We start from the raw sequence: 47,272 nt of genomic DNA on the forward strand, positions 1-47,272 counted from the left end.
GGGGCCGGTTCGGCGCCCGACCCGGCCCCCGACCCGGCCCCCGAGGGCATCCGCGACCGCATCGACTCGGGCTACGGTGCGCTGAGCCCGAGCGAGCAGCGTGCGGCGGACTTCATCCTCGATCACCTCGACGACCTCGCCGTCTACACGGCGACCGAGATCGCCGAGCAGAGCGGGGTGTCGAAGGCGACGGTGTCGCGGCTGTTCCGGCGCCTCGGGTTCACCGACGCGCAGGAGGTCCGCGATCAGGCGAGGGCCTCACGGAGCCGAGGGGTCCCGGTCGGGTCGGCCAGCGCCTCCTCGGATCTCGTGCGTCACGCGGCGGCGGAGCACCGCAACCTGCAGCGCATGCTCGACGGTCTCGCCGACGGTCGGCTCGAGCGGGCGGCGACGCTGATCGCCGGGGCCCGCCGGGTGGTCGTCGCGGGGTTCCGCAACAGCTACCCGGTCGCCTCGCACCTGCGGCAGCAGCTCGTGCAGGCGCGCGACGACGTGCGTCTCGCGCCGCAGCCCGGGCAGTCGGTCGGCGAGGAGCTGGCCGGGCTGGGCGAGCGCGACGTCGTCGTGCTCGTCGGGTTCCGTCGGCGACCGGCCGGTTTCGCGGGGCTCGTCAGCGCCCTCGGGCGGCAGGGCGTGCCCGTGGTGCTGATCGGCGACGTGACGGCCCGCGCCCCCGGTGCGCTGCGGCTCGAGTGCCCGGTCGACAGCGAGTCGCCGTTCGACAGCTACGCCGCGGCGATGAGTCTCGCGGCGCTGCTCGCCTCCGCTGTGCTCGCCGAGCATCCGCGGGCGGGGCGGACGCGGGTCGGTCAGATCACGTCGCTCTACAGCGACCTCGCCGAACTCGAGTAGCGGATGACGGCCAGCGTCGCAGCGGCGGCGACGGAGAGTCCCCTAGGGTCGAAGTCATGGTGAGCACCGCCGACGCCCCCGGTTCTCGGCCCCGCAAGGCGGAGGTGCGAGAACGGCTGCTGGTGGCCGCGGCCCGGCTGTTCTCGACCGGCGGGGTCCACACGACCACGCTCGACGAGGTGGCCCGCGAGGCCGGCTTCAGCAAGGGCGCCGTCTACTCGAACTTCGCGTCGAAGGCCGATCTCGTGGTCGAGCTGCTGCGCCGCGAGACCGACGGGGCGCTGAAGGCCCTCGACGACATGATGCTGCCCGGCACCGAGCTGACCTCGCTGCCCGACGCGGTGCGCCGGGCGTTCGAGCCGTACGGCCCCGGCACGGCCGAGGACTTCGCGCTCATGTCCGAGTTCCGTTCGCAGGCGCTCGCCGACGAGCAGGTCATGGCGGTCTTCGTCGAGCAGCGTCGGGCCGTGCTCGAGAAGCTGCGCGGGCTGATCGATCAGGTCTTCGCCGGAGGCACGGTGCAGGTCACGGGACTGACCTCCGACACCCTCGCGCGCCTCCTGATCGACATCGCCCTCGGGTCGGCCTTCGACTCGCCCGCCACCGGCGAGGTGTCGCCGGGTCAGGTGATGGGCGAGGTGGTCGAGGCGCTGACGAGATCGCGGCGGATCGCCACCACGGTCACGTCGTCGGGGTAGTCGCCCTCGGCGGCCAGACGGGTGATGCTCGTCACCGAGCCCGACGCGGTGGGCTCGGCGGCGGTCGCGACGTCGGCGGCCCTGCTGAGCGCCGACACGTCGTCGTCGAAGAGGTCGAGGACCCCGTCGCTGCAGATCAGCAGCAGATCGCCGGGATCGAGACGCGCCGTGGTCGTCACCCAGGTCTGCGTGCCGAAGACGCCCATCGGGAGGTTCTCGGAGGCGATCACCTCGCGGGTGCCGTCGGCTCGGCAGATGACGCCCAGACCGTGACCCGCGTCGACCGCCGTCACCACGCCGCTCTCGGCGTCGAGCCGCAGGTGCAGCAGGGTGACGAAGGCGTCGACGGCCTCGAGATCCGTCTCGACCGCGCGATCGACGATGGACATCGTCTGACCGGGCTCGTGAGACGGGGTCGCGGCGCGGAGCGACGCCCGGACGGTCGCCGCGATCATCGCCGCGCCGACCCCCTTGCCCATGACGTCGGCGAGGGTGACCACGAGGCCGTCCGGTGTCCGCTGCCAGTCGAAGAAGTCACCGCTGACCGCACCGCTCGGGATGCAGGTGCCGGCGACGTCGTAGCCCGGCAGATCGGGGGTCGACTGCGGCAGCAGCCGGCGCTGCACCCCGCCGCCGTCGAGCAGCTCCTGACGCGAGCGGGCCGCGCGGGCGGCGAGCACCTTGGTGGTCTGCTCGCCGCTGAGCGACGCCATGCTGAACGACACCACGACGAGGAGCACGAGGGTGATCAGCGTCGTCGACGGGGTTCCGAAGAAGGTGACGAAGAGGTCGCTGCGCGGGCCGACCGCCAGGAAGACCCCGAAGCGGACGAGGTAGTAGAGACCGAGGGCCCCCGAGGCCAGGATGAGCGGCCAGCGGGTTCGCGACAGGTGGGCGTCGAGCAGCACGATCTCGCGGGTGGAGAGACTGATCAGAGTGCCCATCAGGGCCAGATAGAAGGGTCCGCCCGACCAGTCGTTCGTCGCCGGCGAGTCGAAGGCCGACACGGACGTGACGAAGGCCGCCGGTGCGACGACGAGCCACCACGGCGTCGGTCGGCCCCGCAGGGATCTGCTGCCCATCCAGACCGATGCGGCGCCGGCGACCACGACGCCGTTGCCGAGGGGATTGCCCCACACCTGATCGGCCGTGCCGTCTCGCAGATAGGCGAAGGACCCGGCCATGAAGAGGACGAGCGCCGCGCACCACCAGAAGCTGAAGGCGGATCGCGTGCTGCGGTAGGTGACGAACGCGAAGAGCAGGAACAGGGTGAGGGTGATGACGCCGAACGCGATCCGCAGAGTGATGGAGTCGAGCAAGGAGGATCTCTGTTCTTTCGTAGTCGGGCGACCGGAGAACTCGACCTCGGCGGGTCGTATCGGCGGCCTCGCACGCCTCGGACCCCCACGGTATTTTAAGCCGCCGGAGGGGGCGGCAGGGCACCCCCAGTTGGGGAACGACCCGTTCTGGTCACGGGGAGAAGATCAGCAGGGCGAACACGCCGAACAGGACGAGATGGGCGACCCCGTGCAGCGCGTTGGTGCGCTTCGACGTGAAGGTGACGATGCTCAACGCGAGCGTCGCCGCGATGAGCACCGTGTTCGCGGCCGACTCGCCGAGAACGACCGTCTCGCCGGTGATCAGGCCGATGACGAGCACCGCGGGGAGGGTCAGGCCGACGGTGGAGACGAAGGCGCCGAGCCCCAGGTTGATGGTCCGCTGGGTCTCGTTGCCCAGGGAGGCGCGGATCGCCGTCACAGCCTCGGGAGTGAAGACGATGAGGGCGATCAGGACGCCGCTCAGGGTCGCGGGGGCGCCGAGGAGGGCGATCCCGACGTCGAGCAGGGTGGCCAGATCGTGCGAGAGCAGCACGATGGGGAGGACGGTGACGACGAGCAGAGCCGAGTGGGTGATGACGATGGATCTGCTCGGATGGGCCGCGGACTCGTTCCCCGTGCCGCCCGTCGTCGCCTCCGACATCGCCCCGGACGTCGCCTCCGACATCGTCGCCGCTGTGGGGGAGGGCTGCGTGAACAGCTCGCGGTTCTTCGTCGTCTGCAGGCCGAGGAAGATCGCGTAGGCGGCGGCCGCCAGGACGGCGACGCCGACCGCCTGCACGTCCGAGAACGATCCGGCGGCGGCCGAGGTGGTCGCATTCGGCAGGACGAGCGCGAGCAGCGTGAAGACGACGATCATTCCGAGGTACTGCGACGTGCCCTCCCGGTTGTAACGCTGGGGGCCGTGCCGCAGTCCGCCCACCAGGAGGGCGGCACCCAGCACGCCGTTGATGATGATCATCATCACGGCGAAGAGGGAGTCGCGGGCGATGGTCGTCGACTCACCCGGCCCGAGCATGACCGAGGCGATCAGGATGACCTCGATGATCACGATCGACAGGGTCAGGATCAGGGTGCCGAAGGGCTCTCCGAGGGCTCTCGCCAGGTGCTCGGCCTCGTGGACGACGCGGAACGCCGCGACCACGATCGCCGCGAGGATCACGACGAACGACACCGCGGCCACCGGGGGAGCGACGGGGTCGTGGAGCAGACCCGGTCCGACGATGACGGAGGCGGCGACGACCAGCCACACGGCGATCAGCGGCACGAGGGTCGAGGGGGCGAGGACGACGCCGAGGGGCGTCGCCGGGGCCGTCGTCGGTGCCTCTGTCGAGGGGTGTGAACGAGTCGTGTGGGGCATGGTCACCTCCGCGAGGTCGTCCCCGAGAGCTGCCGACCCGCGGAGGTCGTCCCCCGGGGTGCATCGATCAGCCGACGATACCAGCGCCGCCCGAGCATCCCCGGTGCAGAACGCACGATCAGTGGCTGGCGCCGAGTTCGATGAGGAGCACGCCGCCGACGATGATGACGATGCCGAGGCTCATCAGCCAGGTCAGCGGCTCCTCGAACAGGAACCTCGAGATGATCGCGGTGACGGCGACCCCCGCCGCGGCCCAGATGCCGTAGGCGACTCCGAGGGGGATGCCGCCGGCGAGGGCGAGGGCGAGCATGGAGAAGGCGACGACGTAGCCGGCGGCGACGCCGCCGTACCAGCGCCTGTCCTCGATGGCGAGGCGGAGGGACGTCGTCCCGGCGACCTCGAAGGCGATGGCGAGGAGGAGGAACAGGTAGGCCATCAGTCGGTCTCCGGCTTCGTCGCAGCCTGGGCGCCGAGCTCGACGCAGAGGACGCCGACGATGACGACGACGATGCCGATGCCCATCAGGAACGTGATCGGCTCACCGAAGAACAGACTCGATGCGACCGCCGTCAGGGCGACGCCGCTGGCACCCCAGATGCCGTAGGCGACCCCGAGGGCCATCCCGGTGCGGAGCACCAGGGCCAGGAGGATGAAGGCGGCCAGGTAGCCCACGGCGACCACGGCGTAGAAGGCGGGCTGCTCGAGGGCGGCTTTGAGCGACAGCGACGCGGTCACCTCGGACAGGATCGCCGCCGCGAGGAGCAGCCAGCCCTTCGTGGTCTCGTTCATGAGTCGGTCCCTTCGTCGATCGAGCTTAGAGACCACCGTGCACTACCGTGGGCGTGCGGCAGTCGCTGCAGTCAACGAAGGAATCGCCGTCACTAACGCATCCGGCAGCTCTCCCCGACGAGCGCTCCCCGCCCTGGTCTCCGGGCCCCACACCAGACGACTCGGCACCGTCGCGGTCATCGCGACGTTCGGCGGGCTGCTCTTCGGCTACGACACCGGTGTCATCAACGGCGCCCTCGACTCGATGGAGGAGAGCCTCGGGCTCACGCCCACCACCGAGGGCGTCATGGTGTCGGCGATCCTGATCGGAGCCGCCCTCGGGGCGTTCTTCATCGGGCGGATCTCGGACGCCTTCGGCCGGAAGCCCACCATCAACACGTTGGCGATCCTGTTCTTCTTCGCCGCCCTCGCGTGCGTCCTCGCCCCCACCTGGGAGTTCCTCACCGGGGCGAGGTTCTTCCTGGGGATCGCCGTCGGCGGCGCCTCCGTCACGGTCCCCGTCTTCCTCGCCGAGCTGGCCCCGACCGAGCAGCGCGGCGGACTCGTCAGTCGCAACGAGCTCATGATCGTCTCGGGCCAGCTCGCCGCGTTCGCGATCAACGCCGTCATCGGCAGCATCTGGGGCGAGCACGACGACGTCTGGCGCTACATGCTCTCGGTCGCCGTGCTGCCCGCCATCGCGCTCTTCATCGGCATGTTCCGTGTGCCCGAGAGCCCCCGCTGGCTCATCGCGAAGGGCCGAGACGACGACGCCCTCGCAGTCCTCAAGCAGATCCGCGCCGACGACCGCGCCGTGGCCGAGATGGCCGAGGTCCGCGAACTCGCGGAGGAGGAGAAGGAGGCCCGGAGAGCCCGCCTCGCCGACCTCGTCGCCGAACCCTGGCTCCGGAGGATCCTGCTCGTCGGGATCGGCCTGGCCGTCGCCCAGCAGCTGACCGGCATCAACTCGATCATGTACTACGGCACCCAGGTGCTGCAGCAGTCGGGCTTCTCGCAGAACGGCGCCCTCATCGCCAACGTCGGCGCCGGCGTGATCGCGGTCGTGGCGATGCTCGTCGCCCTGCGCATCATCAACAGGGTCGGCCGACGCAACATGCTCATGTTCGGCTTCGCCGGCGTGACGGTCTTCCACCTGCTCATCGGCCTGTCGTCCCTGCTGATCCCGGAGGGCCTGGGCCGTGCGATCGTCGTGCTGATCTTCATCATCGGCTTCGTCGGCACCATGCAGGGCACCATCGGGCCGCTCGTGTGGCTCATGCTCAGCGAGATCTTCCCGCTCAAGCTCCGCGGGATCGGGATGGGTCTCACCGCGCTCGTGCTCTGGCTCACGAACTTCGCCGTCAGCCTGCTCTTCCCGATCCTGGTCGCGGGCATCGGCATCTCGACGACGTTCTTCATCTTCGCCGTGCTGAACGCCGCCTCCTTCGTCTTCGCCGCGACCCGCGTCCCCGAGACCAATGGCCGTTCTCTCGAGCAGATCGAAGAGGACTTCAGCACAGGGTCCATCGACGTCGTGAGATGACCCCCGCGGGCGCATAGGAGAAGCCCCCTCCCGCACGAGGTGCGAGAGGGGGCCCACCGGGAACACCGGCCCCGCCCGGGTGGGCGAGGCCGGCTGTCGTCACGGATTCACCAGAGGGTGTTATTCCGTGGCGACGGTGATCTTCGCGACGCCGACGAGCATCTCGTCCTGGACGGCGTCGGTGCTGAAGGTCTCGTTCAGCAGCGCGGCGGCGTCGGGGCTGATGTGCACGGTCGTGCCCTCGAGGACGGCGTTGGTGCCCTCCATCTGGAGGGGCTTCAGGGTGCCGCCCCAGAGGTTGAACAGGTACGCGTCTTCGACGACGACCTCGCCGTTGGCGGACACGGTGCCGTACAGCTTCGACTCGCCCGGGTCGATGCGGAAGTCGGTGAGCTCGACGGTGGTGTCACCGGCGGTCAGCGACAGGCCCGAGCCGTCGTGGTCGAGCTCGCCCTGGACGTAGGGGCGCACGTCGGAGGAGGGGTCGTAGTAGTCGACGTTGCCGCCGGTGATCGGGAACGCGAACGTGCCCGTGGCGCCGTCGAAGGTGCCGGTGCCGACCGGGGCCGGGGTCAGACCCAGCGAGGTGAGCGCGTCGACGAAGGACTGGTCGACGGTGACCTGGGTGTCGACGCCGTTGCTGAGGTCGGGGAGCGAGGCGACCGGGGTGGCCTCGGCGCTGGGCTCGGCCGATGCCGAAGCCGAGCTGGTCGACTCGGTGGAGCCGCTGTTGGAGTCCATCGAGCACGCGGCGAGCGAGAACACGAGGGCGCCGGAAGCGACGAGGCCGAGTCCGACCTTGGTGATCTTCTTACGGGAGAAAGCATTCATGATCAGGTCCTTTTCTGTGATTCCCGGTGGGGATGAAAAGGATTCGCCACCCTCCCGCCAAACGATTGGAACCGATCTGGTTCGTTACCTTTCCGTGATGAAGGGAGGCCCGAGCGGGATGATCGCGGGCGCGGCCCCCGGCCGTCCGACACGATGCTGGCCGGGCGTTGACGTTCTCCTGACGGGCTGCTGACGCGTGTCTCGCGAGGCTGATCCCACAGCAGATCACCGGCCGGACCCCCGGCCCTCACGCGAAGGAATCCGCACATGACCCGCCGTAGCCGCTTCACCGTCTCCGCCGTCGCCCTCTCCGCCGTGGCCCTGCTCGGCATCACGGGCTGCACGGCCGCGACGGCCGACGCCGCCTCCGACGCCTCCTCGCCGGTCGCCGCCCCGAGTGACGCCGAGGTGCAGGCCCTGTTCGACGACTGGAACGCCTCGCTCGCCACGGGCGACCCCGAGCAGGTCGCCGAGCACTACGCCGACGACGCGGTCCTGCTGCCGACCGTCTCGCCCGGCATCCACGACACCGAGGAGGAGCGGCTCGAGTACTTCGAGGGCTTCCTGCTCGACGAGCCGTCGGGTGAGATCACCGAGGGCGTCGTCCGCGACCTGGGCGACGGGTACGTCTCGCACTCCGGTCTCTACACGTTCACGATGGGGGCGACCGGTGACGTCGTGCCCGCGCGGTTCACCTTCGTGTACGCCGAGACCGACGGCGAGTGGAAGATCGTCGAGCACCACTCCTCGAAGGAGCCGGTGAAGCAGTAGGCCATCGTGTCGACCCTCGGCGCACCTCCGGCGTCCGTTCGTTTCCTGTCCAGCCGCGACTGAGACGATCCGGTGTGCACGTTCTCCTCGTCGAAGACGACCCCGCGATCGCCGGGTCCTTGCGCGAAGGCCTCGCGCGCTACGGCTACGAGGTCGACTGGGTGACGACCGGGCGGGAGGCGCTGTCCGCCGACGCTCCCGGCGTGGTCCTCCTCGACCTCGGTCTGCCCGACATGGACGGCCTCGACGTGTGCCGCCGTCTGCGCGCCCGGTCGAACGTGCCGATCATCGTCGTCACCGCCCGCGGCGACGAGGTCGACACGGTCGCGGGGCTCGAGGTCGGGGCCGACGACTACGTCGCGAAGCCGTTCGGGGTCCGCGAGATCGTCGCGCGGATCCGCGCCGTGACCCGCCGGCACGCGACCGACGCGACGGGCGAGGGAACGGAGCCCGCGCCTCCTCCCGTCCGGCTCGGCACGGTCACCATCGACGTCGCGGCCCGCCGCGTGACCCAGGGCGACTTCGAGATCGCACTCGCCCCGAAGGAGTTCGATCTGCTCGTCGCCCTGGCCCGCCGGGTCGGATCGGTCGTCACCCGGGAGGCGCTGATCGACGAGGTCTGGGACACCCACTGGTTCGGGTCCACCCGCACGCTCGACGTCCACGTCTCGGCGCTGCGGCAGAAGCTCGGCGCGGCGGTCGCGATCACGACCGTGCGCGGGGTGGGGTTCCGGGTGGAGCACGCCGATGCGCCGTAGGCTCATCGCCTCGTACCTGGTGATCGTCGGCCTCGCGCTCGTCACGTTCACGGTGCCGGTCGGCATCCAGCTGAACGACCTGCTGCGCGACGGTCAGCGCGAGGTGGCCCTGAGGGAGGCGCGCACGATCGCGGTCCTCCTCTCGACGGCGACGGAGGCGGACGATGCCACGGCCCGCGGCGCCCGACTCGCACTGGTCCGGCTGCGCGAGGAGGTCGAGGATCAGACCGACGGCCGCGTCGAGCTGATCGGCGTCGACCGGCGACCGGCCCTCGGTCGCGAGGTCGCGGGGGCCGACGACGGTGACTTCGACGCGGCCCTGTCGGGGGAGGAGAGCGTGCGATCGCTCGACGACTCCGTGCTGGGCGAGCGCGGTCTGCAGGTGACCGTCCCCGCGGTGACCGACGACGGCCGGGTGGACGGCGCCGTGCGGGTGACCGTGCCGTCCGCGCCCGTCGACGCTCAGGTGCAGGGCGTGTGGCTCTTCCGACTCGGGGCCGGGGTGATCGTGCTCGTCCTGTCGGTGATCGCGAGCGCCGTCGTCGCGACGTCGCTGCTGCGGCCGCTCAGGCTGCTCGACGCCATGGCCGATCGCATCTCGCGCGGCGACGTGAGCGCCCGGGTGGATCTCGACGAGATGAGCACCTCCGAGATGCGGCGTCTGGCGGGCACGTTGAACGACGGCACGCGGCGCATCGAGGTGCTGCTCACCGCGCAGCGCGCCTTCACCGCCGACGCGTCGCATCAGCTGCGGACGCCGCTCACCGCCCTGCGCCTGGGTCTCGAGAACCTCCACGACCGTCTCGACGACCCGGGCGACAAGGCGGCCGTCGATCGCGCCCTGAGCGAGTCGGGTCGTCTCAGTCGCCTCGTCTCCGACCTGCTCGAGCTGGCGCGGAGTCAGGCGTCGACGGCCACGCCGGTGCGGGTCGACATCCGCGGTGTGCTCGACGAGCGGGCGGACATCTGGTCGTCGGCGGCGGAGGACGTCGGGGTGGCGATCGTCGTCGATCTGCCGGGTGGTGAGCTGCCGGTGCTGGCGACCCCGGGGCATCTCGAGCAGGCGCTCGACAACCTGATCGACAACGCGGTGCGGGCGAGTCCGGCGGGTGCGACGGTGACCCTCCGGGCGGCGCCGACGTCGGACGGGGTCGTGGTCGAGGTGAGCGACCAGGGCGGCGGCATGACGGCGGACGACCGCGCCCGGGCGTTCGACCGCTTCTGGAGCACGGCACCGGGCGGCTCGGGTCTCGGGCTCGCGATAGCCCGCGAGCTCGTCGAGCACGACGGCGGGTCGATCGGCCTGGCCGACGCCCGGGGCGGCGGGCTCACCGCCGGGCTCCTCCTCAGGGGCGGCGGGGCGGACCTGCAGGAGGCGCACCAGAGTCCGACCGGGCGCCCGCCGCTCCGGCCCCGTGCGCGGTGAGCGGGGTGCGCCACGCACGAGTCGCGCGACGAATACGGCACGGCGCCTGCGTGTGCCGGCCCGCAGTCGGTCGTTCAGAGATCATGCGGCCTGCTGTTCCGAGGCATACCTCAGTGCCACGGGCGCTCTGGGTCACGGCTCGCGTGGCGTTGGAACGTGTTTTCGACAGGGAGGGTCATGTACCTCCGTAATGCCCGGGTGGTGAGGTTCGTGATGGTGACAGCATCGCGGTGGGGTTAGCCCAGCGTCCTCTTCACCGTGTAGCTTGCAGGCACTGGGTTATCGAGCGACGTTGTAGGCGCGACGTAGATCCGCCGCGGCACCCGACGGTGTGACCGTTCTTGCTGGCCCAGTCAGGGATTTTTCGCAGCCCCGACGGGTCCGACCTCGCCGCCGAAGCGCCGCCTGCGTTCTTCCGCCCGGTCACCCTCCGGCGCGCCGCTATATAGATGGTCAAGAGCCTCGCTCGGTTCGTCCACGTGCGCCTGGCTTAGGTCGATCTCATAGGAGATGGCGTCGAGGCAAAAGTGACGGTCATCTTTCCGCCGTCGGCAAGGGGGAGTCGTCGAGGTCATGGACGAGTTGAACGAGAGTTTTCTGAGCCATATTTCTCTCCTCAGGATACGTTCTACTACGCAAGGGTTTTCACGGGGTTGTTAGGCCTAGAGAATAGGGTCAGGTGTGTGGCACATGGGCTTGCCCGAACGGAACCAACAATTTGTAAATTGGGAGAAATGAAGTTGTCCGAAAGTCTAGTTTTTTCCGATGATCCAATTGAAGTTGAGCATGCGGATCGACTGGGACGCGCACCCTTTGTCCAGCAACTGACGGCGGTTTTGACGTCCGCCTCACGCGGTGGCTTGTCGAGTGTTTTCGGGCTTGTTGGACCGTGGGGCTCGGGAAAAAGTAGCGTTCTCAAGCTTCTTTCAAGAAGGCTGTATAACTCGTTGGAGCCGTGGCAAATAGTTGAGTTCAATCCTTGGTCCTACGCCGACGAGACGTCGATGCAGCTCGGCTTTTTTGGAGAGCTCCGATCGGCTCTTCCAAAACGAGGCCAGACCGGCAAGGCGCGCAAGGCATTGGGGAACTTAAGTACCACTCTGGCCCCGCTTGCCGGTGTGGTCGGTGGCTTTGCTGGAGTGAACGGAAGTGCTATTGCTTCCAGCCTTGGCCAAATTTTGATTGGTGACGCATCGGCCTCCAAGGCATTTCGCGACGCCGAGATTGCGCTTCGGCGAACGAACATTCCAATCTTAATGATCATTGATGATCTTGATCGACTTGACCCTCAGGAGTTGGTCCTGGTTGCGAAGCTTGTCCGGCTCGTGGGACGGCTACCGAACGTCTATTACCTCCTCAGCTACGACGAGGCCACTCTATTGGATGTCCTGTCTCGTACATCTCTCGTTGGCGGTAAGCAGTCTCGGGCGAAGGAATATCTCGAAAAAATCATTCAGATGCGTTTCGATCTGCCACCGTTGCGTACCGCCCAGGCTTCAGAGCTCGTCAAATTGAACATCGAGAAGGTCGAAGTGCGACTTGGTGTCAAGTTAGATGAACCAAGTCGCCAACGCTTTATGCGAGCTTACGAGGAGACCCTCTCTTCTCGGCTGCAAACTGTTCGAGGCATAAATAGATTTTTCGCTCAATTGGAGTTGCTAACTCCTAGGCTGGTCCCAGACGTTGATCTCACTGATTTCATACTATTGACCTGGTTGCGGGTGTTCGAGCCACGTCTTTATTCCTCCATCTACACGCACCGCAGCTGGGCTCTTGGTATTCGGGCCGTTTCTCTATCAAGACTTTTTTCTAAGGAGGAAAGTGATGACGGTGCCAAGCGTCACATGGAACTTTTGGATCGCATCTCCTCAGCTGGTGTTGACTCTGAGCACACCGATGACGTTGCCATTCTTCTAGGAACCCTTTTCCCGGCACTTCGTAGTGACCTAGTAGAGCAGCGGTTCCGCTTCACCCCTGAAGCTGCTTCGAATTCTCCGCGCCGCATCGCGGATCCCGATTACTTCGACCGCTACTTTGCCTATTTGGTGCCTGAGGAAGACGTCTCTGATGCTCTCGTTGACCGCGGCTTGGCGGCACTTCACGAAGGCCTTAGCGGTGGCCCTGACCTTGGTGCGTTGGCAACGGCTCTCAAATCACATGGCACGCTAACTGCTCGGAAGATTCAGAGTCGAGATTCGGACGCCCCTCTTCTTGCAAGTTGGATTTTGACCATGCTTCCGCGCGCGGCAGAGTGGGCAAGCGATGATGATTCCGTTGTATCACGTCTTTTGCAGTGGAATGTATTGCGCTTGTCGCCAGTGCATTTTAAGGACGCCGTGCGCGACTTGTGTTCGTCTTCTGCAGGACGCCTTGAGGTGATTCGCATGGGTACATATCTACGGAGCGGCCGAGACACCACGGCTATGTATGCACGCGTGCCATTAAGCAACGTCGAGGGATTCTGGACGCATCTGTGTGACGTTCTGCCGCCAATCCTCATGGGCGAGCTTGATCGGCAACTTCCCGAAAGTGCTCTTGACGCTTCGCCGACGTTCATGGAAATGTTGTGGCTCCACGAGGACATCACGCATGGCGCTGCGCGAGATTGGCTGAAGGAGCAGAGAGTTTCTGGTCGATGGAGCCTTCTGGACGAATTGGCTCGCCTTGTGCACGGTGGCAGTACTAGTGCGCGACCTGGCGTGCCGATTCTTGACCACCTCACTGAGGAAGACTTTTTAACCTACTTCGACCCGGATGAGGTTGCTGAGGGGTTGAGGGTTGAACTGGCTTCAGCACCTGAGCTTCCCGAGCAAGATTGGAACTTGGAGGACACCGGTCAAAACCGGCGTTCCGTCGCTCTAGATGACGCCCGACGATACCTTGAAAAACGCCGGGCAGGCGACGAGTAATAGATGCTTTTCCTCATGGTCAGTAAGCCGATTGAGCGATGGGTGCAAGGCCTTGTCTGTCTGAGTGTTTCGGTCACCTGTACGTCGCGTCTGCACCGCACGAGATCGACTCAGGTCTCCGCTTCGACAAGTGACCGATAGAAGTCCGTCACGGGCTCTCCCCCCCCCCCCCCGAATATCAGGCGGTTTCATCCATGGCATGAGCCATCATGATCAGGCGCACTGGGTCACTTCTCCTGGACGCAGGAGAGGGAGCAGCAGAAGAAGTAGAAGAATGCGGGGACGGGGTCTGACGGAGCCGATGAGGCCACCTGGAGGAACGCTCCCGACGATCGTCGACCGGGCCTTCTGCGAGAGTGCTGGCATGCTCTCTCCTCAGTCGCTGTCCGAAGGTGACCGTCGTCTCGTCGCAGCATGGGCTGCTGACTGCGCTGAGAGGGTCTTGCCTCTCTTCGAGGCCGAGGCTCCGGAAGACGACCGACCACGGGACGGGATCGCTCGCGCGCATGCGTTCTCGCGAGGTGAGCTGGATGCAGCGGGAGAGATACGGCGCCGCTTCGTCGCGGGGCGGGCCGCGCAGTCAGCCACGTCGCCGGCGGGGAAGGCGGCCGCGTGGTCCGCGGGGCAAGCGGCCGGCGTAGCGCACATGGGCGCCCACGCTCTGGGCGCAGCCGCCTATGCGGCGAAAGCGGCCGGGCTGGCATCGCCGAACGGAGGCGAGACCGAGGTGCAGTGGCAACTGCAGCGCATGAGCCGCTCGGTCCGGGCCGCACTCCGCACCCTGCCGCTTCTCGGAGAGGACTCGTCCGGCCCTCTCGGTCCGGGGCTCCTGGCTTCCGGTGTGCTCGGAGAGACGATCCATGCACTGCAGCGCACCCTCACAGACATCGAGCAGGACTGAGCTTCCCCTGTGGTCCTCTTGTGCAGGTCCCGAAGGGGATCGTGCACCGAACCGCCCCGCTGTCGCCAGCTGGCTCTTAGTCTCGAGGCATGAGCTCGTTCACCTGGCCGGGGTCGGCCCAGCAGGAGGCCGCTCCGGTGGCCGTGATCCTTCCCGGCACGGGCTACACCGCCAAAGCGCCGTTGCTCTACTGGTCTGCTGTCCTGCTCTGTCAACGAGGGTGGCGTGTTCGGGCGGTCGAATGGGACATGGATCCACAGGCGGTCGACGAATCACAGGCTCACGTCGAGCGTGAGTTGCAGGAGGCCGGCGATGCAGCGGGTGGCCGTATCGATCTCGTCGTCGCCAAGTCGTTCGGCACCCTCGGCCTGCCGTGGGCAGTGGCACATGCTGTTCCGGGCGTGTGGCTCACGCCGGTCCTGACTGAGGCGGTGATCTTCGACGCGTTGGTTCGGGCATCGGCGGCCCATCTCGCCGTCGGAGGCAGTCGGGATCCACTGTGGTCTCCTGCGATGCGCCTCAAGACAGATGCAGTCGTCCAGACGATGGAGGGTGCCGATCACAGCTTGCTCCTCGCCGACGACTGGCACGGCTCCCTGGATCTGCACAAGCAGCTCTACGAGGTCATCGCGGAGCATGCGAAGCGCGTCCGCTAGAGGATCGACGTCTCCTGCGCCCAGTCGCCCGATGGCCGAATCGTGCATCGGGCGTGCCACGAGGGCACGGTTGGGGCTGCGTCCTGGGCCCCTACCTAACTCTGAATGGCGCGAACGGTCTCTCGGACCGCGTCGTCGACGAGGGCCTGGCGCGCGTTCGCATCGTCCTGTTCCGACTCGTGCACGAAGGCCACGGAACCGCGCCGAGCTCCTACGTAGTCCACGATCCCGTGCTCGATCTGCGTGCGGAGCGCCTGCTCGTAGCCGTGCCGCTCGTACGTGCCGGCGGCGTCGCCCGCGACGGCTACGAGGTGGACGGTGAGCCTGCCGAGATTGCGCCGTGTGCCGCTCTCGTCGATGCTGAAGGCCCAACCGTTGATGAACACGCGATCGATCCAGCCCTTCAACAGCGCCGGCATCGACCACCAGTAGACGGGGAACACCAGGACGAGGTGGTCGGCGGCATCGAGTCGAAGCTGCTCGCGGACGACGTCGGCGGGGGTCCCCCCGTCGCCGCGATAGCAGGCCCGATCGGCGAGACCGAAGCGTGGGTCGAAGCCCTCAGCGGCGAGGTCGGCGACTGCGCCCTCGCCGGGTTGCAGTGCCTCGAGGATCTGCCGGGCGATGCCGGCGGTGAGGGAGGTCTGATCGGGGTGCGCGGTGACGATGAGGGTGTTCACGCACCCCAGTCAAGCGGACGCGGCTGGTCGCCCCGCCGCTCTGTTAGGGCAGCAGCAGCGACTCCAGTTCCCTTCGGTCGCCTCTGAAGGCGTTCATGTCGATGAACTCCTCATCACCGTCGTATCCGTCGAGTCGTTCGCGCGCGGACCACTGCCAGAAGGTCCAGTCGCGGTCGTCGGCGAGATGCGGCGAGGTGGCGACGGAGCGGAACCAGATGGGGTTGTCGGGGTAGTTCCCGGCGAGGTACCGCTCGTACCAGTCGCGGGTCGCGTAGAGCACAGCCGGTCGGCCGTAGTGCCGTTCGATGGCCAGCAGGAGCGGGTCGAGCACCTCCCGGACCGCGTCTGCCGGGGGAGGAGCGTCGCAGTACTCCGCGTAGCACTCGACGTCGACCACGACGGGCAGATCACCCCCGTTCCGGGAGACGGTGGCGATGACGTTGGCTGCCTGATCGGCTCCCGGGCTGTCGACGCTGATGAAGTGGTACGCGCCGACGAGCAGGTCGGTGTCGTGTGCGTCGGCCCAGTTGTCGTCGAATCGGGGGTCCTGGTAGCTCGAGCCTTCCGTGGCTTTGATCCACGCGAAGTCGATGTCCTCCTCCGCCAGGACATCCCAGTCGATCATGCCCTGGTAGGCGGACACATCGACGCCCTGCACCGGGTACCGGAGGGCCGCCGTGCGGGTGGGCCAGAGCGTTCCCGTCAGGAGGAGCGCGGCGACGACGAGCAGGGCGAGGGCGACCCCGGCGGCCGCGAGCACGACGCGGCGCCGCCGACGCGGTCGAGGAAGCGGGCGTGCTCTGGCTACCATCCAGGTCCTCCAATGCGGAGCCTCATTCGTTGTCGGATGCGACCTGCAGGTCATGCCACCCAGGAACCACGATGGTCTCATGACCTATCTGCACGGGATCGATGTCGCTGCTGAGCTTCGTGAGGTTCGGGATCATTGGACGCCGCGGGTCGTCGGGCAGGTGAACGACCAGTACGTGAAGGTCGCCAAGCTGCTCGGTGAGCTGGTCTGGCACGCTCACGATGCTGAGGACGAGATGTTCCTCGTCGTCTCGGGCCGCCTCCGGATCCAGCTGCCTGACGACGAAGAGGTCGTACTCGGCCCAGGGCAGTTCCACGTCGTCCCCCGAGGGGTGCAGCACAATCCGATCGCGGACGAAGAGGTCGAGATCGTCCTGATCGAGACGGTCACGACGGCCCACACCGGCGACGTCATCGTCGAGGGCACCGTTCCGGTCGAGAGGCAGATCGGCGACTTCCGCTGACCTGGACAGCAGGGCCGACGGTGTGTCCGGTGGGCGATCGCGGAAAGGGCAGGCGTAAGCGGTGGGATCCGGGTGCGACGACGGTGTTCCGGCTCGGCTGCTGGTGCCTGGTGGCAGCCCGCCGGCCCTCATCTAGGAGGCGAAGAGGCGGAGTGCGTCCTCGCTGAGTGGGCGGTCGGCGAAGAGGAGCCGTACGGCATCCGGGTCGGGGTTCCCCTCGTCCGGGCCGCGCCACACGAGCTCGAGGCCCGCCCGCTGGGCCGCACGACGCGATCCCTCGTTGTGCTCGAGGAGGGACGCGACCAGCGGCAGATCGCGCCCTGTCGCGGACACCGCCTGTCGAGCCGCTGCGACGATCTCCTGCGCGTAGCCCCGTCCCCATGCCGATGGAGAGAGTCGGTAGTAGATGTTCCAGGCGAGGCCCCCGCGAAGGCTGGGGCCGCCCATGCCGACCAGCGCGCCCGTCGCCGTGTCCCGCGCGACCCATACATCGACGCCGTTGACTTCCCACCCCGCCAGGTACCGATCGACGAGTTCGCGCGTCTGGGCCGGCTCGGTGTGGCGTGCGGACGGGAGGTGTCTCCAGACCTCCGGGTCGGCATGCAGGGCGTGGAGTTCCGGCAGATCTCGATCGCTGGGGCGGGAGAGCGTCAAGCGCTCCGTCAGCGTCGCCTGTATCGAGTGAGTCATGTCCACCATTCTCCCGTGCGTCGTCCATCAGGAGTCAGTCGCCGCGGCTCCGACGATCATCGAGGCTGGCCGAAATGCGAGACGGGCGCACGCCAGGGTCGACAGCGCGAAGTGCATGCGTTGTAATAGATCTCGGTAAGCGCGCTGGTTACGCGCCAGGAATGGACCGATTTCGGGATCGGCCATCCGCCCTCGACCGGCTACCGCGGCGATTCTGATCCTCGTCGCGTCGGCCGTCTGTCGATGTCGAGGGCGGGGCCGGCTTCGCGCACCCCTGCGCGGCGGCCCCGCCTGAAAGCACAGAGACCCTGATCTCCGTACCTTCGCACCACGACTGCGGTGTCGTCGGTGATGGAGTCGACGGAGTTCTCGCTGCGGCGCTGGGGTCCTCTATGCCATGGACGGGGCCTGGTGGTTCCATGGAGCGATGGCACCCGACTCAGACTCCGACGGCCGGACCGTGAGCTTCTCCATCGGACCGGACGAGATCGTGATCCGACACAAGTACGAAGTCGTGAGCATCGTCAACGACATCATGGTCGCGGCCTGGTTCGTGGTGGGCAGCATCCTCTTCTTCTCCGAGTCCACCACCATCACGGGTACGTGGCTCTTTCTGCTCGGCAGCATCCAGCTGATGATCCGACCCCTCATCAGACTCGCTCGTCGCATCCATCTGCAGCGTTCCGGCAGCGGCGCACCCGGAGACAGCGGACAGGATTTCTGACCTGCGACGGTCTGACGCATCCGACGGCCTGGCGCCTCCGACGGTTCCACTCTGGACTCGAGGCCAGGTGCACCCGGTGCCGTCCGGAGTGGTCGGCGCCGACGTCACCCGATGACCGGGCGGTCCTCGGGGTAGTCGTAGAGCAGTGTCCGTCGCCGGACCGCGAGGGCGGACGCGAGGCCGATGGGGCCGACCCGCCCGGCGAACATGAGCGCTGCGAGGACGTACTTGCCGAAGGGCTCGAGCTCGGCGCTCAGCCCGACGCTGAGGCCGCAGGTCGCGAAGGCGGAGATCACCTCGAAGAGGATGCGGTCGAGGGGCTCGTCGCTGACGGTCATGATCAGCGCCGTCGCGGCGAGTACGAGTGTCGCGCCGAGGAAGATGACGCTGATCGCGACGCGGAGGGCCGCCTCGGGCACGGTGCGGCGGAAGACCCTGACGTTCTTGTCGCCCTTGCCCTCGGCGGCGATCGCCAGGAACAGCAGCGCGATCGTCGTCACCTTGATGCCGCCGGCGGTCGACGCGGACCCGCCACCGACGAACATGAGGGCGTCGGTGGCGAGGAGGGTGATGGGGTGGGAGGCGCCGGTGTCGACGAGCGCGAAGCCGCCGCTGCGCATCATGGTCGACGCGAACAGGCCGTGGATGATCTTGTCGCCGGAGGCCATGTCGCCGATCGTGGCCGTGTTGCCCCACTCGAGGAGGGTCCACACGACGGCCCCGAAGATCAGGAGGCCGGTGGTCACGGACAGAGTGAGCTTGGTGTGGAGGTTCCAGCGTCGTACGTGGGTCCTGTGGACCATCAAGATCATGAACACCGGGAACCCGAGGCTGCCGATGAAGACCCCGGCCATCAGCGGCACGAGGATGAACGGGTCGGTGCCGAACTGCTCGAGGCCGCCTTCGTGGGTGACGAACCCGGCGTTGTTGAAGGCCGAGATCGCGTAGAAGATACCGTGCCAGGTGCCGGAGGCCACGGACCCCTCGCGGACGATGAACGCCGGCACCAGCACCAGGGCGAGAGCCGCCTCGACCACGACCGTGGTGAGGACGACGATCTTCAGCAGCGACTGGACCTCGCCGAGCTTGCTCGTGCCGATGCCCTGCTGAGCCATGATGCGGCCCCGGACACCGAGCTTGTGCGTGACGGCCCGGGAGAGGAGGAGGGCGATGGTGACGATGCCGAGGCCGCCGACCTGGATGCCGGCGAGGATGACGACCTGCCCGAAGAAGGACCAGTGGGAGGCGGTGTCGACGGTCACGAGCCCGGTGACGGTCATCGCCGAGACAGCGGTGAACACCGCATCGTGCAGCGGGGTGCGTGTCCCGTCCGACGTCGCGGCCGGCAGTGCGAGCAGTGCCGAGAACAGGACGATCACGCTGAGGAAGATCCCGAGGGCCACGAGGGCCGGGGACCGTCGCAAGGCGCCCTGCGACAGCGCGGCGATGCGCGCCGTCGCCGCCCCGTCGTTCACGTCACCACCCCCCGCGTGTCGCTCATGCCCGGGGGCGCCGACCCCGGACGGCGAGGATCGGACCACCGGTGACCACGGCGCTCAGGGAGCCGACGAGGACGCCGACCCCGACGACGTCGTCAGGGTCGCTCGAGCGGCTCGGATCAGGGGACGAGTTCACGCGAAGAGACTAACCCTCGACCGGGCGTGCTGACGGAGCAGGACTCTGCACAGCAGCTCGTCGGGCCCGTGTCTCGGGTGCCCGATGGAGGATCCCGGGTCGGGCGGTCTCTACGGTGGTGGCATGCGTTCTCTCACCAAGCTCGACGAGTGGTCTGCGGCAGACGTCCTCCAAGTGTTCGCTCTGGCGGATGCGTACAGCGAGGGCCGTGGGCCGGTCAAGGAGGGGGCGGCGGTCATGTTCTTTCCGCCGAGCAGTCTGCGGACGAGAGTCACGTTCGAGCGCGGGGCCTCGCTGATGGGGCTCCAGCCGATCGTTTTCCCCGACACCACGCTCGACAAGCCGGAGGCTCTGGCCGATGTCGCCCGGTATCTGGACGCCTGGGTCGACATCATCGTGGCTCGGCACCCCGACCTCTCCGTCATCGAGGGCTTGGCGGTGGCTCACGCGCTGCCCGTCGTGAACGCGATGACCGACGTCAATCACCCATGCGAGGTGCTCTCCGACCTGTACTCCCTGCGCCGCAGGGGAGACATCTCGGAGCTCCGCTTCCTCTTCGTCGGAGCCGACGGCAACATCGCGAGAGCATGGCAGGAGGCCGCGAGGGTGCTGGAGTTGGATCTCATCCAGTGCTGCCCGGCTGAGCTCGCGACTCCGGGCGCTCTCTGGACAGATGACCTGGATGCGGCCATCAGATCAGCGGACGTCGTCCTCACCGACGGTCCCGGGCCTCACGCCGAGCTCCTCGAGCCCTATCGGGTCACGGCGGCCCTTCTCGACCTCGCGCCGGCAGGGGTGCGCTTCGCTCCGTGCCCACCATTCGTCCGCGGCCGCGAGGTGAGCGCCGACGCCGTGTCGCACTCGGCCTTCGTCGGTCATGCGTTCAAGGCCCCGCTCCTCCCTGTGCAGCAGGCGATCATGGCGTTCTGCCTCGACCTCGGATGACGACGAGCCCCTGTAGTCGATCGATTGAGACAATGTCGGCATGGGGACCTTCGTGCTTCGACTCCTGGCGATCGCGGCATCCGGGCTGGCCGCGACATGGCTCGCGACGGGCGCCGAACAGATCTGCCCGGCGATCTACCCAGCACCTGAATCGTGCAGAGCCGGCGCGCGCATCGCCCCCGCCACAGTCGGGACCTTCGTCATCCTCGCGTTTCTCGCCCTCACCATCGTTCTCGTCGTGCTCAAGAACGAACGTGCGATGAACGTCGTGGCGGTGACGCTCTTCGGACTGAGCTGCTCTGTCGTACCGCTCTGGACGCTCTTCGCGAGCGGGTTCGCCGCTGACGAGCGCGTCCTCATCATCGCGTCACTCGTCCTCCTCGTCGTGGCGATGACCGTCGCGACGGGGCTCGCCCTCCGAAGAGGGCGAAAGGAGCGCATCTGATGGCCCGGCACCAAGGCGACTCGTTCATCGACCGTGGCCGGAATCAGGTCGGTTCCGTCATGAAGCCGATCTTGTTCCCGTCCAGATCTCGAAGCTCGAAGAACTCGACGGCCGCTTCCACACTGGCGCGGTGACGCCAGTGGATGCGGTCTGCTTCGACCTCGACGGCACGTTGTTCGATCACCAGGGTTCGGCACGTGCAGCGGTGGTCCGCTTCCTCCACTCACTTGATGTGGTGGCGTCGGAATCGACTCTCGCGAGCTGGTTCGCCGCCGAAGAGGAGCACTACGAACGCTGGCGGTCGGGTGAGATCAGCTTTTCGGAGCAGCGCCGTCGGCGGTTGCGCTCGGTTCTACCGCCGCTCGGGGTCGACGTCCCTCCCAGTGATGTCGAGATCGACGAGTTGTTCAGCGGATACCTGCGGGCGTACGAATCGGCTTGGCGCGCATTTCCCGATGCGCTGCCCCTCCTTCGGAGCCTGCGCGAGTCCGGTCACCGCATCGGATTGCTGACGAACGGGACGGAGGCTCAGCAGCTGGCAAAGCTCCGGTGGACAGGTCTCTTCGACGCCTTCGACGTCGTCTGCACGTCGGAGCGCATCGGCTTCGCGAAGCCCGACGCGAGGGCCTTCGCAGTTCTCGCATCTGAACTGGGGGTCGAGCCGGCGGCGTGCCTCTTCGTCGGCGACGATCCGGTGAAGGACGCCGACGGAGCCAGGGCAGCGGGGATGCAGCCGCTCCTGGTCGACGACCACCGCAGCCGTGGGCTCCCGATCGGTGAGCTCGTCACGTCCTCGATCGCAGCATCCGAGGGTGCTCGATAGGAGTGCTCTGCTGAGGCGGGGCTACGGACAGGGCTGTACGGCGCTCGGTCGCACCGGGTACCGTGTGGCGCTCACCGTCGAGAGGAACCGCATGTCCGCATCGCGTCCGTCCCGCAGGAGCCGGCTCACCGTCCCGTCTCCCCGAGCTGCAGCGGCTGCCGTAGCGGCCCTCGTAGCGGGGCTCTTGGCTGCGTGCACGACGGGCGGCGACGATGCAGGGACGAGCTCCCCGCCGACGAGCTCCGCATCTGCTTCTGCGTCGGCAGGCGGTTCCGAGGCGGACACGGACGGGGCGGAAGCGGACATGGATGAGCTGCCGCTGCCTCGCGAAGACATCTCCGACTGGGCGGCCGGCGCACTCCCCGCGCCCGGTGCAGCAGAGCGGTTGGTGAATCAGAGCGGTTGGCTCAGCGACGGCACCTCGTCTCAGCTGACCGTGTCTGCACCCGAGGAGCCCGCTGGGCGATACGCGGTCGATGTGGCGTGCCTGGGCAGCGGGACGATCACGGTCCGCCTCCAGGAACCCGAGGACCCCGCGGCTCCCGGCTCCCCGGATGCCACATGCACGGACGAGACGATCAGCTTCGAATACGACAGCAGCCCGGACGCACCGCGTGTCAGTCTCGGCCTCTCCGGTGCCCCGACCGTCTACGCCGTGGCCATCGCTCCCGTCGAAGGGTGACCGCAGCTCTACGGACACGGATGCGCTACGGAATCAGTCTCGAGTCAGAACTGACGTGCTGCGACGTCCGCCCGCGTCGACGCGGCCGGCAGCTCACGGAGTCGGCCCGCGGTGACGGGGCCCCAGGGTCGGACAGGTAGTCCGCCGGACGCCTCAGGCCGTCAGGTGCTGCGTGATGCTGCCCTGCCCGTCGACGAGGGCGACGTCGGCGAGAGCGCCGTTGACCAGCGGCATCTGCGGGGGCTGATGGCCGGTGTCGAAATCGAGGATGACGGGGATGTCGACGTCTCCCAGAGCTCGTCGCACGGCATCTTCCTGAGTCAGTTCCGAGCTGCCCGGGCCGTTCGTGCGCCCGATCAAGACGCCCTCGGCGGCGTCGAACCAGCCGGCCAGCCGAAGGGATCGGAGCATGCGCAGTACGGCGACCGAGTCGGAGCCCGCGGCCTCCAGGTAGACGAGGGTTCCTTCGGGGGCGTGTTCGAGGGCGAAACGGGGCACGTCTCCGTAGGGTGTGCCCGCCAGGAGCGACACGGTCTCGAGGCATCCGCCGATGAGTCGCCCGCTCATGCTGACGTCATCTTCACCGTCGAGCGTGCGCCATCTGGTCGGGGTCTCGTACGCGCGGTCTCGATCGAGGGGCTCTTCGCTCCAGGCGGCCCAGGGGCGTGAGCGGCGACGCGGTGCGCTGCGTTGCTCGAACGAGCTCCCGGCCGGCATGCTCGCGACGTCCGTCCAGCGGTGGAATTCCGTCGGCGACTCCCATGGCTCGTCCATGAGGTTCGCACCGTGCATCGTCGCCAGCCCGGTGAGGGTGGTCAACGGCAGGAGCAGGGTGGAGATGTCCGACCAGCCGACGAACCAGGTCCGGGTCGACGCGAGGGCCGCCCAGTCGATGCCGTCGAGCAGCTCGACGGCCAGTTCACCTCCCCAGGGAGGCAGCACCGCGTCGCCGGAGCGGAACGAGTCGTGGAGGTCCATGATGCGATCGCCGGCGGAGGCGGGAACGAGTCCGCCCATGGTCGCGTGATCCCGGACGTGCACATCGAGACCCCGGTCGGTCAGCGAGGCCACCGCTGCACGGAGACGCTCGTGGTGTTCGTCGGGGACCCCCATCGAAGGAGCGGGCACTTCGATGCGTCCTCCCGCCCGGAGCGGCGTGGGGTACGTGATGCCGGCCATCCGTCGACGCTAGCAAGGCGGAGAACGGATTCGGCGTCACGGCAGGTTCCGGAGCGAGCTCACGATGGCGCGGGCTCTTCAGAGTCGGCAGCCGGCGCCCGCGCCCGCGCCCCGCCCGACGGCCGAGCGGGGAGCGGGGAGCGGGGAGCGTACGCCGATCTAGTCGCGGAGGGGCGATCCCACGACGGTGAATCGGTGACCGCCGAAGGTGCCGTCGAGCAGGGGGCGGGCTCTGGCGATCGCGTCCTGCACCTGGGGGAGGGCGAGGGAGGCGCGGTGCGCCTCCGCCGAGTCCCAGAGCTCGACGACGAAGACGGTGTCGGGCTGATCGTCGTCCACCCCGACCTCGTAGGCCCGGCATCCGGCGCCCGTGAGGCTCTCGTTGCGCTCGGTGAGGAGGGCGACGAGTTCGTCGCGCTTTCCGGGTGCGGCCCCGAGGGTGCCCACGTTCACGAAGGTCATGTCGCGAGGCTACCGCGGGCTCAGCCGGCGGCGATCTCGCGCAGCGTCGCCAGGTGGGCCGACCACGCCGTGCGGCCCTCGGCCGTGAGTTTGAGGGAGGTCCGTGGTCGCTTGCCGACGAACCCCTTCTTGACCTGCACGTAGCCGGCCGCCTCGAGCACACTGACCTGCTTGCTGAGCGTCGAGTCGCTGACCTGCACGGCATCGCGGAGGTCGGCGAAGTCGAGCTGGTCCGCTGCCGCGAGGGCCGCTGTCATCGAGAAGCGCACCGGCTGGTGCAGGGTGTCCGACAGCCGGAGGCGCGGGTGCTGCTCGCTCATCGCCGAGCCGCCTTCGCCTCGTACGTCGCCGCACCCACGGAGAGTGCGAGCAGCGCGAGGGCGAGCAGGCTCGAGGCCAGCAGCGCCTCGCCCTGGGAGGTCGAGACGACGAGCATCGCGACGAGGTAGACCGCGAAGATGACGCCCATGTAGAGGCCCCATCGTCGCCCGAACCCGTTCTTGTGCGAGCGGAGGAACGCGAGCTGGAACGCGATGATCACCGCGATCCAGACGACGAGAGCGAGCATCGCGATCAGGTAGTTCGTGCCGGAGGTGAGACCCATGGCGAGGGTGCCGAGCGACAGGGTCGACCCGAGGGCCAGCAGCACGGCGACAGCGGGCCAGCTGGCGGTCGAGGTCGCCTGGCGGCCGGTCGCATCGGCGTCGGCGAGGAGGCGGCGGGCCTCGTCGGGTGTGGGGAGGGACGTGCTGTTCGTCATGGTGCTGATCCTCTCTGGGTGGGTGTTCGTCTTCTCATCATAGAAAGTACTTTCCAATGTTGCAAGTACTTTCTTACGAGACCGCGACGCTGTCCGGCCGTGTGGTCTCCGTGAGGAACCCCTGTTTTCGCGTGAGGAACCCGTAAGGGCCGTCCGAGACGGCCGCATCCCGGTGTCTACTGACTCGCTGTGCCCACGACGGGCACCGGGTCCTGGTGGCCCGTCGATCCTTCTCTTGGAGTCGTAGTGCTCGACATCGTGTACGTGCTCGCCGTCATCGCTGTGTTCGCAGTGGTGTCCCTCGTGGCGAAGGGGGTCGAGAAGCTGTGATCGTCTTCAGCATCGGTGCGGCCGTACTGGCCGTCGCCGCGCTCGCCTACCTCGTGTACGCGCTCGTGAAGCCCGAGCGGTTCTGATGGACACCCTCTTCGGCATCCTCCAGATCCTGACCGTCGTCGTCGTCCTGGTCGTCGTGTACCGCCCCCTCGGCGACTACATGGCCCGCCTCTTCACCACCGCGAAGGACTCTCGCGTCGAACGCGGCTTCTACCGCCTGATCGGCGTCGACTCCGCCTCCGAGCAGACGTGGCCCGCCTACCTGCGCGGCGTCCTCGCCTTCTCGCTGGTCGGCGTGCTCTTCGTCTACGCGATCCAGCGCCTCCAGGCGTTCCTGCCGTACTCGCTCGGCTTCCCCGCCGTGCCCGAGGGGCTGTCCTTCAACACCGCCGCCTCCTTCGTCACGAACACCAACTGGCAGTCGTACTCGCCCGACACGACCCTCGGGTACGCGGTCCAGCTCGGCGGTCTCGCCGTCCAGAACTTCGTCTCGGCGGCCGTCGGCATCGTGGTCGCCGTGGCCGTCATCCGCGGGCTCGCCCGCGCGAAGAGCGGCACGCTCGGCAACTTCTGGGTCGACCTGACCCGCACGCTCGTCCGCCTCCTGCTTCCCCTGGCCGTCGTCGCGGCCGTCGTGCTCGTCGCGGGCGGGGTCGTCCAGAACTTCGCCGGGTTCACCGACGTCACGACCCTGACCGGGGGGACCGCGACGATCCCCGGCGGGCCGGTCGCCTCGCAGGAGGCGATCAAGATGCTCGGTACGAACGGCGGCGGCTTCTTCAACGCCAACAGCTCCCACCCCTTCGAGAACCCCGCGCCCTGGACGAGCGTGTTCGAGATCCTGATGATGCTCGTCATCCCGTTCTCGCTGCCGCGCACCTTCGGCCGCATGGTCGGCTCGACGAAGCAGGGCGTCGCGATCGCGGCGGTCATGACGACGATCTTCGCCGTCTCGCTCAGCGCCATGACCTGGTTCGAGCTCCGCGGTGCCGGCACCGCGACCCAGCTCGCCGGCGGCGCGATGGAGGGGAAGGAGGCGCGGTTCGGCATCTGGGGGTCGACCCTCTTCGGTTCCACCTCGACCCTCACCTCGACCGGTGCCGTCAACTCGATGCACGACTCGTACACGGCGCTCGGCGGCATGATGCCGATGATCAACATGATGCTCGGCGAGATCGCCCCCGGCGGCGTCGGATCGGGTCTCTACGGGATGCTCGTGCTCGCCGTCATCACGGTGTTCATCGCGGGTCTGCTCGTCGGCCGCACGCCGGAGTACCTCGGCAAGAAGATCGGGCCGCGCGAGATCAAGCTCGCCAGCCTGTACATCCTCGTCACGCCGACCATCGTGCTCGCCTTCACCGCACTGAGCTTCGCGATCCCCGCGGTGCGCGCCGACGTCGAGGCCACGTCGATCTGGAACCCCGGCCTGCACGGCTTCAGCGAGGTCCTCTACGCCTTCACCTCGGCCGCGAACAACAACGGCTCGGCCTTCGCCGGCCTCACCGCGAACACCCCCTGGTTCAACACGACCCTCGGCGTCGCCATGCTGCTCGGCCGGTTCCTGCCGATCGTGCTCGTGCTCGCCCTCGCCGGCTCCTTCGCCGCGCAGGACAGGATCCCCGCCACCGCCGGGACCCTCCCCACCCACCGCCCGCAGTTCGTGGGCCTGCTCACCGGCGTCTCCGTGATCATCACCGCGCTGACCTACTTCCCCGTCCTCGCACTGGGACCGCTCGCTGAAGGGCTGCAGTAACCATGTCCACCATCACCGACACACCCGTCACCGTCGATCACGACCAGGAGGCCGCTCCGACGGACCGCGGCAGCGCCTTCAGCGCCGCCCAGCTCGTCGCGGCGCTGCCCGGCGCCCTGCGCAAGCTGAACCCGCGCGAGATGTGGCACAACCCCGTCATGTTCATCGTCGAGGTGGGCGCCGCCTACACGACGATCCTCGCGATCGCGGGTCTGTTCACCGGCCCGCAGTCCTCGGGCGGATCGCCCGTCCCCGGCTCCTTCACCTGGGCCATCGCGATCTGGCTCTGGCTGACCGTCGTCTTCGCCAACCTCGCCGAGTCCGTCGCCGAGGGGCGCGGCAAGGCGCAGGCCGAGACCCTCAAGGCGACCCGCACCAGCACCACCGCCCAGCGCGTCCTCTCGTACGACGCGACGTCCGACGCCGGTGCCGAGCGCGCCTCCTCGGAGTCCGTGTCATCCGCCGACCTCACGCTCGGCGACACGGTCGTCGTGACCGCCGGCGAGCTGATCCCGGGCGACGGCGACATCGTCTGGGGCATCGCCAGCGTCGACGAGTCGGCGATCACGGGCGAGTCCGCCCCGGTGATCCGCGAGTCGGGCGGCGACCGCAGCGCCGTCACCGGCGGCACCCGCGTGCTGTCCGACCGGGTCGTCGTGCGCATCACGAGCAAGCCGGGCGAGACCTTCGTCGACCGGATGATCCGCCTCGTCGAGGGCGCCTCCCGACAGAAGACGCCCAACGAGATCGCGCTGAACATCCTGCTCGCGAGCCTCTCGATCGTCTTCGTCGTCGTGACCCTGACGCTGAACCCGATCGCCGGGTACAGCGACGCCTCCGTCAGCATCCCGGTGCTGATCGCCCTGCTGGTCTGCCTCATCCCGACGACGATCGGCGCGCTGCTGAGCGCGATCGGCATCGCCGGCATGGACCGCCTCGTGCAGCGCAACGTGCTCGCCATGTCGGGGCGCGCGGTCGAGGCCGCAGGCGACGTGACGACGCTGCTGCTCGACAAGACCGGCACCATCACCTACGGCAACCGGCAGGCCGCCGAGTTCACGCCCCTCGACGGCATCGCGCGGGCCGAGCTCGTCGACGCCGCGGCGCGGTCCTCCCTGGCCGACCCGACGCCCGAGGGCAAGTCGATCGTCGACCTCGCGCTGACGACGGGCTGGCTCGATGCCGGCGACCAGCAGGGGGAGATCGTGCCGTTCACCGCGCAGACCCGGATGTCGGGGCTCGATCTGCCCGACGGCACCCGGATCCGCAAGGGCGCCGGCAACTCGATCATCTCGTGGGTCGAGGAGGATCGCCGCCTCGCCTCGAGCGAGCACGACGAGCTCCAGGCCCGCATCGACGAGATCTCGAACGCCGGCGGTACACCGCTGGTGGTCGCGATGAAGACGACCACGGCCGATGCCCGTGTGCTCGGCGTGGTCTACCTGAAGGACGTCGTCAAGACCGGCCTGCGCGAGCGCTTCGCCGAGCTGCGGTCCATGGGCATCCGCACCGTGATGATCACGGGCGACAACCCGCTCACGGCCAAGGCGATCGCGGCCGAGGCCGGTGTCGACGACTACCTCGCCGAGGCCACCCCCGAGGACAAGCTCGCGCTCATCCGCCGGGAGCAGGAAGGAGGCGCGCTCGTCGCCATGACCGGCGACGGCACCAACGACGCCCCCGCGCTGGCCCAGGCCGACGTCGGCGTCGCCATGAACACCGGCACGTCGGCCGCCAAGGAGGCCGGCAACATGGTCGACCTCGACAGCGACCCGACGAAGCTGATCGACATCGTCCGGATCGGCAAGCAGCTGCTCATCACCCGCGGCGCCCTCACCACGTTCTCGATCGCCAACGACATCGCGAAGTACTTCGCGATAATCCCGGCCATGTTCGCCGGGGTGTTCCCCGGGCTCGGGCTGCTCAACCTCATGCAGCTCAGCTCGCCGGCCTCCGCGATCCTGTCGGCGATCGTCTTCAACGCGCTGGTCATCGTCGTGCTCATCCCGCTCGCCCTGCGGGGTGTGAAGTACCGCGCAGCGTCGGCCTCGTCGATCCTGTCGCGCAACCTCCTCGTCTACGGACTCGGCGGCGTCGTCGCCCCGTTCGTCGGCATCAAGCTCATCGACCTCGTCGTCAGCGTCATCCCCGGCTTCTAGCCGGCGACCGGAACCGGGAAAGAGACCATGAACACACGCACCCTCCTCCGCCAGCACGGCGTCGCCCTCCGTGCGATGCTCGTCTTCACCCTCGTGCTCGGCGTGGCCTACACGGCCGTCATCACCGGCGTCGGACAGCTCGCCCTCGGCGGCAAGGCCGACGGATCCGCCGTCGCGCTCGACGGCGAGACCGTCGGCTCGTCCCTGATCGGGCAGTCGTTCACCGACGCCGACGCGGCCGCCCTGCCGGAGTGGTTCCAGTCACGGCCTTCCGCAGCGGGCGACGGCTACGACGCCTCCGCCTCGAGCGGCAGCAACTACGGACCCGAGAACGAGGACCTCATCGCCGCGATCGACGAACGCCGTGCCGCGATCGCCGCGAGCGACGGCGTCGCCCCGGAGGACGTCCCCGTCGACGCGCTCACCGCCTCCTCGTCCGGGCTCGACCCGCACATCAGCCCGGAGTACGCGCAAATCCAGATCGAACGCGTCGCCGCGGCGCGCGATCTGCCCTTGGCGGACGTCGAGGCCCTCGTGGCGGAGCACACCCGGGGCCGCGACCTCGGCTACCTCGGCGAGCCCACGGTGAACGTGCTCGAGCTGAACACGGCCCTGGCCGCGACGTCACGCTGACGCCGTCGAGCGGAGCGGCTCCGTCGAGCGGAGCGGCTCCGTCGAGCGGGGCGATGCCGGGTGCCGCCCGGTGCCGCCCCGAAAGGCGATCCCGCCGCCTGCGACCCCGCCGACGACGACTTCGCTGCTCGGGGTGGCGGCCCTCCGGCCGCTAGTTGGTGGGGGCCACATCCCAGTGCTCGCGGATGAGTCCGCCGTCGACGCGGAACAGGTCGGCTGCGAGCAGCGGGTCGCCGGGCTTCGCGCCGACCGCCTGGGAGAAGGTCCAGACGATGTCGCCGTCGGAGAGCGAGATGACGGACTGCTGCGCCGGGAACTGCGCACCGCTGCCGAACAGTTGCTTCAGCGCTGCCGTCCCGTTCGGAGCGACCGGGTTGTGCTGCAGGTACGCGGGGTCGAAGGCCCGGTCGAGGATCGAGGCGTCCTGGTCGCGGAACAGCGTGTCGTACGCCGACACCGCGAGGATGCGGTTGCGTTCCTCCTGACGTTCCGACGGTGCGGCGGTCGGACGTGCCGGTCGGTACAGATCGCTGAACATGGTGTTCGTGTTCCCGCTCGCCGGTGTGCCGGTCGGAACGGGCTGCTCGAGCGACCAGTGCTCGACGATCCGGCCGTGCTGGAGGCGGAACAGATCGACGGCGGCGTCACCGCTCCGTTCGTCGCGGGGGTCCGACGTGATCTGCCAGTGCACCGCGACGAGGTCGCCGTCGGCGGCGACCCGCTTGATCACCGCCTGGGCACCGGGGACGCGGGTGCGGTCCGCCGCGAACCGGGCCAGGAGTCCTTCGGGCCCCGCGGCGGTCCCTGCTCCCCGGGCGACCGCGCTCGGCGAGACGAACCGAGCCGCGAGCTGCTGGGACGACCTGCTGTCGGGGTCGCTGAAGGTCTTCGTGAGGAGCATCCGTACGGTGCAGGCGTTGCGCTGTTCGGTGCGGGTGTCCGCACGGTCTGCGGCGACCGTCACGCTCGCCTCCGGTCGGTCGCCGGGAGCAGCTGCTGCCGGTGTGGCGACGCCGACTCCGGTGAGGAGGGCGACTCCGGCGAGGAGGGCGACTCCGGCGAGGAGGGCGACTCCGGCGAGGACGGCCGTGCCGCGGGCGAGGCGGGCACGACGGGCGGTGGAGATGGTGGGCACGAGTACTCCTTCGATGGTGAGCGATCGGGATCGCAGCATCGCAGAGAACTCTCCCCAGCGGAGGTACGCACTTTTTTGTAAGTTGCTTACATGGATGTCGGAATCGTGGAACCGCCCGCACCGCCCGCGCATGATCGGGGTGCCCCGGCGCGCTTCCCTGCGGCGTGTCCTTCGCGAGTCGTGCTCACACATGTCACGAGCCGGTGGGGCGTGCTCGTGCTCCTGGCGCTCGAGCAGGGTGGCATGCGGTGGGGAGAGCTCCGACGCACGATCGAGGGGATCAGCGAGAAGATGCTCGCCTCCACCTTGCGGACGCTGGAGCACGACGGGATCGTGAACCGGGTCGCCCAGCCCACGATCCCGCCCCGGGTGGATTACTCGCTCACCGAGAGCGGCGCCGAACTGGCCGCGCGACTCGTCCCCCTCATGGACTGGATCGTCGAGCACGCCGACACGATCGTCGATCGATCCTCCGTCGACTGACACCCGTCGCCTCCGATCTCTATCCGATCAGGGCCTCGGACTCCGACCACAGGCGCCGGGCCGCGTCGGGGTCGAGGGCGTGACGCACGACGCCGTGGATCCCGTCGACGATGTCGTCGACGACGTCCGCCGGGCCGCAGTCCTCCCAGTACGCCGGGGCGCCGACACCGAGCTCCGCTCGAGTGGCGACGAACACCGACGTCGCGGCGCCCTGCTCGACCGTCTTGACGCCGTCGGAGTAGCGGACCTTCATCTCGGCCAGAACCGCGGGGTCCCAGTGGCGTTGCAGCCCGGTCCAGATCCCCCCGGGCATCACCGCCGCGGCCGTTATGCCGTCGTCGCGCCACCTGCGCGTGGCCTCGATGCCGAAGAGCACGTTCGCCGTCTTGGACTGCCCGTAGGCCAGCCCCGAGTCGTACGGGGTGCGGCGGAAGTGCATGTCGTCGAAGCGGATCCCGCTCGCACCGTGGCCGCTCGACGACAAGGAGACGATGCGCGCTCCGTCGGCGCTGGCCAGCGGCCCGTGAAGACCAGTCGCCAGGGCGAAGTGCCCGAGGTGGTTGACGCCGAAGTGCCATTCGTGCCCCCTGGCGGTGCGCCGCTCGGGGACGTGCATGACGCCGGCGTTGGCCACCAGCAGGTGCAGAGGCCCCGACCAGGCCCCGGACAACCGCTTCACGGAGTCGAGGTCGGCGAGATCGAGCTCCAGCACGCGGAGGTCCGCTGCGGGGTTCCGTGCCCTGATCTCGTCGGCCGTGCTCCGGCCGGCCTCGACATCACGGACCGCGAGGACGACCGTGGCACCGGCCTCGGCGAGAGCCCGCACCGTCTCGACGCCGATGCCCGAGCTGGCGCCGGTGACCAGGGCGTTCCGCCCGTGCAGATCGATCCCCTCGATCACGTCGTGGGCGGTCGAGGACTCCCCGAACCTCGGGGTGTCCGGGTCGGCCGGGTCGACGGTCATGCGAGTCGAGTCGCGGTGATGCCGCCGTCGACGTCGACGGTGCTGCCGTGCACGAACACCGCCTCGTCCGAGACGAGCCAGCGCACCGCGAAGGCGACGTCGACGGGGCGGACGGGTCGGCCCGCGACGGTGCCCGCCGTCATCGCCGCGAGGACGTCGGCGCTCTCGGCGTTGCCGGGTGTGCTCGTCGCGCCGGGGGCCACGGTCGTGACGCCCACGCCGGAGGGTCCGAACTCGGCCGACCAGGTGCGGGTCATCTGCTCGAGGGCGGCCTTCGAGGCGGTGTAGGCGGCGCCGAAGGGGACCCCGACGCGAGACATCCACGAGCCGATGTTGACGATCGCACCTCCGCCGCGCGCGACCATCGCGGGGGCGAGGGCGGCGACGAGGATGTGCGGCGCACGGACGTTGACCGCCAGCACGGCGTCGAGATCGGCGTCGGCGAGGTCGGCGGTGGGGCCCGCGGGGTAGATGCCGGCGTTGTTGACGATGACGTCGACGCGCCCGCCGAGAGCGGACTCGGCTTCTGCGGCGATGCGGCGCACCTCCGACGCGCTTCCGCCGAGGTCGCCGACGACGGCGTGGGCGCGCCCGCCCGCATCGGTGATGACGCGCACGACGGCGTCGGCGCGGTCGGCATCGCGCCCGTTCACGACGACCTCGGCTCCGGAGGCGGCGAGCACGCGGGCGATCGCCTCGCCGATGCCGCTGGTCGAGCCGGTGACCAGGGCGGTCCTGCCGGCGAGGCGGGAATCGACGGCCAGGGTCTGCAGTTCTTCTTCATTGGACTTCATGGTCCATTACTAGCACACGAATGGACTGAATGGTCCAAGAGAGTAGGATCGCCGAGTGGACGAGACGAAGCTCACCGAGCGCGGCAGGGCGACCCGGCAACGGATCATCGAGGCGACGGGGGAGCAGATCCTTGCATCGGGCATCGGCGGGACGACCCTCGACACCGTCCGGGCCGCGACGCTGACGAGCAAGAGTCAGCTGTTCCACTACTTCCCCGGCGGCAAAGCCGAGCTGGTGCGCGAGGTCGCGGCGTGGGAGGGCGCCCAGCTGCTCGAAGCGCAGCAGCCGCACATCGACGACCTCGGCTCGTGGCAGTCGTGGATCGCCTGGCGGCAGGCCCTCGTCGACTACTACCTCGGCCTCGGTCGATGGGCGTGTCCGATCGGATCACTCGCGACGCAGGCGGCCATGACCGACCCCGAGCTCGAACGGGTCATCGCCGAGAGCATGGGCGCGTGGCGCGACCTGCTCGCCGCGGGAGTCCGCAAGATGCAGTCGACGGGTGACGTCGACGCGGACGCCGACCCCGACCGCATCGCCATGGTGATCCTCGCCGCGGTGCAGGGCGGTCTCGTGATGAGTCAGCCGCTGCGCTCGTCCTGGCCGCTCGAGGCGGCACTCGACTCGGCGCTCGACCCGCTGCACCACGTGCGCGTCTGACCTCCGGATCGGCCCGTCCGTCCGGTCGTCCTGCTGCGGCGCGGACGGTCGGGGGATCGCCGCCGAGACGCGTTCACAGCGTCATGCCGAGCACCCTGCGCACGGCGACGGGTCCGCCGTGGTCGTCCTCTCGTCGAGTCATCCCGATCTTCTGCGCGACCCTCTCGGAGGCGGTGTTGTCGGGATGGATGATCGCGACGAGTTCGGTGGCGTCGAGCTCGACACGGGCGAAGTCCCGGCAGGCGGCTGCCGCCTCCGTCGCGTAGCCCCGTCCTTGAAGCGTCGCGCGCACGTGGTAGCCGACTTCGAGCATCGGGGCGCCGTTGACGTCCTGCCAGGTCAGCCCGCAGTCGCCGACGAACAGCCCTGCATGCGTCTCGACGATCCAGAGACCGAAGCCGTGCGCGGCGTAGTTGTCCTCGTTCCAGGCGATCCATCGCGCGGCATCGTCACGACTCTTCGGCGCGGGGTAGAACTCCATGACCCTCGGGTCGCCGAGCAGATCAGCCATGTCGTCGAGGTCGGCTCGGGTCATCTCGCGGAATCGGAGCCGCGTGGAGGGGGCGGGAAGCATCCCCGCACCGTATCCCGCGCGGCGACGCTGTCGCGGTGGCCGGAGCTGACCGGACCTGCAGGAGGCGCGGTCCGGGTTCTCCGGGCCCGCGCCTCCTGGTCGATCGTCAGCTCGACACGACGGTCGTCGCCGACGCCTTCAGGCTCAGACGAGGCTCAGCAGCATCGTGTCCGAGTCGCCGTTCCGCCCGACGACCCGGAATCCCGCCCGCTCGTACAGACGTCGTGCGCCGTTGCCGTCCTCGACGCTCAGGCTGATGCCGGGGAGGCCCCGGGCCGACGCCAGGACGATCAGCTCCGAGAGCAGGTCGCGCCCGAGGCCCTGGCCACGGAATCCCTGGAAGGTCGTCAGGCTCAGCTCCGGAGTGTCGGCATCGACGAATCCGTAGCCGGGGTCGTCCTCCGGCAGGAAGACGACCCAGCCGACGGCCCGTGCGATGTCCCCGTCGAAGTCGACGAGCCCGAAGTCGCCTTCTGCGGGGAAGCCCGTGTAGTAATGCGCGATCTCGTGGGTGGCGTCCAGGTCGTCGACGGTGAACCGGGTCGTGTTCCAGTTCATGTTCGCGAGGGTCGCCTCCCGGAGGAGCGCCCGGTCGGCGAGCGTGAGAGGTCGGCGGGTCATTCCTCGACGGTACGCCGGGGGTCAGCCCCGGCGGAGCAGACGGGCGGGAGGCGCGTCGGAGTCCACGATGGCGCCCGCCACCCAGGTCCCCGCGACGGCGCCCATCAGCGACGCGCCGTCGAACGCCGACACCGGGTTGCGGTGCCGCAGCGCCGACGCGTCGACCGTGAACGGCGTCTCGGGTGCGAAGGCGACGAGGTCCGCCGCCCCGCCGACGGTGATCGAGCCCTTCGAGGCAGCAACCGCACTGAGCCCGACGAGCGCGGCCGTCCCCGACGACATCCAGCCGACCACCGTCTCGAGCGCGATGCCCCGGGCCCGAGCACCCGTCCACACCGCCCGGAAGCTCACCTCGAGGCCGGCGATGCCGCCCCAGGCGAGGTCGAACGAGCCGTCGCCGGCGAACTTCAACGCCGCCGTCGAGGGGGAGTGGTCGGATGCGACGATGTCGATCGCGCCGTCGGTCAGCGCCTCCCAGAGCAGTTCGCGGTTGTGCTCGTCGCGGATCGGCGGGCAGCACTTGTACTGCGTCTCGCCGTCGCCGATCGAGCCCGCGTCGAAGGTCAGGTAGTGCGGGCACGTCTCGACCGTCAATCGCAGACCCTCGGCCTTGGCCGCCCGGATCGCCGGCAGCGCCGACGCCGACGACAGGTGCAGCACGTGCGCCCGGCCACCGGTCTCGCGCAGCGCCTCGATCACGTGGTCGATGGCGGTCTGCTCGACCGCCTCGGGGCGCGACCGGACGAAGTCGTCGTACACCGCGCCTCCTGCGGTGATCTCGAGCGAGGCCGCGGCGGCGTCGAGCTGCCCAGGGTCCTCTGCGTGGACGATCAGCAGACCGTCGAAGGCCGTCAGCTCGCGCAGGGCCTCGAACAGCTGCGATGTCGACAGGTGAGGGAACTCGTCGACGCCCGACGGAGAGAGGAACGCCTTGAAGCCGAACACCCCGGCCTCGTGCAGCGCTCGCAGATCGCCGGTGCCGAGGTTCGACGGGATGACGCCGCCCCAGAAGCCGACGTCGACGACCGACTGCGCGGCAGCGGCGGCACGCTTCAGATCGAGCGCCTCGACCGTCACCGTCGGCGGGATGCTGTTCAGCGGCATGTCGACGATCGTCGTCACGCCGCCGGCCGCGGCGGCGCGGGTGGCGGACGCGAAACCCTCCCACTCGGTGCGACCGGGCTCGTTGACGTGCACGTGGGTGTCGACCATGCCGGGCAGCAGCACCTGATCGGGCGGCAGCAGACGGTCGTCGTCGACGCCGGTCGTGGTGAAGGGCGCATCGACGGGACCGATCGCGGCGACGACGCCGTCGCGCACGGCCACCGCGGCAGCCCGCCAAGCGCCGTCGACGAGCACCCGCTCGGCGCGCAGCACGAGATCGAAGGGAGCGGAGGCGAGCGGCTCAGGCACGGGTGCCCTCCGCGGTCGGGGCGACCCGTGCCTCCTCGGCGGCGGTCCCGGGCGAGGCGGTCCCGGGCGCGGCGGTCTCGGCGGCCGCAGCGGCCTCCGCCTCCTCCGCCTCGAGCTCCTTGCGGCGCTTCCGCAGCAGGTGCCCGGCGAGGGCGACCAGCAGCGTCAGCCCGCCGGCCGCGCCCATGCCGATGCCGATGTGCACCTGCAGCAGCAGGGCCCCGACCCCCGCGCCGATCAGGATCATCAGCACCGCGAGCACCCGCCGCGGGAAGTTCTTGCCCGTGCCGCCGGCCAGCTTCGACTCCGACGCGAGACCCACGATGGTCGACGTGACGACGACGGTGGTGACGTCGGCGACCGCGAGCTTGCGTGCCGCCGCGGCCTGCAGACCCATGGCCGCACCGAGCAGCCCGGTGATGGTGAACGCCCACGGCGACCCCTCGACCGGCAGCACGACGAAGCACGACACCCCGAGGCCGAGCAGCACCGTGCCGGTCACCGAGAACGCGATCGTGCTGCGACCCGACCAGCCCGCGCGAGCCGAGCGCAGCATCGCCCCGCCGATCGCCGCGCCGATCATGAACGCGACGAGCGCGACGATCGGGCCCACGATCGGCAGCCCGTCGGCCTGCGCGATCGCCATGCCGAGGATGACCACGTTGCCGGTCATGTTCGCCGTGAACACGCGGTCGAGACCGAGGTAGCCGACGGCGTCGATGATGCCCGTCGTGAACGTCAGCGCGAGCATCATGAACAGGTGCATGCGCGCCTGATCGGCACGGAACTTCTTCACGGGGGTCCTTTCGTCACGGCACGGTGGTCCGATTCTTCCAGCCGAGGAGGCGCGGGTCGGCATGATCCGCCCGTCGCGCGGGTCGGACGCCGGGCTCGAGCCCTGTGGGGGGATCAGCCGGCGCGGTACTCGTGCGCCCAGCCGCCGGGCCCGAGCGACCACTCCCGGCGCCGGCTCGCGGTGTCGGGCGCGCTGACCCAGAAGGTGAGGCGGGTCGGGCGGACGACGAAGCCCGTCCAGCCCGCCGGCTGCTCGAAGCCATCGGCGTGCTCGCGCTCGAAGGCGTCCCAGCGTCGGCGGCGCTCGTCGAGGGGGAGGGCCGCGAACTCGTGCGAGTTCAGCCAGGCGAGCTGCTGCAGGTAGGGCGAGCGGGCCGCGTAGGCGCCGGCGAGGGCTGCGTCGTCGGCGGTCTCGGCGCGACCCCGCACCACCAGCTGCCGGGTGAATCCGGGCCAGAGCACGGTCATCGCCACCAGTGGTCTGGCCGTGATCTGCTCGACCTTGCGACTCGCCGCGTCGGTGTGGAACGCGAAGCCGTCACGGTCGAACGAGCTGAGCAGCACGGTGCGGGCGTCCGGTGCGCCGTCGACGTCGACCGTCGAGAGGGTCACCTGCGGGCGCTCGGGGTCGTCGTTCGGCGGCAGCCACTCGGCGGCGAGCTCCCAGGCCTCGGCGGGCAGCGGGTGGCTCGCGGTGCCGGTCACGCGCCGAAGCCGACGGGCCCGGGCGCCGGCAGGTGGCGGAACCGCGCGATCTCGGCGAGCGACGCGACACCCTTGCGCAGCGCCGTCTCGTAGAGCTCGGCGCCCCACTCGGCTGTCGCCCCGCTCGCGTCGCCGACCACGCCGGCCGGCCCGAAGTCGTCGCTCAGCCAGCCGAAGTGCACCGGCCCGCCGTTGAACTTCACGTAGTCGAGGTCGATCATGTGGTCGGGGATCCACCGGGCGGCCTGCGTCATGTCGACCAGGTCGGGCCGCAGGTGCAGGATCATCGACGTCTCGCTGTGCCCGCCGTGCACGCCGAAGCCGTGCTCGTCGGGCCCGTTGACGCCGTCGCCGGGCGCCATGCCGGTGCCCATCAGGAAGGTCCGCAGCCCGAACCGGCGCCGCAGCTCGCGCAGGGCGACCTGCAGCAGCGCGATGTTGCCGCCGTGCCCGTTGTAGAAGACGAGGGTGCGCGCCGGGGTCGCGGCGACGGACCGGCCGATGTCGACCACGGTCTGCAGCAGCGTCTCGGCGGTCAGCCACATCGTGCCCGGCGCCCAGTGGTGCTCGTCCGACTTCGTGTAGGCGAGCGACGGCAGCAGCCAGACGTCCTGCCCGCCTGCCGCCGCCTCCTCGACCACGGCTCGGCCGATCATGTCGGCCATCAGCCAGTCGGTGGCGAGCGGCAGATGCGGCCCGTGGTGCTCGATCGCGCCCGTCGGCAGCACGATGATGCTGTCCTCGGTCAGCGCGGCCGCCGCCGCCGGCCCGCTCAGCTCGATCAGGTCGCGCGAGCGCCGACCGGGGGCCGAGGAGGCGCGGGTGACGTCGTCGAGGCGGCTCACGAGACCTTCACCCCCGTGTCGATGCCGAGGCGTCCGGTGGGCACGGCATGCCCGCCCTTCACGCCGGTGTCGGGTCCGCCGACAGTCGCCGGGTCGACGAGCTTGCCCGGGTTGAGCAGCCCCTCGGGGTCGGTGGACGCCGCCAGCTCGCGGGTGCGCGCCGGCTCGAAGTCGACGAACCACTGGTGCGGGTTGTGATAGCCGACGCCGAGCGCCTTGAGCTTCGCGAAGCCCGCGTAGACGTCGGCGGCGGTCGTGTAGACGCCGGCCAGCATGCCGATCGGGCGACCGTGCTGCGACTCGATGTGCAGCATCCCGCCCTCGTAGACGGCGTGCACCTCGTCGATGCGGTCGACCAGGGCGTCACCCGAGACCTCGACGTGGAAGTACCGGTCGGGGTAGGCCTTCTGCAGCCACTCGATCGGGTGGTTGTACGACATCATGCTGATCTTCATCGAGGTCTGCGCGCCCTCGCGGACGTCCTCGACGCGGCCCCCCGCCTCCTCGACCATCCGCGTGGCGAGCTCGACCGTGGCGACGTCGAGGATGGCACGGAGGCTCACCCGCCCGGCCGGGATGCCGGGGTCGGCGGGCAGGGCGTCGGCCAGGGTCGGCAGATCGGCGCTGACCAGCCGCGGCGTGGGCTCGAGGTCGGCGAACGGACGGATCAGGCTCAGAGCCTGCTCGAACGTGTCGAAGCTGGCGAAGAAGCCGCGCCAGTCCTGCAACGGCTCGAGCCGGACGGTGGCGCGCGCGATGATGCCGGCCGTGCCGTAGTTGTGGACGTAGGGCTGGGCGTCGTCGCCCTCGACGTGCACGAGTCGCGCCTCGCGGGACGCGTGCACGACGTCGAGCGCCGTGACGAAGCCCGAGCTGTTCGACCCGTGCTTGATCGACCCGGTGCCGCCCGAGCCGCCCGACAGGAACCCGCCGAGCGACGACTGCGCCGTCGACGGATACATCAGGATCTGCTGACCCGTCTTGTTCGCGGCCTGCTCGAGGGCGACCATCGTCGCACCCGCCTCGGCGGTGATGACGCCGTCGCCGACCTCGACGATCGCCTTGGCGCGCGTCATGTCGAGCACGAGCCCGCCCGACATCGGGATCGCCTGGCCGTAGTTGCCGGTGCCCTTGCCTCGCGGGGTGACGGGCACGCCGTGACGCACCGCCGCGGCGACGACCTCGGCGATCTGCTCGGCGCTCGCCGGGTAGGCGACCAGGTCGGCGAGACCGAGCGGCAGCTGCTCGCTGATCACGGGCGAGAGCCGCGAGCCGTCGAGCGACGCCTTCTCGCGGGCGGCGAGTTCGACCGAGACTCCGCGCTCGCCGAGCAGGGTGCGGAGCTCGCCCTCGAGGGCGACCAGCGCCTCCTGGGCTGCCGGGGGACGGATGTCGTTCATGGTGCGTCCTGTCTGAAGAAGGAGGGGAGGGGGCCCGGCTCGCACCGGGCCCCCGGGTGATCAGAAGCCGAGGCTGATCGAGTCGTCCAGGAACTCGTTCGTGTACAGGTCGGACGGCACCAGGCCCTCCTTCAGCGTCGAGCCCTGCTTCTCGAAGATCTCGGTGTCGAGGTCGATGACCGTCTGCATGCGCTCCTCGTCCATGTCGCCGACGTAGCCGTTGTCGCCGTCGGTCGCGATCTTCAGCTCCTTCATCTTGTCGACGGCGTACGCGGCGACGTCCTCGTCGTAGACCCAGCCGGTGTCGTACTGGTCGACCAGGTCGACGATCTTCTCGTTCGTCGCGTCGGGCGAGGCGAAGTAGTCGACGTCGGCCTGCTGCAGCACGGGCACGAGCTTCTCGAGGCAGGGGCTGAGCTCCTCGAGGTCGCCGGTGCGCACCGACATCGCCTCGGGGTAGATGGGGTAGCCGGTGTCGTTGATCAGCTGGTAGTCGAGCGGCTTGCCCCAGGCCGAGACCTGGTTCTCGTAGACGAACGGCTCGGCCGTCGCGAAGCCCTGCTGCGCGTCCTTGCCCTGCGCGACGACGAACTTCGCCGGGGTGCCGTCGTAGCTGCCGTCGGCGACCGACTCGGGGAGGATCCCGTTGCCGACCAGGTAGTCCATGTACGCGGCGCCGCCGAAGTAGCGGACGACCCCGCCGTCGGCCTCGAGCTCGGTGCCGAGCTCCTCGATGGTCGACACGTCGGGGTAGGTCTCCGGGTCCCACATGATCATCTGCGGCGAGATGTCGTTCTCGGCGAAGACGGCGGTGGTGGGCAGGTCGGCCGAGTTCTGCACGGCGACGTCGGTGGTGACGTAGCCCATCGTGATCTCGTCGTCCTGGTACATCTGCGACGGCACGGTGTTGAAGCCGATGGCGGGGCCGCCGGCGCGGATCTCGACCTTGACGCCGGTGGGCTCGCCGCCGATCACGAGATCGCTCGAGACCGACTTCTGGTCGGCGTCGACGGTGTAGTCGTCGCCGAGCAGCTGGTACGCGTGGCCGTGCTCGGCCTCGGGGTTCCAGTCGGTCTGGATCACGACGGTCGCCGGGCAGACGCCCGAGAGGTCGACGGCCGAGCCGGCGGCGGCCTGCGGGGCGGCGTCGTCGCTCGAGCCGCTCGAGCAGGCGGAGAGCGCGGCGGCGGTGACGACGACGAGGCCGAGCGCGGTGAGGGTGCGGGAGGTGCGGGGCATGGGGTCTCCTGTCGGGGGTGGAGCAGGGGATGGTGCGGGGCTGTGTGCGGGAGGTGCGGAGGGAGGAGGAGGAGGGAAGCCGAGGAGGCGCGGGTCAGTTCGCGCTGTACCAGCGCCCGATCGCGACGCGGCGGAGCCAGCCGAAGGCGACGAACACGACCACGCCGAGCACGCTGGCGACGACGATGGCGGCGAACATCTCGGCGCCGTTGAGGCGCTGGTTCATCACCGAGATGAGCACGCCGAGGCCGCCGTCGCCGCGCTGGAAGAACTGGTCGGCGACGATGGCGCCGATCACCGAGAGCCCGGCCGAGTTGCGGAGTCCGATGAAGATCGACGGCAGCGCGGCGGGGAACCTCAGCTTGGTCAGCAGGGTGAGACGCGAGGCGCCCTGCAGCTGGAAGAGCTCGCGCTGGCCCTTGTCGACCGACTGCAGGCCGAACAGCGTGTTCGACACCATGGGGAACAGCGCGAACATGACCGTGACGATGATCCGCGACGGCATCTCGTAGCCGAAGAGCGAGCCGATCAGGGGCACGAGCGCGAGGATCGGGATGCACTGCAGCACGACCGCGTAGGGGAACAGCGCGCTCTCGATCCAGCTGGCCTGCACCATCAACACGGCCCAGGCCATGCCGATCACGATGGCGATCGCGAGGCCGATGACGGCGATCAGGGTCGTGTTGCCGAGCGCCTCGAGCAGGTCGGGTCGGAAGTCGCCGTCGAAGAGCAGCGCCTCGACGACCAGGTGCGGGTACGGCACCAGGAACGGCAGACCGCGCACCTGGTCGTAGTACGCGGCGACCCCGTAGCCGACGCCGATCAGCGCGAAGAAGACGACGATCGGCAGCACGATGTCGCGGACGCGCGTCGCCCGGGGCGACGCCTGGCGACGCGGCGGCTTCGGCCCCGAGAGGCGGGTGGCCGTCGTGGCGGCGGGCTCGGTGCGCGAGACGCGGGTGTCGACGGCCATCAGTTGTGCCCTTCTCGGAGTGCGTGGCTGACCTCGCCGACCAGTTCGGCGAACTCGGCGGTGAAGCGGATCTCGGGGTCGCGGGGCATCGGGAACGGCACGTCGAACTCGCCGACGATGCGACCGGGGCGGCCCGACATCACGACGACCCTCGTCGAGAGGTAGACGGCCTCCGACACCGAGTGGGTGATGAACAGGCCCGCGAAGCGCTTCTCGACGAACAGCCGCAGCAGCTCGTCGTTCAGACGCTCGCGTGTGATCTCGTCGAGGGCGCCGAACGGCTCGTCGAAGAGGAACAGCTCGGGGTCGAGGGTGAGCGAGCGGGCCAGCGACGCGCGCATCCTCATGCCGCCCGAGAGCTCCTTCGGCAGGTTCGACTCGAACCCCGAGAGGCCGACGAGGTCGATCGACTCCTGCGCGGCCGCCCGACGCGTCGCCTTGGGCGCCCCGTTCAGCTCGGCGAGCAGCTCGACGTTGTCGCGGACGCTCCGCCAGGGCAGCAGCGTGGCGTCCTGGAAGACGTAGCCGATGCGGTCGGTGTCGACCTCGGCGCTGCCGTGCGACGCCTGCTCCAGACCCGACGCGATGCGGAGCAGCGTGGACTTGCCGCAGCCCGACGGGCCGACGACGGTGACGAACTCGCCCCGGTCGACGGTGAGGTCGACGTCCTGCAGGGCGACGGTGCCGTTGGCGAACCGCATGGCGACGTCGCGGAAGTCGAGCAGCGTGTCGACCCGGGTCGACGTCGGCGGGGCGACGGGAGGGCTGGCGATGGTCATGATCGGGTCACCGGGTCTCTGCGAGGGTCGGGCGGGGCGAGGAGGGAGACGTCGGGGGTGCCGCCGACGTCGCGGCGGGCGACGTCGCGCTCGCCGACGTCGTGGTGGACGCCGTCGCGAGCGCCGCCGCGGGGTCGGCGACCTCGCGGGTGACGCGGCTCTCGGCGACGAGGCGACCGGCGTGCACGACGTACCGGTCGGCCGGGGCGTTCGCGACGACGTCGGCCAGCGACGTCGCGCGGACGGCGAGCAGCTCGGCCCGCGCCCCGGCCGTGACTCCCGCCGGGGGCAGCGCCATGACCGATCGGGCCGAGTCGCTGACGGCGGCGTAGGCCTCGTCGATCGTCAGGTGGCCGGCGGTGACGAGCAGCATGGCCGTCTCGAGGGCGTCGCTGCGGCCGAGCGGGTTGAACGGGTCGCGCACGTTGTCGGCCCCGGCCGCGAGTCGGACGCCCGCGTCGAGCAGCGGCCGCAGCGCGGTGAGCCCCCGGGGCGTCGCGACGGGCTGGTCCCAGCCCTGCAGGTACAAGTTCGTGATCGGGTTCGCGATGATGCCGATGTCGGCCGCCAGCACGGCGGCGACGATGTCGTCGCGCTGGGCGACGGGCATCGACCCGAGACGGCTGCAGTGCCCGGCCGAGACGCTCGTCGTCCAGCCGACGACCCGTCGGGCGAACTCGTCGAGGGTGACGGCCCCGTCGAGGCTCTCGTCGGTGTGCAGGTCGACGCCGACTCCGCGGCGCTCGGCGATGTCGAGGAGGCGGTGGAGATCCCCATGGGGATCCCTCGCCAGGTGGGGCGCGCCTCCTACGAGGTCCACCCCGAGATCGAGCACGGCCTCGACGTCGGAGTCGGGGGAGTCCTGCGAGGCGAGGGCGACGATCTCGACGTCCATCAGCCCGCGGAGCTCGTCGCGCACCCGCACGAGCGCCTCGGCCCCGCGGGTCGGCCCGTCGCCGAGCAGCACGTCGACGTGGGTGCGCACGGCCGTGGTGCCCTGGGCGAGCATCGCGAGCAGCTGGCGTCGGGCGCGATCGGCGATGTCGTCGACCGTCATCGTGGCCGCGTACACGCGCCACGAGGCGATCGCGAGCTCGAGGTCGCCCATCGGCGGGCGGATCGCGTCGAACGAGAGGGCCTTGTCGAGGTGCGCGTGCGGCTCGGCGGGCGCCGTGAGCAGCACGTGGCCGGCGAGGTCGAGGGTCTCCGACTCGGGGGCCGCGGGCGCCGTGCCCGCCGCGACCACCGCCTCCACGGTGTCGCCCTCGATGAGCACGTCGACCACGTCGCCGCTCGGCAGCGTGGCGTTCCGCAGCAGGGCGAGCTGGCGGGGGAGTCGGGTCACGGAGGGCCTCTCGGGTCGGGCTGGCGATCAGGTGGTCGACAGGGCAGAATGTTGATGGCGTCAACATGCGTCAATCTAAGGAGTGCTCGTTTCCGACAGATGACGCGACCGTTTCGCCGTGTAAATTGCTCGGATCGAGCACCGGACCCCGTGGTAGACCTCGTCAGACCACCCGACCCAGGAGGCCCCCGTCACGTCCCTCGACGCCCCCGTCGATCAGCAGGCCCTGGCGGTCGGCGGTCGGATCCGCGCCCTCCGCCGCGCTCGCGGGCTGACCCTCGTGCAGCTCGCCGCCGAGGCTCAGCTGTCGCACCCGTTCCTCAGCCAGCTCGAGCGCGGGCTCGCGAGGCCGAGCATGGTGTCGCTCGAGCGCATCGCCCGGGCGCTCGGGTCGAGCCAGGTCGAGATCCTCGCCGCGGTCGACGACCGACGCGCCGCCGACGGGCCGGTCGTGGGCTTCGTGGGTGCCGCCGACGGGTCGACCGGGCGCTACGGACAGGCCGCCGCGCGCCTCCTGACCCCGTCCGACCGGCCGTTCCGGGTGATGGAGATGTCGGGGGCGAACCTCGATCCCGGCGACTTCTTCGTGCACGCCGAAGACGAGTTCGTGCACGTGGTCGCCGGGCGGCTGCGGGTCGACCTCGATGCCGAGGGCGCGCGGGTTCTGGCCGCGGGCGACTCGCTGTACTACGGCGGCGGCACCCGCCACCGCTGGAGCGCCGTCGGTGACGACGGCTACACGCTGTTCGTCGTCAAGCAGAGACCGGAGCCCGTGTGACCGCCCCGACCCGACTTCCCGAGACCGCGCTCGACGCGGTCGTCACCGCCCGCACCGCCGCGGCCGACGCCGTCGACCTGTTCGAGTTCGCCGCGCTCGACGGCTCGCCCCTGCCCCGCTGGCAGCCCGGCGCCCACATCGACGTGGCCCTGCCGACGGGCGAGGTGCGGCAGTACTCGCTCTGCGGCGACCCGGACGTCGACGGGTGGCGCATCGGCGTGCTGCGCGAGACCGACGGACGAGGAGGCTCGGCCTGGCTGCACGAGAATCTGGCCGTCGGCGACACGGTCCGCCTCGCGGGCCCCCGCAACCACTTCGAGTTCGAGCCCCGTCGCGGCACGTCGTACGTCTTCGTCGCCGGCGGCATCGGCATCACCCCGGTGTCGGCGATGGCGCGGGCCGCGGCGGCGGCCGGGGTCGACTACGTGCTGCACTACGCCGGGCGGTCGCGCTCGACGATGGCGCTGATCGACGAGCTCGTCGCGCTGCACGGCGACCGGCTGCGGCTGCACGTCGCCGACGAGGGCGACCGGCTCGACGTCGACGGTCTGTTCGCGTCGATGGCCCCGTTCACGACGACGTACTGCTGCGGGCCCGAGCGGCTCGTCGAGGCGGTCGAGACCGCGGGGGCCGGGCGGCAGGTCGTCGTCGAGCGCTTCGAGGCCAAGGCCGTCGGCGAGCCGGTGCGGCACGAGTCGTTCGAGGTCGAGCTGGCGGAGTCGGGGCTGACCGTCACGGTGCCGCCCGACCGCTCGGTGCTCGACGTGGTGGAGGAGGCCGGCGTGCTCGTGCTGTCGAGCTGCCGCGAGGGCACCTGCGGAACCTGCGAGACCACCGTGCTCGAGGGGGAGGTCGACCACCGCGACTCGATCCTCACACCCGACGAGCAGGCCGCCGGCGACCGCATGTTCGTCTGCGTCTCGCGCGCCGCCTGCGCCCGCCTCGTGCTCGACCTGTAGCGGCGCGCCGCCGCCCCAGCCCCGCCAGCGCCCGCCGGCCTCCGCGCGCCCCCGCCAGCCTCGGCCGAAAACCGCGTTCGCGAAGATGAACCGCGATACATCGCAGTTCATCTTCGCGAACGCGGTTCTTCGGTGCGGCGGCGGCGGACCCGCCGCGGGCAGCCAGGGGGATAACCCCCGCGCGGGTCTGGGTGCGGGCGTCATAGGGCCGCGCGGCACGCGTCGCGAGGATCGTAGGCATGGAAGATCACGCCGCCCCCACCACGCCCACCACCACCCGCCGCCGTCTGCGCGCCGGGGCGCTCGCCGCCCTCGGAGTCGCCGGCATCGCCGCCCTGACCGGCTGCTCGTCGATGGTCAGCGCCGCCGAGGAGGCCCTCGGCAGCGAGCAGGTGCAGCAGCGCCACTACGACGCCTACGCCGATGCTCCGAGCTCGCGCACCTCCGACGACGTCGCCTGGTTCATGCCCGACTGGGTGCCCGCTGACGCCCGGGACATCGACGTGCGTCTCGACACCGAGCAGCCCGGTTACGAGCTGTCGTTCACCTCGGCGGAGGGTGTCGACCTCGACGCCTGCGAGCCCGTCGACGGCGATCTCGGCGGACCGGCGATGCCGACCGAGACGCTGCCGCAGTCCCTCCCGACGACCGGTCTCGTGTCGTGCGGCGACGGTCGCGTGACCGCCACCGTCGACGACCGCTGGGCCAGCTGGACGACCCTCGAGGCCGTGCCCGGCGATGACGGCGCAGCAGCGTCAGCTGCGTGTCGTCGAGGCGCGTGATGTCGGTGTCGCCGAGCAGCACCCGCCCCGAGGTCGC

54 protein-coding genes are annotated in these 47,272 nt (G+C 69.5%); 25 read left to right on the plus strand and 29 right to left on the minus strand.

All coding sequences use genetic code 11. The annotated features are described in order from the left end of the window. Together ACZ6JE_RS11200 and ACZ6JE_RS11205 are read left to right on the plus strand one after the other, a co-directional pair. The coding region (locus tag ACZ6JE_RS11200) for a MurR/RpiR family transcriptional regulator (RefSeq protein ID WP_464318974.1) at positions 1-852 on the plus strand (852 nt) is incomplete at its 5' end. 56 nt (positions 853-908) lie between these two features. Then, positions 909-1,550 (plus strand): TetR/AcrR family transcriptional regulator, encoded by a 642-nt coding sequence (locus ACZ6JE_RS11205; protein ID WP_192061447.1) that lies wholly within the window; start codon positions 909-911, stop codon positions 1,548-1,550. On the opposite strand, the gene ACZ6JE_RS11210 is transcribed toward ACZ6JE_RS11205, so the two are convergent. The 4 genes from ACZ6JE_RS11210 to ACZ6JE_RS11225 all read right to left on the minus strand — a co-directional run bounded on the left by ACZ6JE_RS11210 (position 1,475) and on the right by ACZ6JE_RS11225 (position 5,036). After that, entirely contained in the window at positions 1,475-2,869 is a 1,395-nt protein-coding gene (locus ACZ6JE_RS11210) for a PP2C family protein-serine/threonine phosphatase (protein WP_464318975.1), read from the minus strand. The two genes, ACZ6JE_RS11205 and ACZ6JE_RS11210, sit on opposite strands and share 76 nt — an antisense overlap. A gap of 151 nt (positions 2,870-3,020) precedes the next feature. Then, positions 3,021-4,247 carry a calcium:cation antiporter gene (locus ACZ6JE_RS11215; RefSeq protein ID WP_464318976.1) on the minus strand — a complete coding sequence of 409 codons (1,227 nt, stop codon included), beginning with the start codon at positions 4,245-4,247 and terminating at the stop codon, positions 3,021-3,023. Positions 4,248-4,365: 118 nt separating this feature from the next. Further along, positions 4,366-4,683, minus strand: a complete 318-nt coding sequence (locus ACZ6JE_RS11220) for a DMT family transporter (RefSeq protein WP_464318977.1) — start codon at positions 4,681-4,683, stop codon at positions 4,366-4,368. Continuing rightward, positions 4,683-5,036, minus strand: a complete 354-nt coding sequence (locus tag ACZ6JE_RS11225; protein WP_463464231.1) for a DMT family transporter — start codon at positions 5,034-5,036, stop codon at positions 4,683-4,685. The genes ACZ6JE_RS11220 and ACZ6JE_RS11225 overlap by 1 nt, the downstream gene beginning before the upstream one ends. A 37-nt stretch (positions 5,037-5,073) precedes the next feature. On the opposite strand from ACZ6JE_RS11225, the gene ACZ6JE_RS11230 reads away from it, so the two are divergent. After that, complete coding sequence (locus ACZ6JE_RS11230) at positions 5,074-6,558, plus strand: sugar porter family MFS transporter (RefSeq protein WP_464318978.1); 1,485 nt, start codon at positions 5,074-5,076, stop codon at positions 6,556-6,558. Positions 6,559-6,678: 120 nt separating this feature from the next. On the opposite strand, the gene ACZ6JE_RS11235 is transcribed toward ACZ6JE_RS11230, so the two are convergent. Further along, positions 6,679-7,389: a hypothetical protein gene (locus ACZ6JE_RS11235; RefSeq protein WP_463463372.1), complete on the minus strand. Its 711-nt coding sequence runs from the start codon at positions 7,387-7,389 to the stop codon at positions 6,679-6,681. Positions 7,390-7,656: 267 nt separating this feature from the next. Here ACZ6JE_RS11235 and ACZ6JE_RS11240 point away from each other — a divergent pair, with 267 nt between their 5' ends. From ACZ6JE_RS11240 to ACZ6JE_RS11265, 6 genes are all read left to right on the plus strand, one after another. Then, complete coding sequence (locus tag ACZ6JE_RS11240) at positions 7,657-8,160, plus strand: SgcJ/EcaC family oxidoreductase (protein ID WP_464318979.1); 504 nt, start codon at positions 7,657-7,659, stop codon at positions 8,158-8,160. A 74-nt stretch (positions 8,161-8,234) separates the two neighbouring features. After that, positions 8,235-8,918, plus strand: a complete 684-nt coding sequence (locus tag ACZ6JE_RS11245; protein ID WP_464318980.1) for a response regulator transcription factor — start codon at positions 8,235-8,237, stop codon at positions 8,916-8,918. Beyond that, positions 8,908-10,344: a sensor histidine kinase gene (locus ACZ6JE_RS11250; RefSeq protein WP_464318981.1), complete on the plus strand. Its 1,437-nt coding sequence runs from the start codon at positions 8,908-8,910 to the stop codon at positions 10,342-10,344. The genes ACZ6JE_RS11245 and ACZ6JE_RS11250 overlap by 11 nt, the downstream gene beginning before the upstream one ends. Positions 10,345-11,078: 734 nt before the next feature. Next, positions 11,079-13,253, plus strand: a complete 2,175-nt coding sequence (locus ACZ6JE_RS11255) for a KAP family P-loop NTPase fold protein (RefSeq protein ID WP_464318982.1) — start codon at positions 11,079-11,081, stop codon at positions 13,251-13,253. A gap of 364 nt (positions 13,254-13,617) precedes the next feature. Next, on the plus strand, positions 13,618-14,154 hold the full coding sequence (locus ACZ6JE_RS11260) for a putative immunity protein (RefSeq protein ID WP_464318983.1): 537 nt from the start codon (positions 13,618-13,620) through the stop codon (positions 14,152-14,154). An 89-nt stretch (positions 14,155-14,243) separates the two neighbouring features. Next, a complete protein-coding gene (locus tag ACZ6JE_RS11265; RefSeq protein WP_464318984.1) occupies positions 14,244-14,810 on the plus strand; it encodes a hypothetical protein in 567 nt (188 codons plus the stop codon). 95 nt (positions 14,811-14,905) lie between these two features. Here ACZ6JE_RS11265 and ACZ6JE_RS11270 read toward each other — a convergent pair whose 3' ends face one another. Beyond that, a complete protein-coding gene (locus ACZ6JE_RS11270) occupies positions 14,906-15,490 on the minus strand; it encodes an NAD(P)H-dependent oxidoreductase (protein WP_464318985.1) in 585 nt (194 codons plus the stop codon). A gap of 43 nt (positions 15,491-15,533) precedes the next feature. Next, entirely contained in the window at positions 15,534-16,301 is a 768-nt protein-coding gene (locus ACZ6JE_RS11275) for a GH25 family lysozyme (RefSeq protein WP_464318986.1), read from the minus strand. A 79-nt stretch (positions 16,302-16,380) separates the two neighbouring features. Here ACZ6JE_RS11275 and ACZ6JE_RS11280 point away from each other — a divergent pair, with 79 nt between their 5' ends. Further along, positions 16,381-16,764, plus strand: coding sequence for a cupin domain-containing protein (locus ACZ6JE_RS11280; protein ID WP_464318987.1), 384 nt, complete (start codon positions 16,381-16,383; stop codon positions 16,762-16,764). A 132-nt stretch (positions 16,765-16,896) separates the two neighbouring features. On the opposite strand, the gene ACZ6JE_RS11285 is transcribed toward ACZ6JE_RS11280, so the two are convergent. Next, positions 16,897-17,454 (minus strand): GNAT family N-acetyltransferase, encoded by a 558-nt coding sequence (locus ACZ6JE_RS11285; RefSeq protein ID WP_464318988.1) that lies wholly within the window; start codon positions 17,452-17,454, stop codon positions 16,897-16,899. 427 nt (positions 17,455-17,881) lie between these two features. Here ACZ6JE_RS11285 and ACZ6JE_RS11290 point away from each other — a divergent pair, with 427 nt between their 5' ends. Continuing rightward, complete coding sequence (locus tag ACZ6JE_RS11290; RefSeq protein WP_464318989.1) at positions 17,882-18,178, plus strand: YrhK family protein; 297 nt, start codon at positions 17,882-17,884, stop codon at positions 18,176-18,178. A gap of 104 nt (positions 18,179-18,282) precedes the next feature. On the opposite strand, the gene ACZ6JE_RS11295 is transcribed toward ACZ6JE_RS11290, so the two are convergent. Continuing rightward, positions 18,283-19,653 (minus strand): TrkH family potassium uptake protein, encoded by a 1,371-nt coding sequence (locus ACZ6JE_RS11295; RefSeq protein WP_464318990.1) that lies wholly within the window; start codon positions 19,651-19,653, stop codon positions 18,283-18,285. Positions 19,654-19,675: 22 nt separating this feature from the next. Next, a complete protein-coding gene (locus tag ACZ6JE_RS11300) occupies positions 19,676-19,813 on the minus strand; it encodes a hypothetical protein (RefSeq protein ID WP_464318991.1) in 138 nt (45 codons plus the stop codon). Between the two features lie 123 nt (positions 19,814-19,936). Between ACZ6JE_RS11300 and ACZ6JE_RS11305 the strand changes: the two genes are divergently transcribed. The 4 genes from ACZ6JE_RS11305 (at position 19,937) to ACZ6JE_RS11320 (ending at position 22,708) form a co-directional block, all read left to right on the plus strand. Beyond that, positions 19,937-20,758 (plus strand): ornithine carbamoyltransferase, encoded by an 822-nt coding sequence (locus tag ACZ6JE_RS11305; RefSeq protein WP_464318992.1) that lies wholly within the window; start codon positions 19,937-19,939, stop codon positions 20,756-20,758. A 40-nt stretch (positions 20,759-20,798) separates the two neighbouring features. Next, a complete protein-coding gene (locus ACZ6JE_RS11310) occupies positions 20,799-21,203 on the plus strand; it encodes a hypothetical protein (protein ID WP_464318993.1) in 405 nt (134 codons plus the stop codon). A gap of 130 nt (positions 21,204-21,333) precedes the next feature. Further along, entirely contained in the window at positions 21,334-22,026 is a 693-nt protein-coding gene (locus ACZ6JE_RS11315; RefSeq protein WP_464318994.1) for an HAD family hydrolase, read from the plus strand. A gap of 304 nt (positions 22,027-22,330) precedes the next feature. Further along, a complete protein-coding gene (locus ACZ6JE_RS11320) occupies positions 22,331-22,708 on the plus strand; it encodes a hypothetical protein (protein WP_464318995.1) in 378 nt (125 codons plus the stop codon). Positions 22,709-22,861: 153 nt separating this feature from the next. Here the strand turns inward: ACZ6JE_RS11320 and ACZ6JE_RS11325 are convergent, their stop codons facing one another. The 4 genes from ACZ6JE_RS11325 to ACZ6JE_RS11340 all read right to left on the minus strand — a co-directional run bounded on the left by ACZ6JE_RS11325 (position 22,862) and on the right by ACZ6JE_RS11340 (position 25,109). Beyond that, entirely contained in the window at positions 22,862-23,887 is a 1,026-nt protein-coding gene (locus ACZ6JE_RS11325) for a S66 family peptidase (RefSeq protein WP_464318996.1), read from the minus strand. A gap of 159 nt (positions 23,888-24,046) precedes the next feature. Next, positions 24,047-24,349, minus strand: coding sequence for a putative quinol monooxygenase (locus ACZ6JE_RS11330; protein WP_320478375.1), 303 nt, complete (start codon positions 24,347-24,349; stop codon positions 24,047-24,049). A gap of 20 nt (positions 24,350-24,369) precedes the next feature. Continuing rightward, positions 24,370-24,669, minus strand: coding sequence for a winged helix-turn-helix domain-containing protein (locus tag ACZ6JE_RS11335; protein ID WP_464318997.1), 300 nt, complete (start codon positions 24,667-24,669; stop codon positions 24,370-24,372). Continuing rightward, on the minus strand, positions 24,666-25,109 hold the full coding sequence (locus ACZ6JE_RS11340) for a chemotaxis protein CheY (protein ID WP_192059382.1): 444 nt from the start codon (positions 25,107-25,109) through the stop codon (positions 24,666-24,668). The genes ACZ6JE_RS11335 and ACZ6JE_RS11340 overlap by 4 nt, the downstream gene beginning before the upstream one ends. A 189-nt stretch (positions 25,110-25,298) precedes the next feature. Between ACZ6JE_RS11340 and ACZ6JE_RS11345 the strand changes: the two genes are divergently transcribed. The 5 genes from ACZ6JE_RS11345 to kdpC are packed head-to-tail and all read left to right on the plus strand — an operon-like array spanning position 25,299 to position 29,990. Continuing rightward, entirely contained in the window at positions 25,299-25,439 is a 141-nt protein-coding gene (locus ACZ6JE_RS11345; RefSeq protein ID WP_192059384.1) for a hypothetical protein, read from the plus strand. Continuing rightward, a complete protein-coding gene (gene kdpF, locus ACZ6JE_RS11350; protein WP_071257733.1) occupies positions 25,436-25,525 on the plus strand; it encodes a K(+)-transporting ATPase subunit F in 90 nt (29 codons plus the stop codon). Before ACZ6JE_RS11345 ends, kdpF begins: the two co-directional genes overlap by 4 nt. Then, positions 25,525-27,198, plus strand: a complete 1,674-nt coding sequence (gene kdpA, locus ACZ6JE_RS11355; RefSeq protein WP_464318998.1) for a potassium-transporting ATPase subunit KdpA — start codon at positions 25,525-25,527, stop codon at positions 27,196-27,198. Before kdpF ends, kdpA begins: the two co-directional genes overlap by 1 nt. A 2-nt stretch (positions 27,199-27,200) precedes the next feature. Continuing rightward, on the plus strand, positions 27,201-29,357 hold the full coding sequence (gene kdpB, locus ACZ6JE_RS11360) for a potassium-transporting ATPase subunit KdpB (protein WP_464318999.1): 2,157 nt from the start codon (positions 27,201-27,203) through the stop codon (positions 29,355-29,357). A 27-nt stretch (positions 29,358-29,384) separates the two neighbouring features. Further along, positions 29,385-29,990: a potassium-transporting ATPase subunit KdpC gene (gene kdpC / locus ACZ6JE_RS11365; protein ID WP_464319000.1), complete on the plus strand. Its 606-nt coding sequence runs from the start codon at positions 29,385-29,387 to the stop codon at positions 29,988-29,990. A gap of 151 nt (positions 29,991-30,141) precedes the next feature. Here kdpC and ACZ6JE_RS11370 read toward each other — a convergent pair whose 3' ends face one another. Next, positions 30,142-31,125, minus strand: coding sequence for a nuclear transport factor 2 family protein (locus ACZ6JE_RS11370; protein ID WP_464319001.1), 984 nt, complete (start codon positions 31,123-31,125; stop codon positions 30,142-30,144). A 90-nt stretch (positions 31,126-31,215) separates the two neighbouring features. Here ACZ6JE_RS11370 and ACZ6JE_RS11375 point away from each other — a divergent pair, with 90 nt between their 5' ends. Continuing rightward, positions 31,216-31,608, plus strand: a complete 393-nt coding sequence (locus tag ACZ6JE_RS11375) for a winged helix-turn-helix transcriptional regulator (RefSeq protein WP_374231391.1) — start codon at positions 31,216-31,218, stop codon at positions 31,606-31,608. Between the two features lie 19 nt (positions 31,609-31,627). Here the strand turns inward: ACZ6JE_RS11375 and ACZ6JE_RS11380 are convergent, their stop codons facing one another. After that, positions 31,628-32,572 (minus strand): SDR family NAD(P)-dependent oxidoreductase, encoded by a 945-nt coding sequence (locus ACZ6JE_RS11380; protein WP_192059395.1) that lies wholly within the window; start codon positions 32,570-32,572, stop codon positions 31,628-31,630. Continuing rightward, complete coding sequence (locus ACZ6JE_RS11385; RefSeq protein ID WP_192059397.1) at positions 32,569-33,366, minus strand: SDR family NAD(P)-dependent oxidoreductase; 798 nt, start codon at positions 33,364-33,366, stop codon at positions 32,569-32,571. The genes ACZ6JE_RS11380 and ACZ6JE_RS11385 overlap by 4 nt, the downstream gene beginning before the upstream one ends. 55 nt (positions 33,367-33,421) lie before the next feature. Here ACZ6JE_RS11385 and ACZ6JE_RS11390 point away from each other — a divergent pair, with 55 nt between their 5' ends. After that, a complete protein-coding gene (locus ACZ6JE_RS11390) occupies positions 33,422-34,027 on the plus strand; it encodes a TetR/AcrR family transcriptional regulator (RefSeq protein WP_192059399.1) in 606 nt (201 codons plus the stop codon). A 73-nt stretch (positions 34,028-34,100) separates the two neighbouring features. On the opposite strand, the gene ACZ6JE_RS11395 is transcribed toward ACZ6JE_RS11390, so the two are convergent. The 12 genes from ACZ6JE_RS11395 to ACZ6JE_RS11450 form a co-directional block, all read right to left on the minus strand. Next, on the minus strand, positions 34,101-34,601 hold the full coding sequence (locus ACZ6JE_RS11395; protein ID WP_464319002.1) for a GNAT family N-acetyltransferase: 501 nt from the start codon (positions 34,599-34,601) through the stop codon (positions 34,101-34,103). Between the two features lie 144 nt (positions 34,602-34,745). After that, the gene (locus tag ACZ6JE_RS11400; protein ID WP_464319003.1) at positions 34,746-35,222 is read right to left on the minus strand and encodes an N-acetyltransferase family protein; all 477 of its coding nucleotides are present in this window, start codon (positions 35,220-35,222) and stop codon (positions 34,746-34,748) included. 21 nt (positions 35,223-35,243) lie between these two features. Then, the gene (gene allB, locus ACZ6JE_RS11405; RefSeq protein ID WP_464319004.1) at positions 35,244-36,635 is read right to left on the minus strand and encodes an allantoinase AllB; all 1,392 of its coding nucleotides are present in this window, start codon (positions 36,633-36,635) and stop codon (positions 35,244-35,246) included. Continuing rightward, entirely contained in the window at positions 36,628-37,431 is an 804-nt protein-coding gene (locus ACZ6JE_RS11410; RefSeq protein ID WP_464319005.1) for a YoaK family protein, read from the minus strand. Before ACZ6JE_RS11410 ends, allB begins: the two co-directional genes overlap by 8 nt. A 113-nt stretch (positions 37,432-37,544) precedes the next feature. Beyond that, positions 37,545-38,135 (minus strand): pyridoxamine 5'-phosphate oxidase family protein, encoded by a 591-nt coding sequence (locus ACZ6JE_RS11415; RefSeq protein WP_320479618.1) that lies wholly within the window; start codon positions 38,133-38,135, stop codon positions 37,545-37,547. Next, complete coding sequence (locus ACZ6JE_RS11420) at positions 38,132-38,980, minus strand: creatininase family protein (RefSeq protein WP_192059410.1); 849 nt, start codon at positions 38,978-38,980, stop codon at positions 38,132-38,134. Before ACZ6JE_RS11420 ends, ACZ6JE_RS11415 begins: the two co-directional genes overlap by 4 nt. Continuing rightward, complete coding sequence (locus ACZ6JE_RS11425) at positions 38,977-40,380, minus strand: FAD-binding oxidoreductase (protein ID WP_464319006.1); 1,404 nt, start codon at positions 40,378-40,380, stop codon at positions 38,977-38,979. The genes ACZ6JE_RS11420 and ACZ6JE_RS11425 overlap by 4 nt, the downstream gene beginning before the upstream one ends. 60 nt (positions 40,381-40,440) lie before the next feature. Further along, positions 40,441-41,619, minus strand: coding sequence for a substrate-binding domain-containing protein (locus ACZ6JE_RS11430; protein ID WP_192059413.1), 1,179 nt, complete (start codon positions 41,617-41,619; stop codon positions 40,441-40,443). 94 nt (positions 41,620-41,713) lie between these two features. Further along, positions 41,714-42,592, minus strand: coding sequence for an ABC transporter permease (locus ACZ6JE_RS11435; RefSeq protein WP_192059415.1), 879 nt, complete (start codon positions 42,590-42,592; stop codon positions 41,714-41,716). Continuing rightward, positions 42,592-43,371, minus strand: coding sequence for an ABC transporter ATP-binding protein (locus ACZ6JE_RS11440; RefSeq protein WP_320478363.1), 780 nt, complete (start codon positions 43,369-43,371; stop codon positions 42,592-42,594). Before ACZ6JE_RS11440 ends, ACZ6JE_RS11435 begins: the two co-directional genes overlap by 1 nt. A 7-nt stretch (positions 43,372-43,378) precedes the next feature. After that, positions 43,379-44,716, minus strand: a complete 1,338-nt coding sequence (locus ACZ6JE_RS11445; protein ID WP_464319007.1) for an amidohydrolase family protein — start codon at positions 44,714-44,716, stop codon at positions 43,379-43,381. Between the two features lie 163 nt (positions 44,717-44,879). Continuing rightward, positions 44,880-45,029, minus strand: coding sequence for a hypothetical protein (locus ACZ6JE_RS11450; RefSeq protein WP_464319010.1), 150 nt, complete (start codon positions 45,027-45,029; stop codon positions 44,880-44,882). On the opposite strand from ACZ6JE_RS11450, the gene ACZ6JE_RS11455 reads away from it, so the two are divergent. The 3 genes from ACZ6JE_RS11455 to ACZ6JE_RS11465 all read left to right on the plus strand — a co-directional run bounded on the left by ACZ6JE_RS11455 (position 44,997) and on the right by ACZ6JE_RS11465 (position 47,235). Further along, on the plus strand, positions 44,997-45,494 hold the full coding sequence (locus tag ACZ6JE_RS11455; protein WP_197981782.1) for a cupin domain-containing protein: 498 nt from the start codon (positions 44,997-44,999) through the stop codon (positions 45,492-45,494). The two genes, ACZ6JE_RS11450 and ACZ6JE_RS11455, sit on opposite strands and share 33 nt — an antisense overlap. Next, positions 45,491-46,453, plus strand: a complete 963-nt coding sequence (locus tag ACZ6JE_RS11460; protein WP_464319008.1) for a PDR/VanB family oxidoreductase — start codon at positions 45,491-45,493, stop codon at positions 46,451-46,453. Before ACZ6JE_RS11455 ends, ACZ6JE_RS11460 begins: the two co-directional genes overlap by 4 nt. A gap of 239 nt (positions 46,454-46,692) precedes the next feature. After that, positions 46,693-47,235: a hypothetical protein gene (locus ACZ6JE_RS11465; protein ID WP_464319009.1), complete on the plus strand. Its 543-nt coding sequence runs from the start codon at positions 46,693-46,695 to the stop codon at positions 47,233-47,235. The last annotated feature ends 37 nt before the right edge of the window (positions 47,236-47,272 follow it).

The organism is Frigoribacterium sp. AC759, assembly GCF_979256015.1.

Excerpts from the sequence above, each read along its gene's own strand:
- ACZ6JE_RS11205 (WP_192061447.1), top strand. The coding sequence starts at position 909 with ATGGTGAGCACCGCCGACGCCCCCGGTTCTCGGCCCCGCAAGGCGGAG.
- ACZ6JE_RS11215 (WP_464318976.1), bottom strand. The coding sequence starts at position 4,247 with ATGCCCCACACGACTCGTTCACACCCCTCGACAGAGGCACCGACGACG.
- ACZ6JE_RS11220 (WP_464318977.1), bottom strand. The coding sequence starts at position 4,683 with ATGGCCTACCTGTTCCTCCTCCTCGCCATCGCCTTCGAGGTCGCCGGG.
- ACZ6JE_RS11225 (WP_463464231.1), bottom strand. The coding sequence starts at position 5,036 with ATGAACGAGACCACGAAGGGCTGGCTGCTCCTCGCGGCGGCGATCCTG.
- ACZ6JE_RS11235 (WP_463463372.1), bottom strand. The coding sequence starts at position 7,389 with ATGAATGCTTTCTCCCGTAAGAAGATCACCAAGGTCGGACTCGGCCTC.
- ACZ6JE_RS11240 (WP_464318979.1), top strand. The coding sequence starts at position 7,657 with ATGACCCGCCGTAGCCGCTTCACCGTCTCCGCCGTCGCCCTCTCCGCC.
- ACZ6JE_RS11250 (WP_464318981.1), top strand. The coding sequence starts at position 8,908 with ATGCGCCGTAGGCTCATCGCCTCGTACCTGGTGATCGTCGGCCTCGCG.
- ACZ6JE_RS11255 (WP_464318982.1), top strand. The coding sequence starts at position 11,079 with ATGAAGTTGTCCGAAAGTCTAGTTTTTTCCGATGATCCAATTGAAGTT.
- ACZ6JE_RS11260 (WP_464318983.1), top strand. The coding sequence starts at position 13,618 with ATGCTCTCTCCTCAGTCGCTGTCCGAAGGTGACCGTCGTCTCGTCGCA.
- ACZ6JE_RS11265 (WP_464318984.1), top strand. The coding sequence starts at position 14,244 with ATGAGCTCGTTCACCTGGCCGGGGTCGGCCCAGCAGGAGGCCGCTCCG.
- ACZ6JE_RS11275 (WP_464318986.1), bottom strand. The coding sequence starts at position 16,301 with ATGGTAGCCAGAGCACGCCCGCTTCCTCGACCGCGTCGGCGGCGCCGC.
- ACZ6JE_RS11280 (WP_464318987.1), top strand. The coding sequence starts at position 16,381 with ATGACCTATCTGCACGGGATCGATGTCGCTGCTGAGCTTCGTGAGGTT.
- ACZ6JE_RS11285 (WP_464318988.1), bottom strand. The coding sequence starts at position 17,454 with ATGACTCACTCGATACAGGCGACGCTGACGGAGCGCTTGACGCTCTCC.
- ACZ6JE_RS11290 (WP_464318989.1), top strand. The coding sequence starts at position 17,882 with ATGGCACCCGACTCAGACTCCGACGGCCGGACCGTGAGCTTCTCCATC.
- ACZ6JE_RS11305 (WP_464318992.1), top strand. The coding sequence starts at position 19,937 with ATGCGTTCTCTCACCAAGCTCGACGAGTGGTCTGCGGCAGACGTCCTC.
- ACZ6JE_RS11310 (WP_464318993.1), top strand. The coding sequence starts at position 20,799 with ATGGGGACCTTCGTGCTTCGACTCCTGGCGATCGCGGCATCCGGGCTG.
- ACZ6JE_RS11320 (WP_464318995.1), top strand. The coding sequence starts at position 22,331 with ATGGATGAGCTGCCGCTGCCTCGCGAAGACATCTCCGACTGGGCGGCC.
- ACZ6JE_RS11325 (WP_464318996.1), bottom strand. The coding sequence starts at position 23,887 with ATGGCCGGCATCACGTACCCCACGCCGCTCCGGGCGGGAGGACGCATC.
- ACZ6JE_RS11330 (WP_320478375.1), bottom strand. The coding sequence starts at position 24,349 with ATGACCTTCGTGAACGTGGGCACCCTCGGGGCCGCACCCGGAAAGCGC.
- ACZ6JE_RS11335 (WP_464318997.1), bottom strand. The coding sequence starts at position 24,669 with ATGAGCGAGCAGCACCCGCGCCTCCGGCTGTCGGACACCCTGCACCAG.
- ACZ6JE_RS11340 (WP_192059382.1), bottom strand. The coding sequence starts at position 25,109 with ATGACGAACAGCACGTCCCTCCCCACACCCGACGAGGCCCGCCGCCTC.
- kdpA (WP_464318998.1), top strand. The coding sequence starts at position 25,525 with ATGGACACCCTCTTCGGCATCCTCCAGATCCTGACCGTCGTCGTCGTC.
- kdpB (WP_464318999.1), top strand. The coding sequence starts at position 27,201 with ATGTCCACCATCACCGACACACCCGTCACCGTCGATCACGACCAGGAG.
- kdpC (WP_464319000.1), top strand. The coding sequence starts at position 29,385 with ATGAACACACGCACCCTCCTCCGCCAGCACGGCGTCGCCCTCCGTGCG.
- ACZ6JE_RS11375 (WP_374231391.1), top strand. The coding sequence starts at position 31,216 with ATGGATGTCGGAATCGTGGAACCGCCCGCACCGCCCGCGCATGATCGG.
- ACZ6JE_RS11380 (WP_192059395.1), bottom strand. The coding sequence starts at position 32,572 with ATGACCGTCGACCCGGCCGACCCGGACACCCCGAGGTTCGGGGAGTCC.
- ACZ6JE_RS11385 (WP_192059397.1), bottom strand. The coding sequence starts at position 33,366 with ATGAAGTCCAATGAAGAAGAACTGCAGACCCTGGCCGTCGATTCCCGC.
- ACZ6JE_RS11395 (WP_464319002.1), bottom strand. The coding sequence starts at position 34,601 with ATGCTTCCCGCCCCCTCCACGCGGCTCCGATTCCGCGAGATGACCCGA.
- ACZ6JE_RS11400 (WP_464319003.1), bottom strand. The coding sequence starts at position 35,222 with ATGACCCGCCGACCTCTCACGCTCGCCGACCGGGCGCTCCTCCGGGAG.
- ACZ6JE_RS11425 (WP_464319006.1), bottom strand. The coding sequence starts at position 40,380 with ATGAACGACATCCGTCCCCCGGCAGCCCAGGAGGCGCTGGTCGCCCTC.
- ACZ6JE_RS11430 (WP_192059413.1), bottom strand. The coding sequence starts at position 41,619 with ATGCCCCGCACCTCCCGCACCCTCACCGCGCTCGGCCTCGTCGTCGTC.
- ACZ6JE_RS11435 (WP_192059415.1), bottom strand. The coding sequence starts at position 42,592 with ATGGCCGTCGACACCCGCGTCTCGCGCACCGAGCCCGCCGCCACGACG.
- ACZ6JE_RS11440 (WP_320478363.1), bottom strand. The coding sequence starts at position 43,371 with ATGACCATCGCCAGCCCTCCCGTCGCCCCGCCGACGTCGACCCGGGTC.
- ACZ6JE_RS11465 (WP_464319009.1), top strand. The coding sequence starts at position 46,693 with ATGGAAGATCACGCCGCCCCCACCACGCCCACCACCACCCGCCGCCGT.